At 45.4% G+C, this 57,671-nt stretch carries 49 protein-coding genes (1 of these 49 only partly in view); 33 read left to right on the top strand and 16 right to left on the bottom strand.

The window, feature by feature from the left end; genetic code table 11:
* The first annotated feature begins 8 nt into the window (after positions 1–8).
* The 4 genes from LHL20_RS02570 to prsR all read left to right on the top strand — a co-directional run bounded on the left by LHL20_RS02570 (position 9) and on the right by prsR (position 6,797).
* Complete coding sequence (locus tag LHL20_RS02570; RefSeq protein ID WP_226432138.1) at positions 9–1,811, top strand: choice-of-anchor I family protein; 1,803 nt, start codon at positions 9–11, stop codon at positions 1,809–1,811.
* Positions 1,812–2,110: 299 nt separating this feature from the next.
* Positions 2,111–3,235, top strand: a complete 1,125-nt coding sequence (locus tag LHL20_RS02565; RefSeq protein WP_226432137.1) for a beta-ketoacyl-ACP synthase III — start codon at positions 2,111–2,113, stop codon at positions 3,233–3,235.
* Positions 3,236–3,332: 97 nt separating this feature from the next.
* The gene (gene prsK / locus LHL20_RS02560; protein ID WP_226432136.1) at positions 3,333–5,366 is read left to right on the top strand and encodes an XrtA/PEP-CTERM system histidine kinase PrsK; all 2,034 of its coding nucleotides are present in this window, start codon (positions 3,333–3,335) and stop codon (positions 5,364–5,366) included.
* Positions 5,367–5,435: 69 nt separating this feature from the next.
* Positions 5,436–6,797 (top strand): PEP-CTERM-box response regulator transcription factor, encoded by a 1,362-nt coding sequence (gene prsR / locus LHL20_RS02555; protein WP_159626784.1) that lies wholly within the window; start codon positions 5,436–5,438, stop codon positions 6,795–6,797.
* Positions 6,798–6,834: 37 nt separating this feature from the next.
* Here prsR and LHL20_RS02550 read toward each other — a convergent pair whose 3' ends face one another.
* From LHL20_RS02550 to LHL20_RS02535, 4 genes are all read right to left on the bottom strand, one after another.
* Positions 6,835–7,152 (bottom strand): GFA family protein, encoded by a 318-nt coding sequence (locus LHL20_RS02550; RefSeq protein ID WP_159626786.1) that lies wholly within the window; start codon positions 7,150–7,152, stop codon positions 6,835–6,837.
* 5 nt (positions 7,153–7,157) lie between these two features.
* Positions 7,158–9,290, bottom strand: a complete 2,133-nt coding sequence (locus LHL20_RS02545; protein WP_226432135.1) for a tetratricopeptide repeat-containing diguanylate cyclase — start codon at positions 9,288–9,290, stop codon at positions 7,158–7,160.
* Positions 9,291–9,514: 224 nt separating this feature from the next.
* The gene (locus tag LHL20_RS02540; protein WP_226432134.1) at positions 9,515–9,844 is read right to left on the bottom strand and encodes a ribbon-helix-helix protein, CopG family; all 330 of its coding nucleotides are present in this window, start codon (positions 9,842–9,844) and stop codon (positions 9,515–9,517) included.
* A complete protein-coding gene (locus LHL20_RS02535) occupies positions 9,804–10,499 on the bottom strand; it encodes an AAA family ATPase (RefSeq protein WP_159626792.1) in 696 nt (231 codons plus the stop codon). The genes LHL20_RS02540 and LHL20_RS02535 overlap by 41 nt, the downstream gene beginning before the upstream one ends.
* A 218-nt stretch (positions 10,500–10,717) precedes the next feature.
* On the opposite strand from LHL20_RS02535, the gene LHL20_RS02530 reads away from it, so the two are divergent.
* The 6 genes from LHL20_RS02530 (at position 10,718) to LHL20_RS02505 (ending at position 19,411) form a co-directional block, all read left to right on the top strand.
* A complete protein-coding gene (locus tag LHL20_RS02530; protein WP_226432133.1) occupies positions 10,718–11,458 on the top strand; it encodes a glutathione peroxidase in 741 nt (246 codons plus the stop codon).
* A 146-nt stretch (positions 11,459–11,604) separates the two neighbouring features.
* Positions 11,605–12,597: an alpha/beta hydrolase gene (locus LHL20_RS02525; protein ID WP_226432240.1), complete on the top strand. Its 993-nt coding sequence runs from the start codon at positions 11,605–11,607 to the stop codon at positions 12,595–12,597.
* A gap of 54 nt (positions 12,598–12,651) precedes the next feature.
* On the top strand, positions 12,652–12,930 hold the full coding sequence (locus LHL20_RS02520) for a hypothetical protein (protein WP_226432132.1): 279 nt from the start codon (positions 12,652–12,654) through the stop codon (positions 12,928–12,930).
* A 434-nt stretch (positions 12,931–13,364) separates the two neighbouring features.
* Positions 13,365–14,747 (top strand): TolC family protein, encoded by a 1,383-nt coding sequence (locus tag LHL20_RS02515; RefSeq protein ID WP_226432131.1) that lies wholly within the window; start codon positions 13,365–13,367, stop codon positions 14,745–14,747.
* Positions 14,737–16,257: an efflux RND transporter periplasmic adaptor subunit gene (locus LHL20_RS02510; RefSeq protein ID WP_226432130.1), complete on the top strand. Its 1,521-nt coding sequence runs from the start codon at positions 14,737–14,739 to the stop codon at positions 16,255–16,257. The genes LHL20_RS02515 and LHL20_RS02510 overlap by 11 nt, the downstream gene beginning before the upstream one ends.
* A complete protein-coding gene (locus LHL20_RS02505; protein WP_226432129.1) occupies positions 16,250–19,411 on the top strand; it encodes an efflux RND transporter permease subunit in 3,162 nt (1,053 codons plus the stop codon). Before LHL20_RS02510 ends, LHL20_RS02505 begins: the two co-directional genes overlap by 8 nt.
* Before the next feature lie 36 nt (positions 19,412–19,447).
* Here the strand turns inward: LHL20_RS02505 and LHL20_RS02500 are convergent, their stop codons facing one another.
* Positions 19,448–20,662 (bottom strand): dipeptidase, encoded by a 1,215-nt coding sequence (locus tag LHL20_RS02500; RefSeq protein ID WP_226432128.1) that lies wholly within the window; start codon positions 20,660–20,662, stop codon positions 19,448–19,450.
* A gap of 456 nt (positions 20,663–21,118) precedes the next feature.
* Between LHL20_RS02500 and LHL20_RS02495 the strand changes: the two genes are divergently transcribed.
* The 21 genes from LHL20_RS02495 to mutT all read left to right on the top strand — a co-directional run bounded on the left by LHL20_RS02495 (position 21,119) and on the right by mutT (position 45,873).
* On the top strand, positions 21,119–21,895 hold the full coding sequence (locus tag LHL20_RS02495) for a SapC family protein (protein ID WP_159626807.1): 777 nt from the start codon (positions 21,119–21,121) through the stop codon (positions 21,893–21,895).
* Positions 21,896–22,051: 156 nt separating this feature from the next.
* Entirely contained in the window at positions 22,052–22,876 is an 825-nt protein-coding gene (locus LHL20_RS02490) for a putative porin (protein ID WP_226432127.1), read from the top strand.
* Between the two features lie 400 nt (positions 22,877–23,276).
* On the top strand, positions 23,277–23,735 hold the full coding sequence (gene mraZ, locus LHL20_RS02485) for a division/cell wall cluster transcriptional repressor MraZ (protein WP_159626811.1): 459 nt from the start codon (positions 23,277–23,279) through the stop codon (positions 23,733–23,735).
* The gene (gene rsmH / locus LHL20_RS02480; protein ID WP_226432126.1) at positions 23,732–24,673 is read left to right on the top strand and encodes a 16S rRNA (cytosine(1402)-N(4))-methyltransferase RsmH; all 942 of its coding nucleotides are present in this window, start codon (positions 23,732–23,734) and stop codon (positions 24,671–24,673) included. Before mraZ ends, rsmH begins: the two co-directional genes overlap by 4 nt.
* Positions 24,670–25,005, top strand: a complete 336-nt coding sequence (ftsL, locus tag LHL20_RS02475; RefSeq protein WP_159626815.1) for a cell division protein FtsL — start codon at positions 24,670–24,672, stop codon at positions 25,003–25,005. The genes rsmH and ftsL overlap by 4 nt, the downstream gene beginning before the upstream one ends.
* Positions 25,002–26,816, top strand: coding sequence for a penicillin-binding transpeptidase domain-containing protein (locus LHL20_RS02470; protein ID WP_226432125.1), 1,815 nt, complete (start codon positions 25,002–25,004; stop codon positions 26,814–26,816). Before ftsL ends, LHL20_RS02470 begins: the two co-directional genes overlap by 4 nt.
* A complete protein-coding gene (locus tag LHL20_RS02465) occupies positions 26,806–28,353 on the top strand; it encodes a UDP-N-acetylmuramoyl-L-alanyl-D-glutamate--2,6-diaminopimelate ligase (protein WP_226432124.1) in 1,548 nt (515 codons plus the stop codon). The genes LHL20_RS02470 and LHL20_RS02465 overlap by 11 nt, the downstream gene beginning before the upstream one ends.
* Positions 28,350–29,759, top strand: coding sequence for a UDP-N-acetylmuramoyl-tripeptide--D-alanyl-D-alanine ligase (locus LHL20_RS02460; RefSeq protein ID WP_226432123.1), 1,410 nt, complete (start codon positions 28,350–28,352; stop codon positions 29,757–29,759). Before LHL20_RS02465 ends, LHL20_RS02460 begins: the two co-directional genes overlap by 4 nt.
* A complete protein-coding gene (gene mraY, locus LHL20_RS02455; protein ID WP_202262249.1) occupies positions 29,753–30,835 on the top strand; it encodes a phospho-N-acetylmuramoyl-pentapeptide-transferase in 1,083 nt (360 codons plus the stop codon). Before LHL20_RS02460 ends, mraY begins: the two co-directional genes overlap by 7 nt.
* 6 nt (positions 30,836–30,841) lie before the next feature.
* The gene (gene murD, locus LHL20_RS02450) at positions 30,842–32,230 is read left to right on the top strand and encodes a UDP-N-acetylmuramoyl-L-alanine--D-glutamate ligase (RefSeq protein ID WP_226432122.1); all 1,389 of its coding nucleotides are present in this window, start codon (positions 30,842–30,844) and stop codon (positions 32,228–32,230) included.
* Entirely contained in the window at positions 32,227–33,618 is a 1,392-nt protein-coding gene (ftsW, locus tag LHL20_RS02445; RefSeq protein WP_226432121.1) for a cell division protein FtsW, read from the top strand. Before murD ends, ftsW begins: the two co-directional genes overlap by 4 nt.
* Positions 33,611–34,711: an undecaprenyldiphospho-muramoylpentapeptide beta-N-acetylglucosaminyltransferase gene (murG, locus tag LHL20_RS02440; RefSeq protein WP_226432120.1), complete on the top strand. Its 1,101-nt coding sequence runs from the start codon at positions 33,611–33,613 to the stop codon at positions 34,709–34,711. The genes ftsW and murG overlap by 8 nt, the downstream gene beginning before the upstream one ends.
* Complete coding sequence (murC, locus tag LHL20_RS02435) at positions 34,711–36,156, top strand: UDP-N-acetylmuramate--L-alanine ligase (RefSeq protein WP_226432119.1); 1,446 nt, start codon at positions 34,711–34,713, stop codon at positions 36,154–36,156. Before murG ends, murC begins: the two co-directional genes overlap by 1 nt.
* 1 nt (position 36,157) lies before the next feature.
* Positions 36,158–37,129 carry a D-alanine--D-alanine ligase gene (locus LHL20_RS02430; RefSeq protein ID WP_159626832.1) on the top strand — a complete coding sequence of 324 codons (972 nt, stop codon included), beginning with the start codon at positions 36,158–36,160 and terminating at the stop codon, positions 37,127–37,129.
* Between the two features lie 27 nt (positions 37,130–37,156).
* The gene (locus LHL20_RS02425) at positions 37,157–37,927 is read left to right on the top strand and encodes a cell division protein FtsQ/DivIB (protein ID WP_226432118.1); all 771 of its coding nucleotides are present in this window, start codon (positions 37,157–37,159) and stop codon (positions 37,925–37,927) included.
* A 7-nt stretch (positions 37,928–37,934) separates the two neighbouring features.
* Positions 37,935–39,164: a cell division protein FtsA gene (ftsA, locus tag LHL20_RS02420; RefSeq protein ID WP_159626834.1), complete on the top strand. Its 1,230-nt coding sequence runs from the start codon at positions 37,935–37,937 to the stop codon at positions 39,162–39,164.
* 108 nt (positions 39,165–39,272) lie between these two features.
* Positions 39,273–40,439 (top strand): cell division protein FtsZ, encoded by a 1,167-nt coding sequence (ftsZ, locus tag LHL20_RS02415; RefSeq protein WP_202262243.1) that lies wholly within the window; start codon positions 39,273–39,275, stop codon positions 40,437–40,439.
* 210 nt (positions 40,440–40,649) lie between these two features.
* Positions 40,650–41,561 carry a UDP-3-O-acyl-N-acetylglucosamine deacetylase gene (lpxC, locus tag LHL20_RS02410; protein WP_226432117.1) on the top strand — a complete coding sequence of 304 codons (912 nt, stop codon included), beginning with the start codon at positions 40,650–40,652 and terminating at the stop codon, positions 41,559–41,561.
* Positions 41,562–41,735: 174 nt separating this feature from the next.
* Positions 41,736–42,614 (top strand): M23 family metallopeptidase, encoded by an 879-nt coding sequence (locus tag LHL20_RS02405; protein ID WP_159626837.1) that lies wholly within the window; start codon positions 41,736–41,738, stop codon positions 42,612–42,614.
* 167 nt (positions 42,615–42,781) lie between these two features.
* Entirely contained in the window at positions 42,782–45,490 is a 2,709-nt protein-coding gene (secA, locus tag LHL20_RS02400) for a preprotein translocase subunit SecA (RefSeq protein WP_202262241.1), read from the top strand.
* Complete coding sequence (mutT, locus tag LHL20_RS02395) at positions 45,490–45,873, top strand: 8-oxo-dGTP diphosphatase MutT (protein WP_159626839.1); 384 nt, start codon at positions 45,490–45,492, stop codon at positions 45,871–45,873. The genes secA and mutT overlap by 1 nt, the downstream gene beginning before the upstream one ends.
* A 70-nt stretch (positions 45,874–45,943) precedes the next feature.
* Here the strand turns inward: mutT and LHL20_RS02390 are convergent, their stop codons facing one another.
* Both LHL20_RS02390 and LHL20_RS02385 read right to left on the bottom strand, forming a co-directional pair.
* Entirely contained in the window at positions 45,944–46,816 is an 873-nt protein-coding gene (locus LHL20_RS02390; protein ID WP_226432116.1) for an aspartoacylase, read from the bottom strand.
* 93 nt (positions 46,817–46,909) lie between these two features.
* A complete protein-coding gene (locus tag LHL20_RS02385) occupies positions 46,910–48,148 on the bottom strand; it encodes an NADH:flavin oxidoreductase/NADH oxidase family protein (RefSeq protein ID WP_226432115.1) in 1,239 nt (412 codons plus the stop codon).
* Between the two features lie 86 nt (positions 48,149–48,234).
* On the opposite strand from LHL20_RS02385, the gene LHL20_RS02380 reads away from it, so the two are divergent.
* Complete coding sequence (locus LHL20_RS02380) at positions 48,235–48,657, top strand: helix-turn-helix domain-containing protein (protein WP_226432114.1); 423 nt, start codon at positions 48,235–48,237, stop codon at positions 48,655–48,657.
* A 73-nt stretch (positions 48,658–48,730) separates the two neighbouring features.
* Here the strand turns inward: LHL20_RS02380 and yacG are convergent, their stop codons facing one another.
* The 3 genes from yacG to LHL20_RS02365 form a co-directional block, all read right to left on the bottom strand.
* Positions 48,731–48,958, bottom strand: a complete 228-nt coding sequence (gene yacG, locus LHL20_RS02375; protein WP_159626843.1) for a DNA gyrase inhibitor YacG — start codon at positions 48,956–48,958, stop codon at positions 48,731–48,733.
* A gap of 52 nt (positions 48,959–49,010) precedes the next feature.
* Complete coding sequence (zapD, locus tag LHL20_RS02370) at positions 49,011–49,763, bottom strand: cell division protein ZapD (RefSeq protein WP_226432113.1); 753 nt, start codon at positions 49,761–49,763, stop codon at positions 49,011–49,013.
* A 228-nt stretch (positions 49,764–49,991) separates the two neighbouring features.
* Entirely contained in the window at positions 49,992–50,870 is an 879-nt protein-coding gene (locus LHL20_RS02365; RefSeq protein ID WP_226432112.1) for a substrate-binding periplasmic protein, read from the bottom strand.
* Positions 50,871–51,123: 253 nt separating this feature from the next.
* Between LHL20_RS02365 and LHL20_RS02360 the strand changes: the two genes are divergently transcribed.
* Positions 51,124–52,545, top strand: coding sequence for a cytochrome-c peroxidase (locus LHL20_RS02360; protein WP_226432111.1), 1,422 nt, complete (start codon positions 51,124–51,126; stop codon positions 52,543–52,545).
* A gap of 82 nt (positions 52,546–52,627) precedes the next feature.
* Here LHL20_RS02360 and coaE read toward each other — a convergent pair whose 3' ends face one another.
* From coaE to LHL20_RS02330, 6 genes are all read right to left on the bottom strand, one after another.
* Positions 52,628–53,239 carry a dephospho-CoA kinase gene (coaE, locus tag LHL20_RS02355; RefSeq protein WP_226432110.1) on the bottom strand — a complete coding sequence of 204 codons (612 nt, stop codon included), beginning with the start codon at positions 53,237–53,239 and terminating at the stop codon, positions 52,628–52,630.
* Positions 53,240–53,281: 42 nt separating this feature from the next.
* A complete protein-coding gene (locus tag LHL20_RS02350) occupies positions 53,282–54,193 on the bottom strand; it encodes a prepilin peptidase (RefSeq protein ID WP_226432109.1) in 912 nt (303 codons plus the stop codon).
* 47 nt (positions 54,194–54,240) lie between these two features.
* Entirely contained in the window at positions 54,241–55,449 is a 1,209-nt protein-coding gene (locus tag LHL20_RS02345) for a type II secretion system F family protein (RefSeq protein WP_226432108.1), read from the bottom strand.
* A gap of 92 nt (positions 55,450–55,541) precedes the next feature.
* Positions 55,542–55,979, bottom strand: a complete 438-nt coding sequence (locus LHL20_RS02340; RefSeq protein WP_274741424.1) for a pilin — start codon at positions 55,977–55,979, stop codon at positions 55,542–55,544.
* Positions 55,980–56,371: 392 nt separating this feature from the next.
* Complete coding sequence (gene nadC, locus LHL20_RS02335; RefSeq protein ID WP_226432107.1) at positions 56,372–57,226, bottom strand: carboxylating nicotinate-nucleotide diphosphorylase; 855 nt, start codon at positions 57,224–57,226, stop codon at positions 56,372–56,374.
* A gap of 20 nt (positions 57,227–57,246) precedes the next feature.
* A protein-coding gene (locus LHL20_RS02330) for a retropepsin-like aspartic protease family protein (protein ID WP_226432106.1) crosses the window boundary here: on the bottom strand, positions 57,247–57,671 show its 3' portion. Its footprint extends 94 nt past the window's final position; only the last 425 of its 519 coding nucleotides appear in the window; its start codon lies beyond the right edge, outside the window — the gene reads right to left on this strand; the stop codon is at positions 57,247–57,249.

Raw genomic sequence — 57,671 nt, 5'->3', positions numbered from 1 at the left:
GAAAGCAAATGGCAGTGCGTAATAAGTTTAAAGTAGGGTTACTCGCATTTTTAGTTTCAGCAGCACTTACAGGTTGTGGCCTAGATGGTGACGACGGTGCGCAAGGCGAAACTGGCGCTCAGGGCCCGCAGGGTGAGCAAGGTGAAGCTGGTGCTGATGGTTCGGATGGTACAGACGCCTCTATCGGCATTTCAATGGACATCGTGGGGCGCGCGTTTCTTGGTGATCAAGGTGCGGCTGAAATTGTTCAATACCACGCAGCGACTAATACCATCTACGCTACAAACGGCGCCACCAACACAATCGCGGTGATTCCAGCAGCTAGCGTGTCGACGGCTGTAATGCAGGACCCTATCAATACTACAACACTCACACCGACGACCATTAGCTTACCTGCTGATATTAATGGTGTTGCGCTTGGTGGCCTCACGAGCATTGCAATTAGTGGCGACCTTATGGCGGTTGCAGTGCCTGCAAGCGTTAAGACAGACAACGGTTATGTTTTATTCTACGAAGGGCTTGATAGCTCAGCGCCTGTTTTCCTTGATTCGGTTGAAGTAGGTGCTCTACCTGATATGGTGACCTTTACACCTGACGGTGGTAGAGCCTTAGTGGCAAACGAAGGTGAACCTTCAGATGATTACACCGTTGACCCTGTAGGCTCAGTAACTGTTATCAACATCCTAGCAAGTGGCGAGCCTGAAGAGTCAGGAACTACGGTTGGGTTTACCGCATTCAATGGCATGGAAGCAGAGCTGATGGCACAGGGAATGATGTTCCCGAACCCTGCTGGCCAAACGATAAATGGCACAACTATCACTACATCTGTTGCGCAAGATTTAGAGCCTGAATACATTACTACCACCAACGATGTAGCTTATGTTAGCTTGCAAGAAAATAATGGCTTAGCAGTAATTGACCTTGAAGATTTGACGGTTCAGGTTGTTGGCTTGGGCACGAAATCATGGGCTGGATTGAACATTGATATTCAAGAAGATGATTCGGTAAGCTTTGGACAATACACGGGTTTGTACGGCGTGTATCAGCCAGACACTATTGCCAACTTCACATGGAAAGATGCAACGTTCATCGTTACGGCTAACGAAGGTGACGCTCGCGAATATTTCTTCGCTGCAGCTGATGCGGCGGCATGTACTGCTGCTGGTGGCGTAGAATTCGATGCAGACGATGGCTGTTTAGCATATACCGATGAAGTAAAAGTGGAAGACTTAACCGCTGAAGCCAATTCTGAGTTAGCTATGTTGCAAGCAACAGGGGAAGCGGACGGCCTGCGTGTAACTACTGCCATGGGCGATGCTGATGGTAACGGCGAATACGACGCTGCTTATGCTTACGGCGCACGTTCATTCACTATATGGGATCAGAACGGCTTAGTGGTTTATGATTCTGGCGACGACTTCGAGCGAATTACCGCATCAGTTCACGGTGCACAGTTCAATAACGGTGACGACGAAAACGCGGGCGATTCTCGCTCTGAGAACAAAGGGCCAGAGCCTGAAGCGCTAACAGTAGGCCAAGTTGGCGATCGCACCTATGCCTTTATTGGTACTGAGCGTATGGGTGGCATTTTCGTGTATGACGTGACAAATCCGTATGATGTACAGTTTGCAGAATATGTGATTAACCGCGACCTAACAGATGGGTTAACAGCCGACAACGTTATCGGTGACTTGGCGCCAGAAAGCTTAGTGTTTGTAAGTGCTGATAATAGCCCAAGTGGTGTTCCGCTTCTTGTTGTTGGTAACGAAGTAAGCGGTACAGTCACGGTTTGGCAAATTAACCAACTGTAGTTGCTAGTCACGTTGGATTGAGCATGTACCAACGTTGATTTACAAAATACAAACGTAAAAAACGCCTCCAGCGGTCAAAGTTCTGACTTCTGGGGGCGTTTTTGTTTGGATCTAATTGGTGCATCTGGTGCGTTGTAATGGTTACAGCGTGCAGTGTTTGAGGTAAGCTATCCAACAAGAGTCTCGAACACACAAGTTCGAAATAGTAAAGGCAACACTGCACAATGGCGTAGACCGTTTTTCCTTAGTGCTTTTGTGAAGGCGTCGTTGCCCCGGTAAATGATTAATAGAGAATGCTTATGTCTCAACAAGTAGTTATTAGTGGTGTGGGTGTTTGGCATCCTAAAGAAAGTATAACTAACGAAGAGTTAGTCGCGAGTTACAATGCTTACGTCGATGCTTTCAACGAAAAGAACAAACAGCAAATTGAAGCTGGCGAAGTCACTGCCATGCCTTATTCTAGTGCAGAATTTATTGAAAAAGCCTCTGGCATAAAAAGTCGATATATTTATCAAAAAGAGGGTGCACTAGATATCGAAAGAATGAAGCCAAAAATCGCACCTCGTGAAGATGGTGAACTGTCTCACCAAGCAGAAATTGCGGTTGAAGCAGCAAAGCTAGCATTGGCCTCTGCAAACGTTCAAGCGCAGGATGTGGATGCCGTTATTGTGTCATGTGCCTATACACAGCGCGCGTACCCCGCTATTGCGATAGAAGTACAAGAAGCGCTAAATATTGAAGGGTTTGGTTTTGATATGTTAGTGGCGTGTTCTGCCGCTACTTTTGGTATGCACCGTGCGTATGAAATGCTTAGTGCGGGTAACGCTAAACGTGTTCTAGTGATTAATCCTGAGTTAGTCTCGCCACAAATTAACTATGCGGACCGCGATAGTCACTTCATTTTCGGTGATGTTGCTACAGCAACGGTTCTAGAATTAGCCGATACAGCGCAAAGCGAGCACGTGTATGATGTGTTAAGCACCAAAGCGCTGACTAAGTTTTCAAACAATATCCGCTCAAACTTTGGCTATATGACACGCGCTGAAGATGTAGATCCTTATGGCCCGGATAAGCTTTTCCATCAAGCTGGACGTAAGGTTTTCAAAGAAGTGTGTCCACTTGCAGCAGCGCATATTGAAGCACATTTAGCGAGTCACGACATTACGCCTGAAGGTGTGAAGCGTTGGTGGTTACACCAAGCTAATATCAATATGAATACCCTCATTTGTAAGCGACTACTAGGCCGTGATGCAACGCGGGAAGAAGCGCCTATCGTACTTGATGAGTTTGCCAATACTGCATCGGCAGGCTCAGTGATCGCATTTGGTCTACATCACGAAGATTTAACGTCAGGCGATATTGGTGTTCTATGTTCTTTCGGTGCAGGCTACTCAATAGGCTCTCTTGTCATCAAAAAACGATAGTACCTAGGTTGGCGAGGCTACGCCTCATGGAACATGCTACTTGGATGACACTGAGTAGCCCCCTTTACAATAATGACAACAAGGGTGGAGTTAACGGATGATTTCTGATGTAGGCTATGCGCTTAATAGCCTCGCTTATTTAGCATTATTGTTGCTGCTGTTAACGGTTAAAAAGCCGGGTGTAGCGAAGCATCTTCTGGTTTTGGCTTCAGCCGCAACATTTGTGTGGTCAACGAGTTTTATCACACTTTTGTTTGGGCCTATCTCACTCAGTGCGTTACTGAGTACCGATGTATTTAAACAGATTGCTTGGCTTCTCTTTCTTGCTGGCTGTATTCAGACAGACTTCAAAAGTTTTCTCGACGTTATAAAGCGGCCTGTCACGCTTATTATCATTGCACCTGCAATAGTAGCGCTTTTTGCACCGTATTTATTACCCATTAACCCGTCATGGAGCTTTCTAGCGTTAATCGTACTGTCTTTAGAAGTACTGCTATTGTTGGAAGTGGTTTATCGACAGGCGGGAAAAGAGCAGTGGGCGTTTAAACCACTGATCATTTATTTGGGGGCAACCAACCTTTTTGAGTTTGTCACCTACGCCAATGCCACCATGGTCAACCAAGTTGAAGTGGGCTATATCGCAGCTCGCGGATACATCTACTTCTTACTAATGCCATTGTTGGTTATTTCTATTCGCCGAATACACCATTGGGGAATAGACATATTCATCTCTCGAGATGTAGTACTTCACAGTTCATTGTTGCTAGTAGCGGGTGGTTACCTGTTTGTTATGGCCATTGTGGGGTACGCGGTTAACTATTGGGGAGGAAGTTGGGGCGCAACAGTTCAGATCATTCTTGTTGTTATGTCTTTCGCTTTGCTCGCAACCGTATTCTTGTCAAACGGCTTTCGTACCAAAATTAAGGTGTTTATCACTAAACACTTTTTTGCAAATCAGTTCGACTATCGCGTTGAGTGGGTAAAGCTAACAAAATGGCTTACCCATGCTGGAGAGCATTCTTCAGATGTGTATTACGCAGGCCTGACAGGGATGCTTAACGCTATCCAGTATGAGTCCGGGCTGCTTTACAAAATGACGAATAGCGGCATTGAATGTATTGCGAAAGCCACAACAGACAATAAAGACGTTTCTAAGGACGCCGAAGTTATACTTAGCACCTTGGCTGACTACACCAAACACAATGGATGGGTTGTAGACACAGAAGCTTACTTGGTAAAGCCTTTTGATTATAACGGACTTAAGCTCGATCGCGATGTATTAAAAGCCTGGGATTACCAGTTATTTGTGCCCTTGATGAAAGATGGTGGGCTGTGGGGCTTTGCGATATTGGCGGCAGGTGATAAAGAAAAGGTTAGCCTTAATTGGGAAGTGAAAGACTATCTCAATGCAGTATCTGAGCAAGTGGGAACTTACATGCAGCACCACGAAGCAGCTCAAGTTGTCGCTGAAAACGCGCAGTTTGCCGCCTTCAATCGCATGTCAGCGTTTGTACTACACGATTTAAAAAATGTGCTTGCTCAGGTGGACTTGATTCTCGCCAATGCCCAGCAACACAAGCACAATCCAGAATTTATCGACGATACGTTTGAAACCCTTGAGCATACGAAAGCGAGAATGGAAAAAATGCTCAAACAGTTAACCGACAAAAAAGCCATGGACGAAGGTGTTAATTCTGAGTTTCTGCTTTCTGAAATAGCTAACGAGGTTGTCTCACATCGTTGTTCTGGCCTAAGTCCTATTCCATCAGTGCATGTTGCCGCTGAGCAATCCGTCATTGTTGATAGGGAAAAAGTAGCCAATGTGCTTTATCATTTAATAAGCAATGCGCAACAGGCCACACCTGACGATGGGGTTGTGGATGTTATTGTTAGCCTAGACAACGATAACAATGCTCAACTTGTTATGATAGAAGACAGTGGCACTGGCATGGACAAACAGTTTATTGAAGAGCGCTTATTTAAGCCTTTTGATACCACAAAAGGCAACGCGGGAATGGGCATTGGTGCGTATGATGCAAAAACATATATTGAGTCTATTGGCGGTAAACTTACGGTGTTGAGTGAGCCGGGGCGCGGAAGTTGTTTTACCCTCTACTTTCCGCTGAGTTAAATAGTATGAGCTCGCGTTTAGCATTAGCGCTATACAATAGATGAAGTTAATTAATAGGACAATAAGAAGATGACTGATACCGTTTTGGTAGTTGACGATGATTTAGGTATCCAGAAGCAATTAAAGTGGAGCCTGACCGATTACAACGTTGTTTTTGCTGATGATCATACTTCTGCTATAGCGCAGTTACGTCGATTTGAACCTAAGGTCGTTACTTTGGACTTAGGTTTACCTCCTGATCCTGCTAATGCGTCAGAGGGGTTGCGTATACTGCAAGATATTATATCGCTAGCACCTCGTACAAAAGTCATTGTGGTGACCGGAAATAACGATAAACAAAACGCGTTAAAAGCAATTGATTTCGGTGCCTACGATTTCTATCAAAAACCTATCGATTCTGACACCATAAAGCTGCTCGTAAATCGCGCATTGAATCTTGCGAAGCTTGAACACGAAAATAATATTCTTGCTCGCACCCGTACGGGCATGTCGCGTATTGTGGGAAATAGCGAGGCAATACAAAAAGTTGTACGTCGCGCTGAGAAAATTGCTAACACCGATATCAGTACGTTATTACAAGGTGAAAGTGGTACAGGTAAAGAAGTGTTTGCACGCAGTATTCACGAGCATAGCCCGAGAAAAGACAAACCTTTTGTGGCGATTAACTGTGCTTCGATACCTGAAAACTTGCTAGAGAGTGAGCTTTTTGGTTACGAGAAGGGCGCGTTTACCGGCGCAAACAAAACAACGTTGGGTAAAATTGAAACTGCGCAGGGCGGTACTCTTTTTCTTGATGAAATTGGTGATATGCCTATAGGGCTGCAAGCGAAAATGTTGCGATTCCTTCAAGAGCGCGTTATTGAGCGCGTTGGTGGAAGAAACGAAATTCCTGTAGATATTCGCGTAATATGTGCGACCCACCGCGATTTACAAGCTATGGTCGCAGAAGAAACATTCAGAGAAGATTTGTATTACCGCGTGGGTGAAATGCCTATTATGATCCCACCATTACGTGAGCGAGACCAAGATATCATCTTACTTGCACGCACGTTCCTAAATATCTATCGCGAAGAGTTTAAGGCAAAAGCTAAGAGCTTTTCTGAGTCAGCGGTGAATGCAATGCTTGCGCACAAGTGGCCAGGTAACATTCGCGAAATGCAAAATAAGCTTAAATCTGCGGTAATTATGGCTGAGGGCAGTGTGATCCAACCTGATGACTTGGGTCTTATGCCAGTCGATGCACAAGATGACCCAGAGACGCTGAATTTGCGCGAAGTACGTGAAATTGCAGAAAGTCGAGCGATTCGCAGAGCATATCAAAAGGCCGAGCAAAACATGTCTAAAACTGCAGAGCTACTCGGTGTAACAAGACCTACTTTGTATTCACTGATTGATAAATATCACATGGAAGATATTAAAAGCAGTGATTAAAGCAACACCTTTTGTTATTTAGCGTCACCCGTTGGCGCTAAATAACAAACTGACGATGGGGCGCTTGCAACACATCGTGTCCGTTAAAGGCTACTTCCACACTGATATTCGCCTTTTTATCTTCAACAAACATCAGTTGCCCGCACACATTGCATACGTGATGAGTTTCACCACTAGCGACATGCAGCTTGGCTAGTGCTGAGGGAGCACAGTCTACCACAAGCTTATCTTTACTCACTTCGAGCTGCAACGCTTGGCAATCGGAGTTCGCGATGCTTTCTTTATCTGCATCGTGTTCGTCAAGATGGTCAATTTCAAACTGAACTGCTTGGCAATGACAACTACCTTTATACATTTTTACTACTCCTCAATGTGTTCTGGCCAAGTGATGCTAGCAACGTTGTTAAACGAAGTAGCAATTCTTGAGCTCGAAAAATTGAATTTATGATCAAGTGGTGTCGGGTTTTCTCGCGGCTCTTCATACGTTTCTATAACGCCAACCCAACCATTTCTGCCAGACAGTTTAGTAGCATAGAGTGCGTAATCAATCACCGCAAAAGTGCGTTCCCAAGCGGCATCGAAACTCTCCATTTTTTCGGGAGGAAGAATAGAGAAACCAATGCTACATGTAAGATTAATAGGCGAAGGCCCATCAATATCAAACGGGGTGTTCGCCACCATTTCACGGCAGCGCTCTGCGAGAATGGGCAGTTCTTCGCGATTAGAATGACGACAGACAACAAGGAACTCTTCACCACCCCAACGAATTATTAGGTCAGTTTGACGAAATACTTCTTTTAGTGTGCGAGAAAACGCTGCTAGTACTTTATCGCCGGCAATATGGCCATAGTCATCGTTAATCCGCTTGAAGTGATCAATGTCGATCAGCAAGCACAATAGATCTTGCTTTTTAGACTCTGACTCAGTGAGCTGGGTTGCTGAGAATTGGCTGCGCCTTATTTCTCCCGGTAACTGAGACTCTAAATAGTGACGATTATAAAGCCCCGTTAATGGGTCTCGAAGGCTCACCTCTTCAAGTGTTTTGTACGCTCGCTCTAGCTCGTCATTTTTTTCTTGTAGTGTTAATGTTTGCTGACGGACTTCACGTCTTAAGAAAATGGTTTGTTGGCGCTGCTTGAAGCGACTCCATACTAGAAACATCATCAACAACCCTGCTAACGAGATGCTCCATATCAGAGTTGTTCTCAAATTTTCTCGTTCAGCTTGAGCCAGTGCTAACTGTTTAGACTCGGTAAGCTTCTCAAGCGTTCTTGATTGCCTCACAAGTTCTATCTCAGCTTGTAGGCCTTCTATGGCTGTTTTGTTTTGCGAGTCTAAAAGGGCTTCACGCAACTGCTGAATAACTGACTGAATATCAAGGGCTTTCTTGAACTCTCCCATTGATACATAGGCACTCAGTTGCAAGGACAAAAAGCTGAGTTGCCCCCTGAGATCTTTGCTCTTTCTAGCGGTCACCGTGCCTGTTCGGGCATGAATTAGGGCGTTTTCGAAATTTTGTTCTTTTAAATAAGCTTGAGCTAAGGCTAGTCGGCCTTCTTTGACTAATTTTGCTTGTCCTGAAGAGTCAGCGAAACTCATGGCCTCTTGAAGTAGTCCTCGACCTTTGGCGATATCACCGACTTCAACAAGCGCTTGCCCCATAACAATTTTCGCTTCCGCTATAGCGCCAACATCATTAACGGCTAAAAGTAAGTCTAAACCACTCGCAATCGAGTTAACGGCGTCGTTGCTAAGGCCGCTTTTTAGTTGAAGAGCGCCAATTCTTGTCTTGGTAATGCCAAGAATACGTTTATCTTGCAACCCTTGGTTGGCAGTATCGTATGCATCTTGATAGTAGGTTTGCGCCATAGAAGCTTGGTTTAGCAAGCTGTAAATATCACCTATCCGCAATAAACACACACTCGTTTGCGTTGTGTCATTGGCTTCACGAAAATATTGAAGCGCTTCTTTTAATGGCTCAAGTGCAGCTTCTACTTCGCCTTGTTCTTGTTGGATTATGCCTAGCTCTAAGTTGAGTTGTGCTTTAAGTGCGCTATTACGCTCTATTTGTGCAATAGACATGGCGCGGCGAATGTAAGATGTTGCAGATGTATAGTTTGAAAGCTGTCTTTCAGCAGTGGCAAGGTATAAGAGGCTTATTGCCATATTGCCCAATTCACCTTGTAGGGTGTATTGCGCTAACGCTGCGTTGAATATGGCCTTTGAAACTTCAAAGCGAGAAGCCTTTTGCATAACCTTACCGAGGTCGAGAATATTTTGCGTTGGAAGGCTATTTTGTTGCAGAGCTTGCTCGAGTATAAGTAACGCTTTGCTATCCGCGTCATCATATCGCTTAGCGGCAATAAGGTTTTCAATCACTGCAGTTTGAGGAGGCGCGCCCTCGAGCGCTAGCGCTTGGGAAGGAATTAGCGATAACGAAGCAACTAAGAGCCCTATAAGTGCAAAACCAGCACTTATTCCTTTACTGCCCATCAGTTCCCATCTCCTTAATGGCGTCTTAGGTCACTAAGACCGCACTGTCGCAATGTTATCAAAGGTTACTCGCATGATAACGATTATCGTTTAATTGTGAAGAGAATTAGGAAGATTACAGGTATATTATTTTATACTTTAGTCTAACGGTTTAGACGCTCTTGAATGATAGGTGGAGGGCGCTAGCCCTCTCCATAGCGCTATAAAAGGAGGACAATGAAACCTCAACGGCGTTTATAGCTTTCTTGGATCCACTGTCTGATAAGTGCAGAGCGAGAGGAGCCTGTCTCATCAGATAGAACGGTTAGTTTATCGATGCACTCCGGCGTTAACGTAAACGTAGCATGGCGCATGCCTTTGGCCTGCTTTGGCTTACGAAGCGGTACCACACGGTTATCTAACTCGCTTATTTGACTATTAGCGTTATCAGGAACTGTACTGATACTGTCATGCTTACCCTGCGCATAAAGAATGGCGTCGTCTATAAATGCTTCAACGCTACGAAGCGCTGGTTTAGCTAAAGGCTTCGACTTTTTGAGGTTGAGCAAACTCATACGCGTCCTCCTCTTTACCCGCCAGCAGCTCTTCAAATAACGTTCTGATTTCAGCAGCCGCTTTACCTTCCGGTTCACTTTCAATCACAGATTTACCCGACTCTTCAGAGTCATCGTACATATTTCGGCTGAATGTCACAGCGTTAAGTACAGGAATACCAAACGAGCGACACACTTCTTTTGCTTCTAAAATGCGATTGGCTAAACTGGGTAGCGAAGGGCATTGGGTAATAACAAAAGCGGCGTTCATTTTTGGGTTAACCATCTTACAAGTAGATAGGATATCTTCCATGTGAGGCACTGTTTTGAGATCACGACGCTTAGGACGTAGTGGAATAAGTATGTGGTCGGCAACCGCCATTGAAGATCGTAATGCAAGGTTGTCTTGCCCACCGCAATCAATTACCACGTAATCATAATATTGGCGAAGGCTTAGCAGCTCATTTCGGATTTTACCGTAAAGCTGCACGCAATTTATTTCAGCTAGACGGGGGTCTGCTTTACGCTCTTGGATCCAATCAGATGTGGTTCGCTGAGGATCACAATCAACCATTAGCACCTTCGCACCTTTTTCTGTGCGTAAATACACGGCAATATTTTGTGCAAGGCAGCTTTTGCCACTTCCACCTTTCTCACCACCAACCAAAATAATCATGGCGTAAACCCTCAACGTTACTATCTATACTGATACTACTGGCGCGATCAAGCGAAACAGATCGAGACGTAGTCTTGTTAATTAAAAATCATAGACAGAGGCGCTTGAGAATACAGCATCAAAATCAATATTAACGAATGTAAGCCAATACCTATTGATTTGTGTATGGGGACAATCTAGTCTTTGAAATTATCACCCTAACCGAACAAGAGGTTGTTATGTCAGAAGCGCGTTTTACTTCTAAAGAAGGTCAGAAAGTCCCTAGTGTTTCGTTTCCATGCCGTGACGGCGAAAGCTGGGTTACCAAAACGACAGATGAAATATTCTCAGGCAGAAATGTAGTTGTTTTCTCGCTGCCAGGTGCATTTACACCGACGTGCTCATCTACTCATTTACCTCGTTATAACGCCTTAGCGAAAAAATTCGCAAAGCACGGTATCGACGAAATTGTGTGTGTATCGGTAAACGATACCTTTGTCATGAATGCATGGGCCGCTGATCAGGAAGCCAATTACATCACTGTTATACCTGATGGTAACGGTGAATTTACTGACGGTATGGGTATGTTAGTTGATAAGGCTGAACTTGGTTTTGGCAAGCGCAGCTGGCGTTATTCTATGCTTGTGAGAGATGGCGTGGTTGAAAAAATGTTTATCGAGCCAGATGTGCCAGGTGATCCTTTTGAGGTATCTGATGCAGACACAATGCTGGCCTATATTGCGCCTGAAGAAGAGTCTAAAGCACCTGTTTCTATTATCACCAAACCTGGATGTCCTTTCTGTGCTAAAGCGAAAACGCTTTTAGATGAAAAAGGGTATGAGTATGAAGAAATCGTGCTGGGTAAAGATGCCACGCTAACGAGCTTAACGGCAATTAGTGGTCGTGAAACGGTGCCGCAAGTCTTTATTGGTGGTAAGCATATTGGTGGCTCTGACGACTTAGAAGCCTATTTTGCCTAGGCTGTTGCCTATCTTCTTAGCAACACCTTAGCTCGAAAATTTGCGGGAGCATGCTATCATGCTCCCGTTTTTTATTTCCGTTCGGAGAATAGTTAGTGACACGTAATTTTGCTGCACAATGCTTATTGGGTTTGGCCTCTGTTTTTATTGCTAGTTCAGTGTTTGCGCAAACGTCAGCGAGTTCGCAAAGCAATGCGAGTTTTAAGGCGCTTTATGAAACCGAGTGGGGCAGCACCCAGCCATGCCGAGAAACTGCACTGAATAGATTTAGTGTATGTAGCAACGTGTTACGCAATGAAGGCAATGCACCGTTTATTTTAAATAACCCTACAAGCAACAAAGTTGCTGTACTTGTGCACGGCTTAAGTGATTCTCCGTTTTTTATGCGCGAGATAGCTGAGATTTTATTTAGCGAAGGTTTTAGTGTTGTTGTGCCATTGTTGCCGGGGCATGGAAAACGCGATGCCAATGATGATATGTCAGATTGGGATTTAGCCGAGCGTTGGCAGTCCCATGTCGACGACGTTATGAGTTTAGCTGACAGCATGGGAGATACCTTGCTGGTAGGTGGATTTTCTACGGGAGGCGCGTTGGCGGTAGAGCACTACTTAGATAATGGTCAAAATATTGATGGCTTAATGCTATTTTCAGGCGCGTTGGCATTGTCTGACAACGCTGAAGGTATGTCGCGCATTTGGGGCATTAAACTATTAGCCAAAATTATTGATGGCGATTACGAAACACATGGCCCAAATCCGTATAAGTATCCTAATGTAGCGGGCTTTGCAGGTCTTGAGTTAATGGACCTTATTAATACAATTAGAGACAAGTTAGACGACGGGCAGCAAGTAGAAGTACCGCTATTTGCAGCGCATTCGCAAGCAGATGCGACCACGCCAATTCGCGGGGTTGAAAGTTTGATGGAGCTGAGCAAAGGGCCGAATTCATTTTTTGTTATTGATGAGTCCTATGCGCTGTGTCATGCAGATGTTGTGGTAAATGACACGTTATTACGCCAAATGCAATTCAATAAAACGATGGTCAACCAGCAAGAAGCGTGTGCAGTACCTCAAGCAAACCCGCTGTTTTCCACCATGGAATTGATGTTGCGACAGTACATAAAGCAGTTCACGAAGTAGAGATGTATTTACTGTGTGCTTGCTTAGCGCTATGCTATTAGCATGAGTATGAATATGAGTCATTGCCGAAGTGGTGACAACGCAAGTCACGGTAACCTGCTAAGAAGACGCGGGTCGCATAAACTCGCGTTGATATTAGCTATGCTTTTGGCGCTGGTGTTGCAAGGTATGTCGCAAGTAAATGCCATGTCTTTTGTCCATAGTCATTCTCAAATGCAATCAGGCAGCGGACAAGCACCAGTTGTTAACATCGCTAAAAATATGTCATCAGAGATGACCAAAATAAAGTGTGCTCATCATCAAACTGACCAAAACCAAGTAGGGATGCAATAGGCTGTAAAAGAGCCTATACAAGAGCCATCACTCATGATGGAATGCTGTGGTGATGACTGCAAATGCAGCACTGAGCAGTGTTTCAACACCACAGGACTAGCCCTAGTCCATCCGCTTATTCAACCGAGTGTTACTATTGCGCGTACCACCGCACAAGACCAGCTAAAAGGTCTTTGTTCTCGCATATCTTTCAAGCAATACCGCCCACCAAAATCACGCCTAACAGTCTAGATCTGCCTTGTTTTTGTTGTAAGGGACTGCCCTTCAACGAAAGCAATGCTTATTGGGTTGTTAGAATATAAAGCGCAATTCTTACAGTGCTACCGGAGCATATAAAAAGCTGAATGCTCTTTCTACTTACCTTCTAACAATCACATTTAAAAACGCAAGTCGTTTTAACCACTACGGCTTTTTTGAACAATAGTGATGACATTATGATGTATACCAATTCAATGCATTTGAGCAAAGCGTTACGCTTGAAGGGCGTGCTTGTCGCTGTGCTGACCGCGACTTTCGTTTCGCAGTCTTCAAGCGTGTTGGCAGCGGCTTTGTCGCTAGAGCAAGCACAGCAGCTTGCTATTTCTGAAGATCCTAACCTTAAAGGCAATACTTACAGGCAACAAGCCCTTAAAAGTGAACAATACGCATCGGCGTATTGGGCTAATCCGCAGCTTTCAACCTCTATACAAAACCTGCCTACAGACGGTTTTTCGCTTGACCAAGAGCCAATGACACAATTCAAAGTGGGTATAAAACAGCAGTTGCCTCGAGGCGATGTTAATGCACTCAACTATCAAAAACTCGCAGTAATGACTCGGCAAGTAGACACGCAGAGTGCCGCACGACTGGCATCACTGAAAAAAACGGTTTCACTGATATGGTTGGATTGGTACTACGCTAATGAACGGCTCGCGTTACTTAAGCAAGAAGATCAGTTACTCAAGCAACTAATGGACGTTACCGAGTCTCGCTATAGTCAAGGGTTAGGTAAATCGCAGCAAAGCGATATTTTGCAGGTTCGACTGGCACAGCTAACGCTTGAAGACAAATATACTAAGGCGCATCAGGCAATGCTTGAGGCCCGTGCTGCGTTATCGGAATTCTACGGCGCACCTTTATCCTCGGATATGACGCCGGATAATCTGGCTTTAGGTGCATTGTTGTATGGCTATACGCTTGACTTGAGCGACTTGTATCGTGTTGTCAGTGACAGTGAACCCTTTTCATTACTGCAACAGCACCCCGAAGCAAGAGGGTTGCAGCTGCAAAGTGATGCGCAAGCCAAGCAAGTTGACATTGCGCGGGAGCAAACAAAACCACAATGGAGTGTTGATGCGAGTTATGGCTATCGTCAAGATGCCCAAAACGGCGCAAGTCGCGCGGATTTCGTTTCTCTTGGGGTGCAGGTAGATTTGCCTTACTTTACTAGACCAAAACAAGACGCCGATGTTGCCGCGGCTGTCTCTAGAGTCAATGCTCTAAAGACTGACTTTCGTTTGAAAGTGAATCAATTAGCGTCACAAGCGCAAATGCTTAAAGTGCGCTTGGCTTCTTTGTCTCAGCGCAAAGCACTTTATGAAAATGGGCTAACCAATGAAGTCGAAGGGCTTGCGCAGACTTTGCTCTCTGCTTATACCGCAGATACCGCCAACTTCAGCGAAGTGGTTCAAGCTCACCTTCGCCAAATTCAAGTTCAAGATTCATTACTTGCCATTCATGTTGAAGAGGCCAAAACGCTGGCGTCTTTGATTTATTTATACGCGCCTTCATTGGAAGCCTCAAATCATAACGCTACGGAGTTAAATCATGAATACTAAATCAACCGTTCGCGCGTTGTTTTTAGGCATATTAATAGGTGCAGTTCTAAGCGGTAGCATCTGGTTTACTTTTCTAAAACCTATGGATGAACATAGTAGTGAAGGCGAAGCGGCTAACGATAGTGATGCGCCTTTGTATTGGGTTGCGCCAATGGATGACAGTTACCGCAGAGATAAGCCCGGCAAATCACCGATGGGAATGGATCTGGTCCCTGTATACGCAGACGCTAACACTGACAGCGCTACTGAGCGTTCGCCAGGTGTTGTTATGATATCGCCTCAAGTACAGCAAAATATGGGGGTGAAAACTGCGCCAGTAGAGGTTGGGCAACTCGATTCAAGTGTGACTTCAGTGGGGACTGTGGTATACGATGAAGATGAAATAACACACATTCACCCACGAGTTGAAGGCTGGATAGACACCCTACACATCAAGTCACAGGGCGATGTCGTAAAAGCAGGTCAGCCTTTATATACCTTGTATTCTCCTGAACTCGTGAACGCACAAGAGGAGTATGTGCTTGCACTTAAACGCAACGATCGAAGGTTAATAGAAGGCGCAGAGCAACGCCTTAGCGCGTTGGCCTTGAATCGCTCTTTCATTGAAAAGCTTAAAAAAACGCAAAAAATATCGCAATCGGTTACCTTTAACGCACCCCAAAGCGGTGTAGTAGAGGCATTGGCTATTCGGGAAGGTTTCTTTGTTCAGCCTGGCACCACCATGATGAGTATCGCAAAGCTGGAAAGTGTGTGGGTGCTAGCGGATATACCTGAAATGTATGCAAACCAAGTGAGTATAGGCGATAGCGCAGAGGTCAATTTAGATTATTTGCCGGGGCAAACCTATTACGGCGAAGTAGACTATATTTACCCGTCGCTGTCAGCAGTAACCCGCACATTGAAGGTGCGCATCGCACTATCAAACCCCGATTCTAGGTTGAAGCCAAATATGTTCGCGACTGTGTTGGTGAAACCTCAACATGAACACGTTGGACTATTGGTGCCTAAAAGTGCAGTAATTCGAACCGCCGCGAATACAAGAGTTGTCGTTGCTGATGATAACGGCCAATTCAAATCTATCGCCGTTAAGCTAGGCCAGCACGACTCGCAATTTTACACCGTGACGGAAGGGTTATTGCCTGGAGATAATGTAGTGATTTCTGCACAGTTTTTAATTGATGCAGAATCATCAAAAGACAGTGACTTTATGCGTATGCAAGCGCCAGAACATCAAGCGACGACAACAGGAGAAATAGAAGAAATTGTCGTAAATGATGAGTCAGTATCGTTTATGACTATAGCACGAGGACCCATTGAAAAATGGGGTAGAGGGCCTGCCACTATGTCCTTTGCGCTATCACCGCATATTGACCCAACTTCATTCAGTGAAGGAATGAAAGTCACCTTTACCTTTGTAACGGGTGAAGAATTTGTTGTCATTGATATGCGTCCTTTAGAAGACGCCAATACATCTGTTCATCAACACCATGCGGAAATGAACCATGATTGAATCAGTCATTAGATGGTCAGTCACCAACCGAGTCATGGTGTTGTTATGCGCAGTAATGTTGAGTATTGCTGGCGTATGGGCGGTCAAGCAAACGCCAGTTGATGCAATACCTGATCTTTCGGACGTTCAGGTAATTGTCAAAGTCAGTTATCCGGGGCAGTCTCCTCAGGTGGTAGAAGATCAGGTAACGTTCCCTTTAACATCAGCATTAATGTCGGTGCCGGGCGCAACGACTGTGCGTGGTTATTCGTTCTTCGGTGATGCTTATATTTACGTCATCTTTGATGATGACACCGACATGTACTGGGCGAGAAGTCGCGTGCTCGAATACCTTAGTCAGGCCGCCCCGACTTTGCCTGAAGGCGTTACTCCACAACTTGGTCCAGACGCTACTGGGGTGGGTTGGGTCTATATCTACGCCCTTCAAAATGAAGCCAATGCCAAAACTCCACTTGATTTAGGAGAGCTTCGCTCGCTGCAAGATTGGTTTTTGAAGTATGAGTTACAGTCGGTAGAAGGGGTCTCTGAAGTGGCAACGGTTGGCGGTATGGTGAAGCAGTATCAGGTTATTGTGAGTCCTGAAAAACTGCGCGCTTTTAACATTATGCCTTCAGCAATCGAGCAAGCTCTTAAACGGGGAAACCGTGCAACGGGAGCATCGGTTATAGAAATGGCCGAGGCTGAGTACATGGTCACCGCGCAAAACTATATCGGACAAATAAGTGATATAGAAGCCATTCCAACAGGGGTGTTTGAAAATGGAGTGAGTATTAATATTGGCGACGTGGCTAATGTGGTTGAAGCTCCATTGATGCGTCGTGGCATTGCAGAACTCAATGGTGAAGGAGAGGCTGTGGGCGGCATCATTGTGATGCGCTACTCAGAGAATGCAAAAGCCACAATCGACGCAGTTAAAGCGAAACTGGCAAGTTTATCGGCGAGTTTGCCTGAAGGTGTAACGCTTGTGCCGGTTTACGACCGCTCAACGCTTATTGATAATGCGGTAGACACACTCTTTGACAAACTAATAGAAGAATTAATTGTTGTTGGGTTAGTGTGCCTAGTCTTTTTGTTTCATGTTCGCTCTTCGTTGGTGGCGATGATAAGTCTCCCTATTGGGATACTTAGTGCGTTCATTATCATGAAATTACAAGGGCTCAACGCTAATATTATGTCCCTTGGCGGTATTGCTATTGCCATCGGTGCCATGGTTGATGGGGCGATAGTTGTAGTCGAGAATTTACATAAGCACTTGCATCAATATGTGTCTTATGAAGAAGCAAAAGGGACAAAATCAGGTTCGCTTTCTGCACAACAGCGCTGGAAAATAGTCATACAATCAACGTCAGAAGTGGGGCCTGCGTTATTCTTTTCACTGCTTATTATCACGGTGTCCTTCGTACCCGTTTTTGCACTAGAGGCGCAGGAGGGGAGGCTCTTTTCACCGTTGGCATATACTAAAACCTATGCCATGGCAGCGGCGGCTGCACTCGCAATCACACTCGTGCCAGTATTAGCTGGCTATTTTGTGCGAGGCACTATTAAGTCAGAGCAACAAAACCCTATTAATCGATTGTTGGTGGGGATGTATAAGCCTGCGCTTAACCTAGTTTTGCGCTTCCCGCGCAGTGCACTCGTGGGGGCGGTGCTGGTTTTACTTTCATCCCTGTGGCCATTAAGTCATCTGGGCAGCGAATTTATGCCCGAACTCGACGAAGGTGACTTAATGTATATGCCCACGACTTATCCTGGTGTATCCATCGGCAAAGCACGTGAGCTGCTTCAACAAACGGATAAGCTGATTGCTACCTTGCCAGAGGTTAAAAGTGTATTTGGTAAAGTAGGGCGAGCGGATACGGCCACAGACCCTGCACCGCTTACTATGATTGAAACGTTCATTCAGCTTAAGCCAAAATCACAATGGCGGGACGGTATGACCACACAAAAGCTGAAGGATGAACTCAATGCACTTGTACAGTTTCCGGGCCTAACGAATGCGTGGGTTATGCCAATTAAAACTCGAATTGATATGTTGGCGACAGGGATAAAAACCCCAGTTGGCATAAAGGTGGCTGGGCCTAAACTGGATGTAATCGAAGAAATAGGGCAACAAATAGAGCAACTATTACCTAATGTTGAGCACACCGCTTCGGTTTACGCAGAACGAGTAGTGGGCGGGCGCTATATTGATGTGCAAGTGCATCGCGATAAGGCCGCAATGTATGGGATGAGTATCGACGATGTGCACAATATTATTGGTAATACTATTGGCGGACGTGCTATTACACGGTCGGTTGAAGGACGCGAACGCTATCCAGTGAGCATGCGTTTTCCTCAACACTATCGCGATACCCCTGAAGCGTTGGCGGCATTACCTTTTGTGACACCAAGCAGTGTTCATACTACCTTAGGAAGCGTGGCAACAATTGAAGTTACCAAAGGACCTGCGGGAATAAAGAGTGAAAATGCGCGATTAAATGGTTGGATATTTATCGACATAGACGACAGTGATTTAGGTGGTTATGTTGAGCGTGCTAAAGCCTATTTGAACGACAACCTCGTTCTACCTGCAGGTTATTCTCTGTCGTGGGCGGGTCAGTTTGAATACTTGGCGCGAGCTAAAGCCAAGCTTTCTGTCGTAATCCCAATAACACTAGCGATTATTTGTCTATTACTTTACATGGCGTTTAATCGCCTAAAAGACGTATTGTTGATTTTAGCGACGTTACCGTTAGCGTTGGTAGGCAGTATTTGGCTACTCTATGGCTTGAATTTCAATTTGTCTGTGGCGGTGGGAGTTGGTTTTATCGCGTTGGCAGGGGTTGCTGTTGAAATAGGCGTGATCATGTTGGTTTATCTTAATCAGCACGTAACAGAAGTCTCTCGTGCTGATGAAGGTGATGTGGGTGTTTCAATGAATTCGCGAATACAAGCGGCTATTGTTCACGCTGCTACCATGCGTTTGCGCCCTGTATTAATGACATCGTTTTCCATCATTATTGGTTTGTTACCCGTGTTATACGCAACGGGTACGGGAAGTGAGGTCATGCAACGCATTGCAGCGCCCATGGTGGGGGGAATGCTCAGTGCGTTAGTGTTAACGTTGTTGGTTTTGCCCGCGGCGTACTATTTATTAGTACGCCAGCGAGACTAGTACGCCAACGGGCGTAACGTCATATCAGCATTTTAATTAGTGAGCAGCAGCGTAGTCTTCTACCTGCTGCCACACGCGTAATAGATTACCGCTGAGTATTTTTTCAATATCTTGGCGCTCATAACCTCTATCAAGCAATCCTTGAACAAGATTTGGAAAACTTGCCACATCCTTAAGACCGATAGGCAGTGAGTCGCCTACACCATCGTAGTCAGAGCCTATACCTACATGGTCAACGCCTACGAGTTTCACCACATGATCTATGTGGTCGAGTACTTCATCTAGCGTTGAATATGGGTAGGGCACTTTCTTGCGGTAGTCTTCATCAAAAGTTGCGAGTTTAGGGCTGTCTTCACCCTCTTTTTCAATCAGCGCTTTGCGCGCATTCGTTAGCCCAGTGCGCCATTGACCGGCAGCTTTTGTCACAAAACTCGAGCCAAAGTTGATCATGATTACACCACCGTTTTTGCCAAGCGCTTTAATCATGTCATCATCCATGTTGCGCTCAAAGCCTGGTGTAAAGCGTCGCAATGATGAGTGAGAGGCAATAACGGGGGTCTTCGTTATCTCAATCACTTGATAAAAAGCATCGTCAGAAACGTGAGAGATATCCAACATGATTCCAATGTTATTCATCTCTGTGACGAGGGTTTTACCAAAGGGACTTAAACCTTTCCACTTGCGGCGCAGATCATACGACGAGTCGGAGATATGGTTAGCTTGGCTATGGGCAAGGGTAATATAACGAATACCACGCTCATAAAAGTCGTTTAGGTTTGCCAGGTCGCCTTGAATAGGAGATCCATTTTCCATACCCATAGGCAGAGAAATCAGCCCTTTTTCAAATTGCATTTTCACCTGTGATGGGCTTTTCGCTATCGCGAATTTATCAGGTGCACGGGCAACAATGGCTTCAACAGAGTCGATGAGTTCATGGGCAAGTTGTGTTGATTCAGGTGAATTATCTAAGCTCGCCGGTACGTATATGCTCATAAAGGGGGCGTTTAGTCCGCCTTCAACTGCACGAGGATAATCGAAGTCACCACCCTCAGTCGCTTTGGTTACATCAACCCATTTCTCTTTGACGCGATAGGGAACATCAATATGTCCATCAACAATTATCGTTTCTTTAGCAATGTTTTTTGCTTGTTGTGAGGCTGAATACGTTTTGGTTTCTTCAGAAAGCGTAAATGTGCTGAACAATGCCGTGATGGCTAAAGCACACGTAGAAAGTGGGAAGCGCCCCTTCATAGTTAAATTCCTTGTTTTATCGATTGCTTTGCAGATTTTCATCGCATGTGTCATGTGAAGGACAGTCGAAAGAGTAAATCATAATCACAAACGCCACAATGGGGTAGGCGCGGGTTATGACACTGTAGCGAGTAAGAGTACTGTACTCTGTCTCTCGCGAGTAAGTTTGGTCCCTTTTAAGTGAATTTGGTCTCCTTTAGGTAAGTTTGTCTATTTTTGCAGCACTTGTGCTCATTCACCTAAATTTTACATTGCAATAAAAATTTAAAACTTGTTATGGTGAAGACTGCGTGACTTCATTGCGTTAATGCGTAATACTCCTGAGCGCTCCGCCCAATATCGATATGAATGAATCGATGACAGACTCGACTCTGTGGGGCCAACGTAATTTTAAGTGGTACCCGCCCTCTTTTCATTATTAGCCGGGACCACAGCAAACAAGTATGAGAAATAAATATGGCTATGAATTTTGTACCGCTAGATAAAGAAAAGCATAAAGACCTAAAAATTGCGGTAACGTCTTCTTTCAGCTTCGCTAAGGGTACTCACCTTGCGGCAGCATCAATTCGTGAATTCGCTCAATTGGCATCTACAATGCCATTGGTGTTTATTGAAGACACCAAAGCGAAGCGTCACCACGTTGTGACCATGCTTGGTTTAGAGCAAGGTCAAAACTTGTTCCTAACAGGTGACAACTGGAAAGGTCCACACGTACCAATGAACATCCTTCGCTATCCGTTTGATGTTCGCCCTGACGGCGACAAGCTTGGTGTATTCATTGACGAAAACACAGAGCTAGCGTCTGATGAAGGTCAGCCACTATTTACCGCCGAAGGTGAAGCGTCTGAATTCTTGGCAAATCGTCAGAAATTCTTGTCAGACCTTGCAAACAGTGAAATGCTGACTCAGCGTTTTGTTGACAAAGTGGTTGAGCTGGACCTACTTGATCCAATTCAAATTCGTCTAACTTACCAAGACGGCAAGCAGCGCAATGTAACAGGCATGATGAGCATCAACGAGAAGAAGTTGCTTGAACTGCCTGACGACCAAGTACTAGAGCTACATAAAGCCGGTTTCCTTGGTGCACTTTATGCGGTAATGATGTCAATTGGCCAACTGAACCGTTTGGTTGAGTTGTCAAATGACACAGAAAACCCAATTCGCAGCATGCAGCTTTCTGCAGTGAATGCACAAGCTCAACAAGCTACTGGCGAAGAAGCGCCAAGCGCGTAAATTGCTCGCAAAATTGAATAGAAAAACCCGCGTAAAAGCGGGTTTTTTGTATCTGCTACTTCTGTTCAGATTTCGTCATTTTCCATTCAGAATTCGTTAAGTTTTAATTGTTTATCTTTGTTCCTGTTTCCAACACACTACTTTTTAGGACAAGACATGGATATCAAAACAAACTCATTTAAGACGGCGCTTACTGCACTTTCTATTGCTGCTGCTTCCATTTTCAGTGCTTCAACGTCTTTCGCTGCTACGCAAAATGAAGTACAAATTTTCGCAGCCGATTTTGAAGGTGTTGACGACAACCTGTATGGCGCGTCGTACACGCGATACCTAGATACAGTAAAAGGAAATTCTGGCGCTTATTTGATTAACCCTTACTTACAACGCGTTTCAAGCGTATCGGGTAGTTATGCCAACGTTGACGGAATCGATTTTTTCTCTTTGGGCTCGACTTACTACTTAAACAAAGAGTGGATGATTGATATCAGTGGTACGCATAGCAGAAACGACATTGGCTCGGTAGATAACGACAATACCAATATTGATTTCCGCGTAGGCTTTAACCTCACGCGGGAATGGCAAATTGGTGCAGGGTTAAATTACACGCACTCAAGTATTGAAGGTCGCTTTGACGATGTAATTGTTGACGACAGTGAAAGCGACACCGCTGCACTGGCCTTTACTCGTTACACCACCGTTGGCAAATCTGGCACCGGCTGGGATTTAATGGCGCAGTATGTGGCAGGTGATGCCGACGTAATAGAAACCAGCGCGCGCTATTTCTTTAGTCCTCAGTTAAGTGTTGGCGGGGCTTATAGTTATGTAAACGCACCAAGTGGTTTCGATGACATTCAAACCGCAAGCGTTGAAGTTGATTACTGGTTCAATGAACAATTCTCAGTTAAGGCCAGTTATGAAACCGATATAGACAGCGATGTAACCGCAGACGTTGCCTTACTCAGTGCTTCGTATCGTTTCTAGGCCTGTAACTCGATTCCTCTATCAAGGAGCATGGTTAACGTGCTCCTTTTCTTTTTCCACAAGACTTAATTCTTTGTCAGCCCGCTAAGCAACTTTTTTTGCGACTTTTTTACCGTCATTCGTCGATTAATTTCTAACGCATCCAGCTTTCTAGTCCCAATAGTGATTTTTTTTACACGCCTAATCATAGACTTCCTAAAACTACTGTTTATCCAAACAGTATAAAGCCAGTAAATACGCGGCTTACACGGCACTTTTCTACTTGACAGTGGGGATCATTGATACCTAAACTGTATCTCAGTGGGTAAATGTGGCGAATTGTGGATCAAATCATCATCACTTTGCAGATTAGTACTCAAATAATAAGAAAACCAAGAGCAAATAATAAAAGGCTAGGGGAATGTTCCGCGGCGCTAACGCAATCAATCTGGATACAAAAGGCAGACTGGCTATACCGACGAAGTATCGTCAGTCGCTGCTGGATGATTGTCAGGGACAACTAGTCTGCACAGTCGATACACAACAAAGTTGTTTGCTACTTTACCCACTTCCCGAATGGGAAGAGATTGAACTTAAGCTCATTAAGCTTTCAAGCATGATCCCAGCGGAGCGCAGAATGCAGCGCTTGCTACTTGGTCATGCATCAGAAGGTGAAATGGATAAAAGCGGACGTATTCTTATTCCTACTCCACTGCGCGCACACGCGAAACTATCAAAAGAAGTCATGTTGGTTGGTCAGTTAAACAAATTTGAGATTTGGGATGCCGAGGTATGGGCACAACAAATCGAGGTTGATATCGACACCGAACGCAAGGGCGAATTTGAACTTACCGAACGATTACAGGACTTCTCTCTATGACACAGCCAAGCGAATTTAAACATATTTCAGTACTGCTTGACGAATGTATTGACGCTTTGGCGATTAAACCTGATGGCATTTACGTAGACGCTACATTTGGACGCGGTGGTCATTCAGCGCACATCCTTGCTTCACTTGGTGAAAATGGTCAACTCATTGCGTTCGACCGCGATCCTCAGGCAATAAAAGCCGCTGAGCGTTTTGCTGACGACGCACGCTTTCGCATTATCCATTCGCCTTTTGGTGATATGGCAGAAGAGATTGAAGCTTTGGGCCTGACAGGCAAAATCGATGGTGTGTTGATGGATTTAGGCGTGTCGTCACCACAATTAGATGATGCAGAGCGAGGCTTTAGTTTTCTTCGAGATGGACCTTTGGACATGCGCATGGATACCTCTAAAGGACAGAGCGCTGCGCAGTGGTTGGCAAGTGCCGAAGAACAAGACATCGCGCAAGTGATCAAAGAGTTCGGGGAAGAGAAATTTGGTAAGCGTATCGCTCATGCTATTGTAAATACGCGAGAAGAAACGCCCATCACACGTACCGCACAGCTAGCGAAAATTATTGATGAAGCTGTACCCGTAAAAGATAAATTTAAGCACCCTGCTACGCGTGCATTTCAAGGCATCCGTATATACATTAATGCAGAGCTTGAGCAGTTGCGTGTGGGTCTAAAGGCGGCAACTCAGGTTCTAGCGAAAGAAGGCCGTTTGGCCGTGATCTCGTTTCATTCCCTTGAAGATCGTTTAGTAAAACGTTTCATTAAAGAGCAAAGCAAAGGCAAAGCTGTACCGCATAATTTACCAATCACGCAGGCCGAAATTGACGCCGATAAAGTGTTAAAAGCGCTGGGCAAAGCAATCAAACCATCAGAGCAGGAGATTGCGAACAACGTTCGCTCTCGCAGTTCCGTATTGCGGGTGGCAGAAAAACTATGACCAAGCAGCGCGCTGATAAATCCAGCACGAACTTTAGCTTACTGCTGATTATTGTTTCAGATTTGACCCGCAACAAGTTGCGGGTTTTGTTGTATTTAATGGTTATTGTAAGTGGCATGGCGGTGATCTTAAGTAGTCATCACAATCGACAGCAAGTGATCGCACTGGAAGACTTGATGCAAGAGAAAGACGAGCTAGATGTAGAGTGGCGTAATCTTGTGTTAGAGCAGCGTGCGCTCACCGAACATAATCGCATTGAAACCTTGGTTGAAAAGCAGCTAGAAATGTATCGCCCGACTGCTGACGATGAAGTTGTAGTGAGGTTGAAATGAGTTTAACTGAATCGGCACAGTCGCTTAATAAGCCTCGCGCATCAAACCGCAGCGGTAATCGCACTAAGCAATCTGGCGCTAAACAAAATGTCACACCTAGCTTAGTGCACTGGCGTTTTATTGTGGTATTGGTGGTCATTATTGCCGTGTTTGGTGTGCTTGCCTCACGCGCTGCTTACATCCAAGTTATCGAACCCGATAAGCTTATTCAGCAAGGCGATAGTCGTACGCTACGTACCCGAAATATGCCCACTTACCGCGGACTTATTACCGACAGAAACGGCGTAGAGTTAGCGGTAAGCGTACCAGTACGCGCTATTTATGCCGACCCGAAAATTATTCACGACAACAACGGATTTAGTGAGCAACGCCGCTGGGAAGCGCTTGCAGATGTGCTGCGTCAAGACGTTAACGAATTAAAAGAAAAAGTGGCTAATCCCAAGCGCCGCTTTGTGTACTTGCAACGACAAGTGTCGCCCGCAATGGCCGAGTATGTTGATAAGCTCGATATTCCTGGTATTTATCTTCGCAGAGAGAGCCGCCGCTATTACCCCACGGGGGAAGTGTCAGCGCAGCTAATCGGAGTGACCGATGTTGATGATACTGGCGTTGAGGGGCTTGAGCGCATGTATAACGAGTGGCTAACGGGCACGCCAGGCTCTCGTAAAATTCGTCGTGATGCTAAGGGACGCCAAGTCGAAATTCTAGAAATGAAATCTGGCGAAAAAGCAGGTGACCTTCAGCTATCTATCGATCAGCGTATTCAGGCGCTTGCGTATAAAGAAATTAAAGAAGCGATGATTTACTATCAATCAAGCTCGGCGTCAGCCATTGTGATTGATGTTAAAACTGGCGATGTATTGGCTATGGTGAATGCACCATCGTTTAATCCTAATGACAGAAGTGATATTTCGCCCCATCGCATGCGTAATCGCGTGATAACCGATGCCTTTGAGCCGGGTTCGTCACTCAAACCTCTTGCAGTATTAACTGCATTGGAGTTCGGTGAAGTTGAACCTGAAGACACTGTCGATACCTATCCTGGTTGGATGCGCTTAGGCGGTAGCCTAGTAAAAGATACCCGCAACTATGGTGAGTTGACGCTAGAAGAAATTATTCAGCATTCATCCAACATGGGAACATCAAAATTGGCGCTATCTGTGCCAAAGCAATTTCTACTTGATACCTATTACAACATGGGACTGATGAGCGACACCGGACTTAACATGGCCGGCGAGAGTAGTGGTATTTTCCACGAGCGCAGTCGCTGGTCCGAATTTGAGCTTGCAACCTTGTCTTTTGGCTATGGCATATCGGTGACCACGGCACAGCTGGGTAGACTTTATGCCACGTTAGCCAACGGTGGTATTAAAACACCGCTCAATATCATTAAATCACCTAAGCAACCGTCATGGCAGGCGCAAGCTGAGCGCGTGATAAGCGAAGAAAACGCCAAAGCGATTGTGCAAATGATGGAAAGTGTTACGCAACGAGGCGGTACCGCAACCAAAGCGGCGGTTCCAGGCTACCGAGTGGCAGGTAAAACAGGTACGAGTAGGAAAGCGGTTGCAGGTGGCTATGGTGAAGAGTACGTCAATATCTTTGCCGGTATTGCCCCCGTTTCTGATCCACGCCTAGTAACCATAGTTCTGATCAATGAACCTGGTGGCGACTTGTATCATGCAGGAGATACCGCTGCACCTGTGTTCTCATCCATTATGGGGGGCGCACTGCATATGCTTAATATAGCGCCCGATGACAAGCAAGTCACCTCAAGTAGCCTATTGAAAGGAGGTCAAAGTGGTAGTTAGTGCCTTTATTCAAAGTACACGTGCATTACTCGCGAAATTTGGTATCGACGCACCTGATATTCGCATTGAAGGGCTAACGCTCGATAGCCGAGAAGTGAATACGCGCTTAGCGTTTATCGCCATAAAAGGGCACGAACTAGACGGCCGTGATTTCATTCCGCAAGCAATAAGTTTAGGGGCCCGTGTAATATTGGCGCAAACTGAAGACAGTAGTGCCCACGGACAAATGGAAATGCGTGACCATAGCGTCATTATCTATTTGCACGAACTACCTCAAATGCTCTCTGCCCTCGCTGCGGCCTTTTACGATTATCCTGCACAAAAAATGACGACCGTAGCGGTAACCGGGACAAACGGAAAAACCTCTACAGTTCAATTGCTTACACAGTTAAAGGATGCGCTTGGAACACGGAGCGCCAGTATTGGAACGCTTGGCAGTAGTGTGTTTGAAGGCAGTGAAACGCAATGGAAATCGACACCAGCGGCGAATACAACGCCAGATGCCATACGTATGCAGTACTTGTTGGCAGAGTTTGTGCAAAGTGAAGTCCGTCACACGGCCTTTGAAGCAAGCTCTCATGCACTGGTTCAGGGCCGTTTAGGTACGGTAAAAACAGATATAGCGGTGTTTACAAACCTCACGCGTGATCACCTTGATTATCACGGCACCATGGACGAGTACGGTAGAGCTAAGCGTTTGCTTTTGCAACAACCCGGGTTGTACGCGGTAATACTCAATGCCAATGATGCCGAAAGTGCCAAATGGCATGCGCATGCCGACGATGCAATAACACGGGTATGGACGGGGATTGATGAGGGAAATAGTGAAATCAACGATACTCATAAACAACCTCAGCATCGCCATTGTTTCGCCACAAATGCCACCTATCATTCGTCAGGTTGCGATTTTGATTTGGTAACGTCATGGGGCAACGCAGCGATAACCTTGCCTCTATTCGGTAAATTCAACATCAGTAATGTGTTGAGCGCAATAGGTACATTACTCGCTGAAGGTGAGCGATTTGACGATGTGGTTAACGCGGTCAATGCCATTACGCCTGTACCAGGACGCATGGAAGTATTTGCCGTCAATAATGCCGCCAATATGGTTGTTGATTATGCGCACACCCCAGATGCATTAGAAAAAGTGCTACTGAGCGCCAAATTTCATACGAAAGGCAAAGTGTGGTGTGTATTTGGATGTGGCGGAGACAGAGATAAAGGTAAGCGACCGCTAATGGGGCAGGCTGCCGAGGCTGGCGCAGATGCAATAGTGATAACCACTGACAATAGTAGAAGTGAGGATCCGCAAGCTATTGCCGCTGACATTATCGCCGGGATTAACAATCGTGACTTGGCTGTGTCTATACCGGATAGGGAGCAAGCCATTCGTCATTGCCTGTCACATGCTGATGTTAACGACATCATCATAGTGGCTGGTAAAGGCCACGAAGACTACCAAATTATCGGTGACAAGAAGACTAATTATAATGAACGTGCAGTTGTGGCGCGACTGCAGCAGGAGTACAGCAAATGATAACAACTACGCTGTCATGGATAGCCGAGAAAGTGAATGGAACTCTTTTAGGTGCGTCTGACGATATTGAAGTATCTGCAATTAGCACCGATACGCGAACGATAGAAAGCGGCGCGGTATATTTAGCGTTAAAAGGCCCTAACTTTAATGGCCATGATTTTATATCGCACGCACAAAACGCCGGCGCGAGTGCTGTGATTGCCAGCGAAGAGGTGAATACTATACTACCTGTTATTCGTGTTGAAGACACCAAGCAGGCTTTAGGCATGCTAGGAGCAGCAGTGAAGGCACTGGTTGCACCAAAAACTATAGCAGTTACGGGTAGTAGCGGTAAAACGACGGTAAAAGAAATGTGCGCCTCAATTCTAGAGCGCCGCGGCAATGTGCTGGCGACAAAAGGCAATTTCAATAATGATATTGGGGTTCCACTGACGTTGTTGCGTTTAGAGCCTCACCACGAATTTGCGGTTATGGAGCTTGGCGCCAATCATTTAGGTGAAATCGCCTATACCACCAATTTAGTTAAGCCTGATGTCGCAACCATTGTAAATGCAGCAGCTTCGCACTTAGAAGGTTTTGGCAGCTTGTTGGGCGTGGCACGAGCAAAAAGCGAAATTTTTAAAGGCCTTGGCGACGATGGCGTAGCCATTGTCAATGTAGACAGTCAGTTCGCAGACTTTTGGTTGGGTAAACTAAAACACACCAAGACGCTTACATTCGCCCCAGATCAGAAGAATCCGGCAGATTTTCATGCTGAAGATATCACTATTGGTCTAGATGGCTGTGCGTCATTTCACCTTGTGTGCCCACAAGGTGAAATTGCTATTCAACTTACTATTCCTGGCATTCACAATGTGGGTAATGCGTTGTTATCTGCAGCGCTTACGCTTCAAGTTGGCGCTACGCTGGAAAACGTGCGCGATGGCCTGCTAGCAATGAAACAAGTCAGTGGGCGTCTAAACGTAAAACAGCTCACAGAGCAAGTTCGACTTCTCGATGATACTTACAATGCAAATGTAGCTTCGGTAAACGCGGCAATTGACACACTAAGTAGCTTTTCAGGCATTACAGTGTTGGTGCTTGGCGATATGAAAGAGCTAGGCGAAAAGGCGCGTTATTATCACGAACAAGTAGGAGAGTACGCCAAACAGAAAGGTATCGACTACCTCTACACTATGGGAGTACTAAGTCAGTCAGCAAGCGCTGTGTTCGATGAAAATGGCGGGCATTTTAGCGACGTAGAGAGTTTGTTGGCCGCAATGGAGAGTGATTTGTTAGTGCACCAGCGCGATATTTCAATTTTAGTTAAAGGTTCACGCAGCTCTAAAATGGAGCGCGTGGTAGAGGCGATCGAGGCCTCTACGCTGGGAAAGCTTGATAGCCGTCGGGAGCGTATTGCATGTTAATTTGGCTTGCCGATTGGCTGACTCAATTTGAATCTGGGTTTAACGTATTTTCATACCTTACTTTGCGCGCGATTTTAAGCACGTTGACCGCGCTGCTGATTGCTATTTTGATAGGCCCCAAAATGATCCGCTATCTGCAAACCATGCAGATAGGTCAAACCGTGCGCGATGATGGTCCTCAAAGCCATTTGTCCAAATCGGGAACGCCTACCATGGGCGGGCTACTAATACTCGCGGCTATCGTGGTAAGCGGGCTGTTGTGGGCTGACTTAACTAATCGCTATGTACTTGTTACGTTATTTGTTGTGGTGGCTTATGGGATTATCGGATTCGTAGACGATTACAGAAAAGTCATCCGCAAAGACTCGAAAGGCCTTATTGCTCGCTGGAAGTATTTTTGGCAGTCAGTTGTCGCACTTGGTGTCGCTTTTTTCCTGTACAGTAGCGCGACCTTAAGCGCAGAGACTTCACTGTTAGTCCCGTTTTTTAAGGAAGTTTTCCCGCAACTTGGGGCGTTCTTTATCATCATTACCTACTTTGCCATTGTAGGAACAAGCAACGCGGTAAATCTGACGGATGGATTAGACGGGTTAGCCATCGTGCCTACCATTTTAGTAGCGGGCGCATTTGCTATTTTCGCTTATGTTACGGGGAATGCGAATTTCGCCGCTTACCTTAATATTCCGCACATTCCACTTACTAGTGAGCTTGTTATTGTATGTACCGCAATGGTGGGGGCTGGCCTAGGATTTCTGTGGTTTAACACATACCCTGCTCAGGTATTTATGGGCGATGTAGGCTCACTTGCGCTCGGGGGAACTTTGGGTGTATTAGCAGTGTTGGTGCGCCAAGAACTGGTACTTATCATTATGGGTGGTGTTTTCGTAATGGAAACACTGTCGGTTATCTTGCAGGTGGGCTCATATAAGTTACGTGGTCAGCGTATTTTCAGAATGGCGCCTATTCATCATCACTATGAGTTAAAAGGATGGCCAGAACCGCGGGTAATCGTGCGTTTTTGGATCATATCCATCATTTTGGTGCTAGTTGGACTAGCAACGTTGAAACTGAGATAAGGTTATATGTCATATAACGTACGCGAGCATAGTTATGTAGTCGGTGGCCTAGGCGTTACAGGTCAGGCTTGCGTGCGCTTTTTACTGCAACATCAAGCTTCGGTAAAAGCGTTCGATACACGAGAGCAATTGTCATTGCCTGAAGATTTAGCCCAGACAATGAAAGATAGCGTAACTACCGCTGAGCTGACAAAAAGCTACTTTGACGGTGTTGATACCTTAGTGCTGAGCCCAGGATTAGCCGCAGATATCGCGCAAGTACGCCTAGCAAAATCCTGTGGTGTAGAGGTTATAGGTGATGTGGAACTCTTTGCTCGCTTAAATCGCAACCTCGCATCGCCGAAAAAAGTGGTTGGCATTACTGGATCTAACGGTAAAACCACAGTGACACTATTGACCAATCATTTGCTAAATGCCAGTGGCGTTTGCAGTATTGAGGCGGGGAATGTGGGTCGTCCTGTGCTCGAGGCGCTAGAAAGTGACGCCGACGTTATAGTGATGGAGTTATCAAGCTTTCAACTTGAAACAACCTCATCACTGTTGCTTGAAACAGCGACCGTGTTAAATATTTCTGATGATCATCTCGACAGGCATGGCACTTTAGAGAATTACATTAATGCCAAGCACCGAATATTTGATAATGCAGCGTCAGCCGTAGTGTGGCGCGATGGTGAATTTGTCGCGCCGGATACCGACGCAGAGCAATCTATGTCACATATTGTTGAGTATGGCTTGGGGGAGTCCGAAACAGGCTTTGCTGTTGCCAGCATCAAGGGCGTTGATACCTTAGTTTACAATTCAACTCCCCTTATTAGACTTGACGCCATACCCCTAGCGGGCACACACAATGTGCTTAATGTAATGGCTTCGCTTGCTATTTGCTGTGAGCTTGGCGTGCAGCCCCAAACGGCAATCGGGCATTTGGCAAGTTTCAAAAGTGCTCCCCATCGCTGTGTAGAAATAGCGAATGGAAACGAAGTCCGCTTCATCGATGATTCTAAAGCAACGAATATAGGTGCAACCATTGCGGCACTTGAGGGATTAGGGGCATCGACACAAGGTCGTTTGATATTAATTGCCGGTGGCGATGCTAAAGGCGCAGACATGCAAAGTTTGGTGCCCTATCTTGAGAAGTATGTGGCTCACGTTTTTGCTATTGGTAAAGATGCGCCGCAAATAGCTGCGGTCTTCACGCGTACAAGTCAATGCCACTCGATGCAGGACGCAGTGCAAGGTGCCATTGCACTTGCTGAAAAAGGTGATGTGGTATTGTTATCGCCTGCTTGCGCCAGTATAGATATGTTCAAGAACTACATGCATCGCGGTGAAGTGTTTAAGCATGCAGTAGAATCAGTGCTGGCTGTTGATAATGAAGCGCAAAAGGTGGTGTCATGATGACGGCAACCACAAAACTTAGTGAATTATTCTCTGCGCGTCACGACACAGCCGCACAGCCAAAAGCACCTTATGATGTAACGCTCATACTGATTGCATTAGCGCTAATGAGCATTGGCGTTATTATTGTAACGTCCGCATCCATGCCAGTTGCTGACAGGCTACATGACAACCCATTCTATTTTGCTATACGTCACGGTATTTACATTGTTGCTGCTGTGGTTGCTGCCATGGTGGTGTTACAGCTTCCCATGCAGTTTTGGCGCATGACTAACCCATACTTATTGCTTGCAGCCATAGCGCTTCTGGTCGCAGTTCTTCTTATTGGTAGAACCGTAAATGGTAGTACGCGTTGGTTAGCAATTGGTCCTATTACTGTGCAGGCTGCAGAGCCCGCCAAGCTTTTCTTTTTCGCTTATTTGGCGGGTTACCTTGTGCGTCGGTATGAAGAGGTGACCGAAAACCTAAAAGGGTTCATTAAGCCCCTTGTCGTGTTCTTTGTGCTTGCAATGTTACTTCTGTTACAGCCGGACTTAGGGACTGTTGTTGTGATGTTCGCCACCACAATCGGTCTTTTGTTTTTGGCGGGCGCAAGACTGTGGCAGTTCTTTGCTTTAGTGTTTGTGGGCGTGCTTGCAGTTGTAGCACTCATTGTTTTTGAGGAATATCGTCTTAAGCGTGTTACGTCTTTCTTAGATCCATGGGCCGACCCGTTTGGTGCGGGCTACCAGCTTACTCAATCTCTAATGGCTTACGGTCGAGGCAATTGGTTTGGCCAGGGACTTGGTAATAGTTTACAAAAGCTAGAGTTTTTACCTGAAGCTCACACTGACTTTGTAATGGCAATCCTTGCCGAAGAACTAGGCTTTGTAGGCGTTCTTGCTGTCCTAGGTTTAATACTTTGGATGGTGCTGCGAGCGTTGAATATTGGCAACAAAGCATTGGAAAAAGGCCGTGCTTTTGATGGATATCTGGCGTACAGCATCGGCATTTGGTTTAGCTTTCAGACAGCGGTAAACATTGGTGCGAGTGCAGGTATTCTTCCTACTAAAGGGCTGACCTTACCATTAGTAAGTTACGGTGGCTCATCGCTGATTGTGATGTCCGTCGCGGTGGCCATTTTATTGCGCATTGACTTCGAGCTGCGTGTTGATGGTGTACAAGCACTGGGACGCGGTGATAGTAAGGGTGAGCATAAAAAGACCAACACTAAAAAACGTAGCAAGAAAACAAAATCAGTGACACCTGTTACTGACAACGAACATAGCTTCGATAATGCAACGGTTGCCGAAAAGCCAGCCACAAAAGCGCCATCTCCTGAAGACGAGGGCAAAGCGGGCATTAAAGCGATATTGGCGCGTGTTGCCGAGGAGGCTGACAATGGCTAAGCGTTGTTTGATCATGGCGGGTGGTACTGGAGGACATGTTTTCCCCGGACTTGCGGTGGCAAACGCCTTACGTGATGAAGGCTGGGAAATCCATTGGCTTGGTACCGCAGAGCGAATGGAAGCTGATGTCGTACCTAAACATGGTATTCCTATCCATTTTATTCCTGTTAAGGGACTGCGTGGAAAAGGCCTGTCTGCACGCATTAAAGGGGGCATCGCGCTGGTTAAAAGTCTATTTTCGGCAAGACGTATTATCTCGCGTGTAGCGCCTGACATCGTGGTAGGTTTTGGAGGCTATGCGAGTGGTCCAGGCGGTGTTGCCGCTAAAACACTGGGCATACCCGTTATCATTCATGAGCAAAACGCTGCAGCGGGCATGACCAACAAATTGCTTAGTAAAATAGCCACTCGTGTACTACTTGGGTTTGATGATGCGAAAACACAATTTTCTGGCGCTATTAAAAAAGTGCACACAGTAGGTAATCCAGTTCGAGATGCTATTTTTTCGGTAAAAGCAAAAGTGGCTGAGAAAAAAGTGAGTGAAGGAAACGGTTCGCTGAATATGCTTGTTGTTGGCGGTAGTTTAGGGGCGCAGATCTTAAACGACACTGTGCCTGCAACGTGCGGCGCATTATCCGGTTTATCCATTATGCACCAATGCGGCAAAGGAAATAGCGAAAACGTTAAACAGGCCTATGAAAGCGCAGGCGCAGACATGACAACCATCAAAGTGAGCGATTTTATTGATGATATGGCTGCGGCATACGAATGGGCTGATTTCGTAGTATGCAGGGCGGGTGCGTTAACCGTTAGTGAGGTTGCCGCAGCAGGCAGAGCAGCCATTTTCGTTCCTCTACCGCATGCAGTAGACGATCATCAAACAAAGAATGCGCAATCATTGGTCAAGCAAAATGCTGCTGTTTTGATTGCACAAAATGTATTAAAAGACAATTTAGGGCAAGCGGTGCGTCAGTGGCTTAAACATCCCTACGACTGCTTGAAAATGGGGGCATTGGCGCGTAAGTGTGCGAGTACCCATGCCACAGAACATGTAGTAAGCCACGTTAAAAGCGTGGTAGGAGTAGGGGACTAATGGTTTTTAAAACCCCATTTGAAAGCCCGCAAATGCGCAGGGTCAAAAATATATTTTTTATTGGTATCGGCGGTGCCGGTATGGGCGGTATCGCAGAGGTATTGCTAAATGAAGGTTATGCGATTGCAGGCTCTGATATTCAAGAAGGGCCTATGACGCAACGCTTAAGTGAACTGGGCGCTGACGTGAAAATTGGCCATCGTTCACAAAACGTGGAAGGTATGGATGTTATTGTCGTGTCCAGTGCCATAAACGAGCAGAACCCAGAAATCATTGTTGCTCGTGAAAAGCGTATTCCAATTATACGCCGCGCTGAAATGCTCGCCGAACTCATGCGTTTTCGTCATGGCATTGCTGTGGCAGGAACCCACGGTAAAACAACCACTACAAGCTTGATTTCTACTATTTTTGCAGAAGCAGAATACGATCCTACGTTTGTGATTGGCGGGCTGCTTAACAGTGCTGGTACTAATGCAAGACTAGGCAAAAGCCGCTATCTCATAGCAGAAGCTGACGAGAGTGATGCGTCATTTCTCCATCTGCAGCCTATGGTGTCAGTAGTCACCAATATCGAAGCAGACCATATGGATACGTATGGCGGCGACTTTTCAAAGGTCAAAGACACGTTTGTCGACTTCCTATCAAACTTACCATTTTACGGTCAGGCAATTGTGTGTGGGGACGATGCAAATATTCAAGAGATTCGCCCGCGTATTGGTCGCAGTATTCTTACCTATGGTTTTGAAGCACATAACGATTACCGTGCAGAAAACATTCGTCTGTCTTTTGGTAAAGCAAATTTCACTGTTATTCGTCCAGAATTACCCGCGCTTGAAATCACATTAAACCTAACCGGTAATCACAATGTGTTAAACGCACTTGCCGCCATTGCAGTTGCAACTGATGAAGGTATCGAAGATGACGCCATTATTCGTGCACTCGCCAGTTTTGGTGGGATAGGTCGTCGTTTTGAGCAACTAGGTACGTTTACAACGAGCAAGGGTGAGGTGTGCTTAGTAGATGACTATGGGCACCATCCAACAGAAGTTAGAGCGACGATCGCTGCTGCAAGAGCGAATTGGCCAGACAAGCGCCTTGTTATGGTTTATCAACCTCACCGTTACACGCGAACCCGTGATTTGTACGAAGATTTTGTTGAAGTCCTGTCTAGTGTAGATGCGCTATTGCTGTTAGATGTTTACGCAGCAAGTGAGCAACCCATTGAAGGCGCTGACAGTAAATCTCTGTGCCGCTCTATACGTCAAAGAGGGCAAATAGAACCTGTTTATGTGGGCGGCAAAGACGCATTACCAGCGATATTGGCTAATATTATGCTCGATGGAGACATAGTGATGACCCAAGGGGCGGGGAATATTGGACAAATTGCCAAGCTACTTGCAAAGCACCAATTAGAGCCACAACAACTTGCTAAGGAGGGGGAATAAGATGTTTAAACCCTCAGTTAGTACTCACTCTCCATCGGAATATGGCAAAGTTGCTGTTCTGTTAGGTGGCGATTCAGCAGAACGCGAGGTCTCGCTTAATTCAGGTACGGCAGTACTAAACGCGCTGTTACGTCAAGGTGTGGACGCATTTGCATTCGACCCTGCTGAGCGTCCTTTAACTGATTTACTTACACTCGATGTCGACCGAGCGCTTATTATGTTGCATGGTCGCGGCGGTGAAGATGGTTCTATGCAAGGGGCATTACAGCTACTTAAAATTCCTTATACAGGCAGTCGAGTGTTAGGTTCAGCATTGGCGATGGACAAAATTCACACGAAGCAAGTTTGGCAAAGTTTGGGCTTACCGACAGCAAAATATGAAATTGCTGATAAAAGGCACTTTGAAGCTGGTAAGTGCAGCGCTATAATGGATAAATTGGGGAATGAAGTCATGGTAAAACCGGCCCGAGAAGGGTCGAGTATTGGCATGGCACGAGTGACTAGCGCTAAACAACTCGAAACTGCTATTCAAGACGCCTTTAAATATGATAATCAAGTCTTGTTAGAGCAGTATATTGACGGACCAGAGTTCACCGTTTCTGTATTACAGGGGCAGGCTTTGCCGTCTATTCGCATGTCTACTCCACATACATTCTACGATTATGCTGCTAAGTATCAGGATAATACTACGGAATATTACTGTCCCAGCGGTTTGTCCGAAGAACAAGAGGTGCAACTAGCAAAGCTTGCTGCGCGTGCGTTTGATGCAGTGTCTGGCAGTGGTTGGGGACGTGTTGATGTCATGCAAGACAACCAAAGGCAGTTTTATTTGCTCGAGGCAAATACAGTGCCGGGAATGACAGAAAAAAGTTTAGTCCCAAAAGCAGCTAAAGTAGCGGGGTTATCGTTTGATGAACTGGTTTTAAGTATTTTATCGACCAGCTTTGATGACAACCCAAAGACGGCGGTTTAACCGCCAGCTTAGAATGTATAAAGACGAATGACTGAACCAAATACTAAGCAAGGTGCCGCTAACTTAGCAGCACCTAAAAAGAGCAAAAGAGCCATGTGGGGCGGCGTCGCCTTCTTGGGCTTGGTGCTGGCAGGTTTAGTCTTTGGTGGCATGAAAGCTAACCAGTATTTGTACGATGAGCAACAAATGCCGGTGCAAGTGATCGATTTTTCTGGTGATTATCAGCATATCGACATTACAAAGCTCGAGCGATTAATTCGTAAAGCGCAACCCGGAAGTTTTTTTGCGCTTGACGTTAACGAAGTATTTGAACTCGTTGAATCACAGTCTTGGGTTTACCGTGCTTCGGTTCGAAAAAAGTGGCCGAACACACTGAAAATTTATTTGGTTGAACAACAACCTGTTGCCAAGTGGAACGAAGATTTGTTGCTTAACCCCTACGGCGATACGTTTAACGATGAAGGGGTTGAGTTGCAATTACCTAGGTTATATGGCCCGGGCGGCAGCGAAAAAACGGCACTTGAAGGTTACAATGCCATGCATGCGTTGATAACAACAACGGATATGGCCATTGATGAGTTAAGCCTAAGCGAGAGATTTGCTTGGCAAGTGCAGTTAAAGAACGGTATAAAATTGAATTTGGGGCGCCAAGAGTTTATCGATAGATTACAACGCTTTATCGATGTTTATCCGCTGTTGGCGCAGCAAGAGAAGGCGGTGAAATACGTCGACCTTCGCTATGACACGGGTGTTGCCGTTGGTTGGAACGATGACAACACCACAGATGAAGAGAGTTAAGGAAACCATGTCAAAACCTGCTGAACGCAATTTGATTGTAGGACTAGATATCGGCACGAGCCAAGTGAAGGCTGTTGTGGGCGAACTGCTAGAAGATGATCAAATCAGTATCGTTGGCGTGGGCACCCATGCGTCAAAAGGCATGGACAAGGGCGGCGTTAACGATTTGAACTTGGTGGTTAAGTCGGTACAACGTGCAGTGAACGAGATGGAGTTAATGGCAGATTGCCGTGTGTCTTCAGTTTTCATGTCTATCTCGGGACGTCACGTAAAATGCCAAAATGAAAATGGCATGGTGCCAATTAATAACCAAGAAGTAACACAAGAAGATGTAGATAATGTGATTCATGCAGCGCGTAGTGTACCTATAGCTGCTGAGCGACGTTTACTACATGTTTTACCACAGGAATTTACTATTGACGTACAAGAGGGAATTAAAAACCCGATTGGCATGTCAGGCGTAAGAATGGAAGCGGATGCACACATTATTACGTGCGCAGATGATATGGCAAAAAATATGGTTAAGTGCGTTGAGCGTTGTGAGCTTAATGCCGATCAGCTTATTTTCTCAGCCCTAGCATCTAGCTATGCCGTGTTGACTGATGACGAGCGCGAGCTTGGTGTCTGCGTAGTCGACATTGGTGGCGGTACGATGGATATGGTGATTTACACTGATGGTGCAATTCGTCATACGGCCGTAATTCCTGTTGCAGGTAATCAAATTACCAGCGATATTGCTAAGATCTTTAGAACGCCTATCAGCAATGCTGAAGAAATTAAGGTGAATTACGCCTGTGCATTGAAAGATATGGTAAGTATGGAAGACAGCATTGAAGTGCCGAGTGTGGGCGGACGCCCTGCTCGAGTGATGTCTCGTCATACATTGGCTGAGGTCATTGAACCTCGTTACCAAGAGCTTTTTGAACTGGTACACGATGAAATTCGTGCCAGTGGTCTGGAAGAGCAAATTGCTGCGGGCCTCGTGCTCACAGGCGGCACTGCAAAAATGGAAGGTGCTGTAGAATTTGCTGAGGAACTTTTCCAGATGCCCGTGCGCGTGGGCAAACCCATCAACGTAAAAGGCTTGTCTGAATACGTTGATGATGCCGGCTTTGCAACAGTTGTAGGACTGCTGCAATATGGCAAAGTACAATCTGATAATAAGAAATCCAGTACGCAGAAACCCGGTGAAAGCTTATTTCAACGAGTGCAAAGCTGGTTTAAAGGTGAATTTTAATTTTATTTTGGGGGCGCTATAGCTACGGCATTAAGGCTAGCAGGACGCAATTAGCCTAAGGGAATGACCTGGCGTAGTGTTGAAAAGACGTACAACCGGAGAGTAAGTATGTTCGAATTAATGGATAGTCACGGCGAAGAAGCCGTAATCAAAGTCATCGGTGTCGGTGGCGGCGGCGGCAATGCAGTTGAGCACATGGTGTCTCAAAGCATTGAAGGCGTAGAATTTATCGCCGTTAACACCGATGCACAGGTGCTTCGCAGCTCAAGTGCAGACGTAACACTTCAAATTGGTTCAAGTGTTACAAAAGGGTTAGGTGCAGGTGCTGATCCGAATATTGGTCGTGAAGCAGCACAAGAAGACAGAGAAACCATTCGCCAAGCATTAGACGGCGCTGATATGGTTTTCATCACTGCTGGTATGGGCGGTGGTACGGGTACGGGCGCTGCGCCAGAAGTGGCAAAAATTGCACGCGAAATGGGTATTCTAACTGTAGCTGTAGTGACCAAGCCGTTCCCATTTGAAGGTAAAAAGCGTACCTCTTTTGCAGAGCAGGGCATTGTTGAACTTGCGAATAACGTAGACTCGCTCATCACCATCCCGAATGAAAAGCTGCTTAAAGTGATGGGCCCAGGCACACCACTACTTCAAGCTTTCAGTGCAGCGAACGATGTACTACGCGGCGCCGTTCAGGGGATTGCAGAGCTTATTACACGCCCTGGTCTTATTAACGTTGACTTTGCTGACGTACGTACTGTTATGTCTGAAATGGGTAAAGCAATGATGGGTAGTGGCGCGGCAAGCGGTCCAGACCGTGCTGAAGAAGCAGCAGAATCAGCCATTGCAAGTCCATTACTTGAAGATATCGATTTGTCAGGTGCGCGCGGTATTCTTGTGAATATCACAGCAGGCCCAGACTTCGCTATTGACGAGTTTGAGACAGTAGGTAACGCGGTTAAAGCTTTTGCTTCTGAAAACGCAACGGTTGTAGTCGGTACGGTTATTGATATGGAAATGACCGACGAACTACGCGTAACAGTTGTGGCAACAGGTATTGGCGCAGAGCGTAAGCCTGATATCTCACTGGTGAGTTCTGAAGGTTCTCGTTTGACTCAAAGCGCCAAAGAGTACGGCAGCACGCAAACAAGCGAGCCGCGTTCTGCAGTGGGTGGCACTGAGGGCAACCAAGCGCTAAAAGCTGATGACAGTGCGCAACCTGACAACGACCTAGAGTATCTTGATATTCCAGCGTTCTTGCGTAAACAGGCAGACTAATTTAGCTGCCTGAAAAGGAAGGGAATTATTTTGCAGAAGTGTTGTCTTACACTATTGAGTGTAAATCAACACAATGTAATGTAACTGCGTGGAAGGTTGAAATAAGCCAAATTGATACCATTTGGGTGGCATATTGGGCAAATTTTGACATGTGAGTAATAACTCACTATAATTCGCGCCCGCTTTTTTAATAGGTAAAAGCTTAAGCAGATGATTAGACAACGTACAATCAAGCATCCAGTACAAGAGACTGGAATTGGGCTTCATAAAGGGGAAAAGGTCACAATGACTCTCCGACCTGCGCCTGCAAACACGGGAATCGTGTTTAGGCGTGTTGACCTTAAACCTCATGTTGATATCCCTTCGCGTGCAAACGCGGTGGGTAATACCATGCTGTGTACGTGTTTAAACAATGAAGACGGTGTAACAATCCAAACCGTTGAACACTTAGCGTCTGCGTTAGCAGGGCTAGGTATCGACAACATCATTGTTGAAGTAGACAGTAACGAGCTGCCAATTATGGACGGAAGTGCAAGCCCGTTCGTATTCTTACTTCAGTCTGCGGGTATTGAAGAGCTTAATGCACCTAAGCAATTTATCCGTATTAAAAAGCCTGTTCGTGTAGAAGATGGCGACAAGTGGGCTGAATTAGTGCCGTATGATGGCTTCCGCGTAGATTTCCAGATTGATTTTGATCATCCGGTGATCAGTCAAACGCGTCAGCATATGACAATGGATTTTGACTCTTGTTCATATGTTAACGAAGTAAGCCGTGCGCGTACGTTTGGGTTCATGAGCGACTTAGAATATATGAACGCGAACAACCTAGCATTAGGTGGTAGCATGGAAAACGCTGTCGCGCTTGATGAGTTCAGAGTGCTAAATCCTGAAGGCTTGCGCTACGACGATGAGTTTTTGAAGCATAAGATCTTAGATGCTATTGGTGATTTATACCTTGGCGGACATAGTTTGATCGGCGAGCTTCGCGCTTATAAAACAGGTCACGGTCTTAATAATAAGTTGTTGAATGCCGTGCTAGAACAAAAAGACTGTTGGGAATATGTGACGTACGATTCGCAAGAAACTGCGCCAATTCGTTACGCTCAGCCAGCACTCGCATAAAAAAATTGTGAAAAGCCGCCTACGGGCGGCTTTTTTTCGTATGGCAATTACTGAAATAAATGATACAGTAGCCGGATAATTATATAAATTTCACCCACGTGACACAAAAACAAACTCTAAATAGAAAGAGTTGAGAATAAAACACGGGCGTGAAACAGCATTTTTCTTCGTGGTATGAAATTAACGATTACATTAGCAGGCAAAAATAAACGCTACCGACACAGTATTAGTGTCCGTACGCTCGTGAGCGCAACCGTGCTCTCGTCTATTTTTATGTTAGTGTCGAGTCGTTCTACCGAATCGGTATCTGAAGATATCGCTCGCGTGCGTTTAGCGCAAACCGAAGTCAACGAAACACAAAAAGACGTTGAAGCGTTAAAACAACAAACCACAATCAAACTTCAAGCGTTGCTTTCTCACATCGCAGAGCTCTCTGCACAAACCCGTTTGTTAGACGAAAAGGGAAAGCAAATTGCAACAGAATTAGGTATGTCAGCGGCTGACCTGGACGCTTTCGTACCGGTATCGATACCGGATAACCTCCAAGATGATCCTTTACTTCACGAGATAGCCAAGCTCGAACAATCGCTCGATTTAAAGTCTCAGCAATTGTCTATGCTTGAAAGTCTGGTTAGGGGTCACCATATATACGAACAGAGCCAATTATCTGGTCGTCCGATAGAGTCGGGGTGGTTGTCTTCTTATTATGGTATGCGTGCCGATCCCTTTACCGGAAAGCCTGCAATGCACAAAGGCTTGGATTTCGCTGGTAAAGCAGGGGAGAACGTTGTAGCGACTGCCGCAGGCATTGTGACTTGGGCGGGTGATCGTTACGGCTACGGCCAATTAGTAGAGATTGATCACGGTGATGGTTTTGTGACCCGATACGGACACAACGATACCCTTACTGTTTCAATAGGTGATGTGGTTACCAAAGGGCAGCCTGTCGCAAAAATGGGCAATACTGGGCGCTCTACGGGTGTGCATGTCCACTACGAAGTAATAAGAAACGGAAAACAAGTCGATCCTCTACCGTACGTTTACAAGAAGTAAGCAGGTAGCAGCCAGGTAACAGTGTGCGGTTTTTAAATAAAGACTGCATGCGCAAACAAATAATTTTGAATATCGCAAAACATGATCAGTCGTGGTTGTGTTTTATTGGTTTAATTTAGCTGTGCACCGTGTGCGGCGTCTCGACAAGTAGTGGAATAATAAAGCTAATGTTTTCAAGCATCCTTCGAAAAGTATTCGGTAGTAGAAACGACCGACTATTAAAAAAATTACGCAAGAACGTAGATGCCATCAATGCACTGGAAGCAGAGTATGAAAAGCTTTCTGATGAGGCGCTAAAAGCGAAGACCGACGAGTTTAAAGCACGCCTTGAGAAAGGTGAGACGTTAGACGACATTTTGAACGACGCCTTTGCAACGGTGCGCGAAGCGAGTAAGCGTGTATATGGCATGCGCCACTTTGACGTGCAGATGCTAGGTGGCCAGGTACTTCACGAAGGTAAAATTTCGGAAATGCGCACCGGTGAGGGTAAAACGTTAACGGCAACGCTCCCCACTTACTTAAACGCGCTTTCGGGCAAAGGTGTTCATGTGGTTACTGTGAACGATTATCTTGCGCGCCGTGATGCCGAGTGGAGTAACCAGTTATTCACTTTCCTGGGGATGCGTGTTGGCTGTAACGTACCTGGTATGTCACCTGAACAAAAACGTGATGCGTACCAAGCTGATGTAACGTACGGTACCAATAACGAATTTGGTTTTGACTATCTGCGCGATAACATGGCATTTAGTCCACAAGATCGCGTTCAGCGACCACTTAACTTTGCTGTAGTGGATGAAGTTGACTCTATCTTAATCGACGAAGCGCGTACGCCGCTAATTATCTCTGGTCAAGCCGAGGATAGTTCGGAGCTATACCGTCGAATTAATTTAGTTATTCCTAAATTGGTTCAGCAAGAAAAAGAAGACGAAGAAGGTCAAGAAGGTGATGGCGATTACACAATCGACCTAAAAGCCAAGCAAATTCACTTAACAGAACGTGGCCAAATTCACGTTGAAGAAATTCTTCACCAAGAAGGTATTTTACCTGAAGGCGAGTCTTTGTTTGCCGCCGGCAACATCTCATTGCTTCACCACATTAATGCGGCACTGCGTGCACATAAACTGTTCTCGAAAGATGTGGATTACATCGTTAAAGACGAGCAAATTGTTATTGTCGACGAGCACACTGGTCGTACGATGGAAGGCCGCCGTTGGTCTGAAGGTTTGCACCAAGCGGTAGAAGCGAAAGAAGGCGTTCGCATTCAAAATGAGAACCAGACCTTGGCGTCAATTACGTTCCAAAACTACTTCCGCTTGTACAATAAGCTAGCGGGTATGACAGGTACGGCAGATACAGAAGCGTTTGAGTTTAACCACATTTACGGTCTAGAAACTGTGGTTATTCCAACGAATAAGCCAATGCAGCGTAAAGATATGGCTGACCTTATCTACCTGACGGCAGAAGAAAAGTACGAAGCTATCGTAGAAGACATTAAAGCGTGTGTGAAGCGTGGGCAACCAACGCTTGTAGGTACTGTGTCGATTGAAAACTCAGAGCTTATTTCTCGCATTCTTAAGAAAGAAAAAATTCCGCACAAAGTACTTAATGCTAAGTTCCACGAACAGGAAGCGGACATTGTTGCGCAAGCTGGTAAGCCGGGTGCGGTAACTATTGCTACCAATATGGCAGGTCGTGGTACTGACATTGTACTTGGTGGTAATTGGCAGGCAGAGCTTGAAAAGATTGAAAACCCAACTGAAGCGCAAATTGAAAAAGTAAAAGCAGCATGGAAAGAAAGCCATGATGCAGTACTTGCTTCAGGTGGCTTACACATTATTGGTACTGAACGTCACGAATCTCGTCGTATCGATAACCAGTTACGTGGTCGTTCTGGCCGTCAAGGTGACCCTGGTTCAAGCCGCTTCTATTTATCGCTTGACGATGCACTAATGCGTATCTTTGCCTCTGAAAAGATGGGCAATATGATGAAGCGTTTGGGCATGGAGCGTGGTGAGGCGATTGAGCACCCATGGGTGACTCGTGCTATTGAAAATGCCCAGCGTAAAGTTGAAGGTCGTAACTTTGATATTCGTAAACAACTACTTGAGTACGATGATGTTGCAAACGACCAGCGTAAAGTTATTTACGAACAGCGTAATGAGCTACTCGATGAAGGCGATATCAGCGAAACCATCGCCGCTATTCGCGAAGATGTAATCTCAGGCGTTGTAGATGAATATATTCCGCCTCAGTCACTAGAAGAAATGTGGGATGTTAAAGGGTTAGAAGAGCGCCTTAAGGCCGATTTTGCCACGGATCTCCCGCTACAATCATGGCTAGAAAACGACGACAAGCTATATGAAGAAAAGCTACGCGAACGTATTCTTGATGAGGTTGTTAATGCATACAAAGCCAAAGAGGCGGTAGTGGGTGCAGACGTGCTTCGTCAGTTTGAAAAAGCGGTTATGCTTCAAAACCTAGACAGCCACTGGAAAGAGCATTTGGCTGCGATGGACCACTTGCGTCAAGGTATTCACTTGCGTGGCTATGCACAGAAAAACCCTAAGCAAGAATACAAGCGCGAGTCGTTTGAGTTATTCTCTCAAATGCTTGAAGCTCTGAAGGTTGAAGTTATTACTATTTTGGCCCGAGTAAAAGTACAAGCGGAAGAAGATGTTCAAAAAGTGGAAGAGCAGCGTCGTCAAGCAGACGATGTGCCTAAGAACTTTGAGCATGAAGAAGCTACGGCAACGCCAGAGCAGGCCAGCGATAAAGTTCGTACACAAGTTCGTGAAGGCGCTAAAGTGGGCCGTAACGACCCATGTCCGTGTGGTTCTGGCAAAAAGTACAAGCAGTGTCACGGTAAGCTGAAATAATGAAAGTGGTACATGTTGCCGTGGGTGTTATTGCTCGCGGCGATAATATTTTTATCACGCTTCGTCACGACCATCTTCATCAAGGTGGTAAATGGGAGTTCCCTGGTGGCAAAGTAGAGCAGGGCGAAAGTGTGCAAGATGCACTCGCGCGCGAGCTACTTGAAGAAATAGGCATTCAAGTACTGAAAAGTGAGCCTGTTATTGTGATTAACCATGACTACGGCGATAAAGTCGTTAAGTTAGATGTACATCGGGTAACTGACTTCTCAGGTGAGCCGCATGGGAAAGAAGGCCAGTCTGCTCGATGGGTTGCTTTGGATGCGCTACAAGCACAAGACTTTCCAGCGGCCAATGTACCCATAATAAAAGCGCTACAAGCGTAATATATCTTGAAAAAAAAACGGCCACTTATAGTGGCCGTTTTTTATTGGTAATAGTAATACTGCCTACAGTCTATAAGGTAATACGCTGTGCAGTTGCAAAGGCAACGTCTAACTTGAAGTACGCCGCTTCATTAATAAAGTGGGGGTAGGTTTCACTTTCGCCTTCCCACACAATGTCATGTCCATCAAACGTTCTAAACATCGGCATACCCGGCAGTAATGGCTCGAAATCAGTATCCTGAAGCGCATGATGGATCATGGCCGTGCGTTGACCACTCTCATCTAACGGAAATGATATGTTTTCACCCAAGCGAAATACTTCACAGGCCGGTAATGTGTCACTAGAAATAGTACCTTGGTTGAAGGCAACACAGAACGCAAGAATCACTTCGGCCATAGTTTGAGTGAGTAAGTATACGTCTTCACGTAGCACACCCTGAGGCTGGCCGCCTACTTCTATCATTACCCCGCGTTTACCAGTAGTACATAGGTAGCCGTGCTCAAGGTAAGGCTTTTCATCTTCAAGCAAGATATTTGCTTCAGGCATATGTTGCTTCACATAGCGAGCTAGCTGTATATGAAAGTCATCGGCCTGCAGAATGATGAGCGTAGCGCCCATTTGACTTGTCGTGTTGTGAATGTCTACAACCAAGTCGGTTTTCGACTTACCCTTAGGACCAAATTTTTCATTCAGCACTTGCGCTAATTTTGCTTCTTTAGTCGACTTGTTCTCGCTCAGTGCCGCAAAGGTAAATTGTCTGTTTAAGTCTTCTTCAATAAAACGGACATTAGCCTCTAGTGCCGCTTGATTAGCAATGTGAAGTGACACATTTAAGGCATCAAAGCGTGAGGGAAGTCCATGTTTTTGCCAGTTTTTAACTAACTGAATACCGCTGGTTTCGTTACCGTGGGTACCACCAACAAACGCGATTGATTGAATCATGGACTTTCCTTTGTGCTGCAGAAAACGACGAGCTAATCGCCATAAGAGAGATTAGCTTGATAGTACAACAGTCTACAACTGCCGAGAATACATTTATTGTACTTCATCGGCGTACTGTTTGCGGTATCGCTTGGTAAGTTTGGCACTGCGCAACTGATCGAGTATCAGCGAAATTATTGGGTTTGTATTTTGAGAAGGCCGTTTTCCGTTTCCAACACGGCGTAGTTGGCGCTTTACTTGTGCCATAGTCGCAAGGCCAGAAAGTGTTTTGTCTTTCCAATCTACAACCGGTATAACACCCAATGTATCTGGCGAAGCTCGCCATTGGTTAGGTAGATCAGGGGTTAATGCCAGTGCAGACGCAATACCAACCATATCTACACCACTTTGAATCACTTGCTGTGCTACTGCGAGTTTACGAATGCCTCCTGTAGTCATAATGGGAATGGTCGTGGTACTTGCTATTTGCTCAGCAAAAGTTAAAAAATACGCTTCTCGCGCGAGTGTTCTATCATCAGCTGTTCTTCCTTGCATCGCTGGCGCCTCATAGCTTCCACCGGACAGCTCAACAAGATCTACATTGTGCTGTGCCAGCATGCCAACAACGTCACGGGCATCATCTACGTCAAACCCGCCACGTTGAAAATCTGCTGAGTTTAACTTTACAGCCACATCAAAGTCTTTGCCGCATTGCTCGCGCACTTGCTGAACAATGGTGAGCAACAGACGAGCACGGTTTTCAAGACTGCCACCCCATTCATCTTTACGTTTGTTTGTCAGAGGAGACAAAAATTGCGCGAGTAAGTATCCGTGTGCTGCATGTATTTGAACGCCGTCATAACCCGCTTGTTTGGCCCGTGAGGCCGTAGTAACAAATCGACTCACCACATCATTAATTTCGGTTTCTGTCATAGCTTTTGGTTGACCGAATAGGTGAGAGTGCTTACCCATATTGAGTGGAATGTCAGAAGGAGAAAGTACCTTACCTCCCATTTTGGCAAAGACCTGTCGACCCGGATGGTTTATCTGCATCCACAAACGCGTATTATTGCGCTTGGCCTCCTTCGCTAACTGCTGAAATGGTGCTAGCGGTGTGCGAGCTTCAAGTGCAAGTCCTCCTGGGCCGGTCATCGCTAAATGATCGACCATAACGTTGCCGGTAATGACAAGGCCGATACCACCTTCAGCCCAGGCGCGATATAACCGAAAAAGTGCGTCGCCTGGCAATTGATTGGCCTGAGCCATGTTTTCTTCCATAGCGGCCTTTGCGAGCCGATTTTTAATGGTTTGCCCATTGGGCAAAGTAAACGGGGTAAAAACATTTGATGACATGGTTTGCTCTTTCGTTTCTGTGCATTGATGTCACTATAAGCTTTAAGTTAACTTTAAGGTCAAGGTTATTTTTTTAAGCGAATACCATGCGTATTGGACAACTAGCGCAAGCCATTGATTTACCTACAAGTACTATTCGATTTTACGAACAAAAAGGATTGTTGCCTCCTGCTGCGCGCACCGCAAAGGGTTATCGACAATACAATACTCACGCAATTGAGCGATTAAAGATGATCAAGTTTGCCACCAGTCTAGGGTTTTCCCTAGACGATCTACCGGGACTATTTGCCAGTGGTGAAGGCTTGGACCACCAGCAAGTTATGGGGCACTTGCGCGAGCGAAAACAAGATATTGATGACCTTATGGCAAAGCTTGAACGTCAAAAGTCACAGATGGTGTATCTAATGCATCGCCTCGAGGAGTTGTGGAAAGCGGGCCATTGTATGACTGCCTGTGAACTTGATGGCTTACTTGAGGGACTTAATATGGACAATGTGCGAGAGGTCTAAAGCACGGCTGACTCTTGATGCGTTAATTGCAACCTCATTAGAATAAAGACTCAGTACTATTGAACACAGTGGATCAATGCTTGAAAAAGTCTTCTTGTTGCTGTGCAAGCATCGCTTCAATTTCTTCTATATCGATGTGTTTTGGTGTGGCATCTTCGGCAGGCTTCCCAGCAATTTTTCTGTCTTCTGCTGCCCACTCACCTAAATCAATAAGCTGACATTTCTTGCTGCAAAAAGGACGGAACTCACTTTCTGGACCCCAAACAACAGCTTTAGTACAAATAGGGCATTTAACTTCCATTAGAAACTCCGTTGATAACAGTGGACGAGGGCTTACGTGGTATATGGGTATTTTAGCAGGCTGCCAATTGAAACTGAACATGGTTCTCGACAGCACTTCCACCATTTTGATTGGGAGTGAAAAGCATGAAGCGCAGTGCATAGCGATATTTATTACCGCTGAGCGTCGGATAATAGCCTTCATCCACACTACATCTAACACGAATGAGTTCATTCTTATCTTCAGCTGCGCCTTGATAGAAACCATTTTCGGCGGTGACAGCGACAAACTGCCCACGTTCCCGAATAAATGACAAGCTGACAGCAATAGCGTCGTCAAGGAGTGCTAATGTCTCCAGCCAATTGTTTATTTCCAACTGTCTTTGTTCAAGGGGTTGCTGTAGCCAAAAATGTAGATTAGGCAAATCAAAGCTACACGCGCCACCGGGTATCGCAAAGCGTTGTCGAATAGCACTAAGTAACTTATCTTCTTTTAACGCACTGCCAAAACGGCGATCGCTTTTTAGCTTTTCACGTAACGTTAATACCGTTTTAAGTGCTTGTTCTAATGCTGTACTGTCAATTTTAGGGTGCTTCGACCAATACACGAGGTTTTTCTCGTGTGCTTCAAGGTCTTTGGTCAGATCTGAGCGTAAGTCCAAACGCTCAACAAGGTCGAGCAATTCAAAGAGTTGTTGAAAAAAAACAAGCTGCAAATGTGTATGCTCAGACTTAGCTGAGATTTTAAGTTGCCCAAGCAGCTGCTCAACACGTAAGTAGTTACGTACCTTTTCCTTTAGTGGAAATTCGAAAACAGCGTTGCCCATGGATACCCTTAAAACACATATACTTAGAGCTAAAGCCTAATGCATGATTGCGTTTAAGCCAAGTTTACTTGGCCACCAAACTGTTGTTTTGACGTTATTTGGTCAAAAAAGTTTCAAAAAGTGAGTGGGGAGTCGAATTTTGCTGGCCGAAAGGCTAGAAGAGACAATGCCATATGCGAAATTTGACGCTGTTACCAAATTTGAAAAGTGGGTGGTAAAACAACAATTCTAGCGTTCGTGAGAGAGGGAAACCTCTTGTTGAATGCCATGGCTGGCAAGAATACGTCGAATGGTTCCATCGCTTTTTAGTGTGCTTATGGCACGATTGAGTTCAGGTAATAAATGAGCCTTTTCTTGTCTTAATCTCATTCTCACAGGACCTTTGGTATGCTGAACTGCAAGTACAATGTCAACATCGTGCTCGTTGGCCCAGTATTTTGCTGCATGCTCTTCCATTATAATTAGTTTGAATCTTCCCATCGCAAGGCCTTCAATTAAGGCTTCTTCAGAAAGAAAATCTACCCGCGTAAATTTATCTGCATCATAATAAAAATAGCCTGCAATCGTGCCAATAGCGTGTCCGTAGTAATCAGATTTTTGTTTAAACAGGGCAGTATGTTCGTTAGTGGTGACCACATACTCAGTAACCTTGTATAAAGGCTCACTTAAAACAAAACCTGCTCCAGGCGTACCATCTTCCATCCACTCTAGAACATTAAAATCAAAATCCACTAGGCCTGTTTGTAATGCTTTTTCTGCTCGCTTCGGTGGAAGGTGAACTGGGCGAATAGTAATGTTACTGCGCTCTGAAATACTCTGCATGAGTTCGGCATAAACGCCTGGCTTTCCTGGCTCTGCAGAGCGCTGGTAGGGCACCCATCCAGATGCTAAACCCAAATCGAAATACAGTGTGTTCTCAGCAGCTTGCTTGTGATAGTTAATATTAGATTCTTTTTCTACTTGTGTTTGGCCATTAGCGCTGGCTGCCTTCACGACACAAGTGAGCAATAAAGCCAAAACAACAATAGCAAAATAGCTAACAAAGCCTTGCCCCAAGAAGGTGATGCGTTGCCGATATTTATGGCGAGGGTAGTTTATCAGTAGCATACAATCACAGTGCAAAAACAATGGTTTAATTCAAAATTAGCCCAAATGAATAGCACCACTTTTATGTGTTATTTCATGGGCATTTCTTCTAATAATATAGCGCAAATGCTACTTATGAAAATGGAATAAAACAATTAATGTAGGTAGTGTGGTTTCTAGAGCGGTTGTGGCTAATGTGCTCAACGCTTTCGAAAAAAGGGTTATACTTATATTTCAATAATAATTCTAACAATGTTTTAGTAGAGATAAGACCGTGAGACTGCACACCTTAGCCAGAGTGTTTACACTAAGTACGCTACTTTCAGCGTTACTGGGTTGTAACAGCGACTCAAATAATGACGATGTAACCTCGATAGATTCACAAAGTTTATCTGAACAGCTCGTTGCCCAAATTGACGTCGCTGTAGAGGGCGGAGTAACAGCATTGATGCTTCCAGAACCGACGGATTATGAAAATATTCCTGCCGATATCAATAACCCAATTACTGCTGAAAAAGTCGCTCTTGGAATGATGCTATTTCACGAAACTCAAATGGCAACAGCAGGAGTTAATAGCACAACAATCAATACATGGTCATGCGCAAGTTGTCACCATGTCGCTGCTGGTTTTAAATCAGGCGTTCTTCAAGGCATTGGTGAGGGCGGTAGTGGATTTGGTATTGCAGGTGAAGCACGTACCCTTTTGCCAAATTTTGATGGTCAAAGCACCGATCCGACCTTCGTACCTGATGTACAACCTTTTACATCACCCAGTATATTAAATTCAGCGTATCAAGACGTTATGCTGTGGAATGGACAGTTTGGTAATGCTGAAGGTGGTACCGTCAATGCTTCGTTAGAGGAGCATGTTCTCGCTCCAGAAGGAACACCAAAATTTGAGAATATAAGAGGTTTTTCGGGCCTTGAAACTCAGGCTATTGCAGGTACAAAAGTGCATAGAATGAATACGTTTGACGACTCTGTATTGCAAAATAATATGGAATATCGATTGATGTTCGAAGCGGCATTTCCTGAAGGCAGTAACGATTATTTGGAAGAGGCTGGTTTGGCTATGGCAGCGTATGAGCGCACGGTTCTAGCGAATGAGGCTCCTTTCCAACGATGGTTAGCTGGCGAAGATTCAGCAATGACTGAGCAAGAAAAACGCGGTGCGCTATTGTTCTTTGGAAAAGCTAATTGCGTAAGCTGTCATACAGGGCCCGCATTAAGCTCACCTGTTGGGGCTAGCGCGCAAGAAATGTTTATGGCGCTGGGGTTTGCTGATTTAGACGTATCAAGCCCTAGTGTGACTGGCACTGTGTCGGTTAACGACGCTAAAGGTCGCGGGGGCTTTACAGGAAATGTAGAAGACGATTTTAAGTTCAAAGTACCTCAACTGTATAACTTGAAAGATACCAATGTGTTTGGTCATGGGGGAAGTTTCAGTAGTGTACGTCAAGTAGTTATGTACAAAAATACGGCTGTTGCACAAAAGCGTCTGTCTACTGAACAACTAGATGCGCGTTTTATTCCTTTAGGCTTAACAGATGAAGAGATTGACGATTTGGTTACCTTCATTGAAGAGGGGTTGTACGACCCTGATTTGTATCGGTATGTCCCTGCAGCTACACCTACCGGCGCATGCTTTCCTGTGGCAGACGAGCAATCTAAGCTCGATTTAAATTGTGCTAATTAACTAGAAAAAGCGGCGTCGTTAGACGCCTCATATAGAGATGGACGAGTGACGCTGCGCCAGATATCTGGTCGTAGGCCTTTTGTTAAATACTCGCTGAACATTGCTCTAGTAGCGCGGTATGCAGCGTCTCAACTTGTGCAGCAAGGTGCGCTAGGCTAGCGCTATTATCAAGAACATAATCTGCTGCGGCTAGTCGGGTTTCGCGCGTGGCTTGTGAAGCCATAATGTTCTTTATTGTTTGCTCTGTGCTTTCATCCCGCTGTACAGCGCGTGCAAGTTGCATTTCTTCAGGGCAATCTACCACGACTACCTTGTTACACATTACGGTTAGATTATTTTCAACCAATAGTGGAACCGATAAAATGCAGTAGGGACTTTTGGATTCTGCGATGAGTGTCATCATTTGATTGCGGATGAGGGGATGAAGTAAACCGTTTAGCCAATGCTTTTCATCGTCATTGTGAAAAACGTGTTCGCGCAGTGCAGCGCGATTAAGGCTACCGTTTTCTAGCAGTACATCGTTGCCGAAATGTTCAGCAATTTTAGCAAGACCCTCTGAGCCTATCGCAACCACATCCCGAGCAACTTCATCCGCATCAATAATATCGATATTGTGCTTTTGAAATAATGCAGTTGCAGCTGATTTTCCACTACCAATACCACCTGTAAGGCCCACTACAAATTTATCACTCATTCGCTTCACTCTTTCTCGCTAAAAGGGCAACGGCCTAATGGCCTACAACACCATATTTAAGTAAGCGGTAATGATATCGGTTTTATACAATAAGGTTAACCATCCAGCCACCGCGAGGTAAGGGCCAAATGGAATGGCCAGAGACTTTCCTTGTTTCTGTACAATCATGATTACAATGCCAACCACCGCACCCACAAAAGACGAAAGCAAGATAATAACGGGCAAGCCTTGCCAGCCTGTAAAAGCCCCTAAAGCGGCTAATAATTTAAAGTCGCCATAGCCCATACCTTCTTTGCCGGTAACAAGTTTAAACAACCAATATACAGACCATAAACTAAGGTAGCCTGCAGCTGCACCAATGATTGCCTCTGTTGGAGTGACAAAAACGTTGTGCGTACTGAGTATTAAACCCAACCAAAGAAGTGGAAGCGTGAGTTGATCGGGCAACAGCATTTTGTCTAAATCAATAAACAGTAACGATATAAGTGCATAGGTGAATAGGACCGCCCATAAGGCTTGTGGTGTGGGGCCAAAATGGTAAGCAGCAAACGTGCACACCAAAGCCGTGAATAACTCAACTGCCGGATAACGTGGTGAAATTCCGGTTTTGCATTTCGCACACTTCCCTTTCAGGAAAAGGTAACTTATAACAGGAATGTTTTCCCAAGCGCGAATTTTATGTCCACACGACGGACATGTGCTGTCTGGTTTTACAAGGTTAAAGGGAGCTTCTTGGCTATCTTTTTGATCCGTTGTGACTCGCTCGTCACCTTGTTCGGCAAAATAGTCATTGTATTCACGCTGCCAACTACGCTCCATCATGATTGGTAACCGGTAGATTACAACATTTAAAAAGCTGCCAACCATCAAGCTAACAATAAAGATAAGTGAATAGAAAAATAGTGGCGCTACCTGGTGTAATGTAACCAAGTGCTGAGCGAATGAAACATCCATGAGCAACGTGTTCTTTTTTTATTGTATTTAAAATGAGGAAGACGTAGTTATACCACGTCGCCCATTTGGAAAATAGGGAGATACATAGCAACGATCAAACCGCCGATAACCACACCTAATACCGCCATGATCATAGGCTCTAGTAAGCTGGTTAAGCCATCTACCATGTCATCGACTTCCGCTTCGTAAATAGTAGCAATTTTACTGAGCATTTCGTCGACTGCGCCTGACTCTTCACCAATAGCTATCATTTGTGTGACCATATCAGGAAATACTTGTGTTGCGCGCATAGCAACATGCATTGGCATACCACCAGCCACTTCCTTTCGCATGTATAAAATAGCCTCTCGATATACTGCATTACCTGAAGCGCCTGCAGCAGATTCTAACGCCCCAATAAGTGGAACACCTGCAGCAAAGGTTGTGGCTAGTGTACGAGTGAAGCGAGCTATACTGGCTTTTTTAAGTATTTCGCCCACTACCGGAATTTTAAGAATGTTTCTATCAACGCTGTCGCGCAATTTTTGGCTGCGCTTATAGGTTCGCATGAACATAAAACCGGCAGCACCTATTCCGATGGCTATAAAGATGCCGTAGTCTTGGACAAATCGCGAAATGCCTAGAACGAATTGTGTAAAAGCAGGTAACTCTGCACCAAAGCTACTAAAGATCTCTTCAAACTGAGGAACAACAAAAATCAGTAGTATGGTGGTAACGATGAAAGCCACGACCAATACCGCGATAGGGTAAAACATCGCTTTCTTAATTTTTGATTTTAACGCTTCGGCTTTTTCTTTGTAAGTAGCTATTCTATCGTAGATAGTTTCAAGCGCACCGGACTGCTCACCGGTATACACCAAATCACAATACAAGTCGTCGAAGTAAAGCGGGTGTTTTCTAAGGGCTGAAGATAACGGGTTACCTGATTTTACTTCTTCCGTTATTTCACCCAGTAACTTTCGCATGCTCTGCTTAGCATGACCTTGCGCTATCATCTCAAGTGATTGAATTAGGGTAACACCGGCGGCCAACATAGTGGCAATTTGGCGAGAAATTACGGATATGTCTGCGGGTGTTATTTTTTGACCACCACCAAACAAAGGCGTGGCGAGTTTTTTAACTTTATTGGCAGAGATACCCTGGCGGCGAAGCAGGTTCTTTGCTTCAGAAATCGAAACAGCGGATATTTCACCTTTGCGAGATTGACCGTGACGATCTTTACCTTGCCAAGTAAATGTAGTTGCTGCTTTTGCCATTGCGAATTCCGTCTATAAAGTGTCTCTTGAGAGCGAAAAAGCCCAGTATGATACTGGGCTTTTTACATTTATTTCTATATCAGACTATGCGATTAGCATAGCTCTGCAGGGTCACATGTAACCGTCCAAAGTAAGCGGCCACCGTTTTCAGCTGCCGTTAGGGTATATGTACCTGCACCACCCTGAATGCTCATGCTTGGGTACGCAGTAGCTGTTATTGTACCCGCTGTATCTGTGTCTACACCAACGATAGCGGGAACGCCACCTGCAGCGTCTGCTGCTGCAACAGTTGCTGGAACGCCATTATTACCACCAACACAAAGCGCTAGGTTTGCCGTAGAGGCATAACAAACTTCTACTGCAGTCTTTGCTGCCGCTGTTGCGTTAGAAACTTCTGTAAACTTCGCTTTTTGCGTGTAGTTTTGGTAAGCAGGAAGTGCGATTGCTGCAAGAATACCGATGATTGCAACAACAATCATTAGTTCGATTAGGGTGAAACCTTTTTGGTTTTTAGCGTTCATGGTCATCATGGTCTTATCTCCGGGACGTGTATAACACGTTAAGTTTAAATCTAATTCAAATTGACGTTTATACCCGAGTCGTTTTTGTACGCCCCTGGTACTTGATTCTCAGTATAGAATTTTTATTGCAACTGACAAGTATTAGGGAATATACCTATGTGTTACTTTCTCAGTATGACACGTTCAATATGCCTTGTGCAGAGCGTATTCATTGAACTTTGGTATATAACTTAATAGCTTAGCAGCGTATGACTAACTATACAGTGGCAACACATTAAGCGCAAAGCGCGCGCTTACCTTAGGTAGAATTACGGCTTGAATGTGTGGTCGCAAAAACAAAAAAAGGCCCACAAAAAGGCCTTTAAATATAATTGATAGTTGCCTTTAAGCTTCGTACGCGATTACGCCAAATTAATTCGCAACGACAAGTCGATAGCTTGAACGTGCTTGGTTAATGCGCCTGAAGAAATGTAATCTACCCCTAGCTGCGATAGTGACTTAAGTCGCTCATCGGTAATATTGCCAGAGACTTCTAGTTTACATTGGCCTTTATTAAGTGCTACTGCCTGTTGGATCTGTTCGTTGGTAAAATTATCAAGCATGACAATATCAGCGCCAGCCTTCATGGCTTGTTCAAGCTCGTTAAGATTTTCGACTTCAACTTCAACAGGTTTTCCTGGCATCATTGATTTGGCTCGTTCAACCGCTTTATCTATGCCGCCGCATGAGAAAATATGGTTTTCTTTTATCAGAAATGCATCAAACAAACCTACACGGTGGTTTTGCCCACCACCACAACGCACGGCGTATTTTTGCGCGTAACGAAGCCCAGGTAACGTTTTGCGTGTGTCGAGAATTTTGGTGTTGCTATCAGCCAGTAAGTTCGCGTAAAACGCGGTAACAGTGGCAGTACCCGATAGGGTTTGTAAGAAATTAAGCGCAGTGCGCTCTGCGGTGAGAATAGCTTTTGCAGACCCTTCTAGCGTAAGCAGTACCGTGTCTGGTGCTACGCTGTCACCGTCTTCAACATGCCATTGCAATGCCACTGTTTCGTCAATAAGTGCGAACGCTTGATTTACCCAAGCTACTCCACATACCACACACGACTCTCTGGTGATAACCGTCGCTTTCGCTTGAACGTTATCGTCAATAAGGTTCGCTGTTATATCGTTGGAGGCATTTAATTCACCGCCTAGGTCTTCGATAAGTGCCGATGATACTTGCTCTCGTATCGCTTGCATGTCTGGTGATGTCATCTTCATCGCTATCGTCTGTATTAAAGGGTACGCAATATTAACCAATCTCCGCGCTGAGTAAACTCTAATTGGCGAAGAACGCTCATTCCAAGCAAAATATGGTCATCCTGCATGCCAGGATTCAAGTTTGCATCAACATTGTGAAGTACAATATCGCCAATACGCAGGGTATCAATATTCGATTCTGCCACTTTTACCGTGCCGTTTGCGGTGGTGGCCAAACCTTCTCGTCCCGCGCGAAGTTGCAGTTTGTTCGCCAAGTGAGCAGGAACCGCAACATCAGTGGCACCAGTATCAACCAAAAATATGACTTCTTCATTATTGATGTAGCCCGTAGTGACGTAATGTCCCTGACGGTTTTGTTTAAGTCTTACTTCGGTTTGTGAACCAATACGCTCAGATTGAGGCTCACTGTTTGGGTTTACTTGTTTTTCCAACAAATCTG

Origin of the sequence: Alteromonas sp. McT4-15, from assembly GCF_020515205.1 — a bacterium.
GTDB lineage: Bacteria > Pseudomonadota > Gammaproteobacteria > Enterobacterales > Alteromonadaceae > Alteromonas.
This window is presented reverse-complemented; position numbering and strand designations above follow the sequence as displayed.

Bases quoted from the DNA above. Each gene is read 5' to 3' on its own strand.
- LHL20_RS02570 (WP_226432138.1), top strand. From the start codon at position 9: ATGGCAGTGCGTAATAAGTTTAAAGTAGGGTTACTCGCATTTTTAGTT.
- LHL20_RS02565 (WP_226432137.1), top strand. From the start codon at position 2,111: ATGTCTCAACAAGTAGTTATTAGTGGTGTGGGTGTTTGGCATCCTAAA.
- prsK (WP_226432136.1), top strand. From the start codon at position 3,333: ATGATTTCTGATGTAGGCTATGCGCTTAATAGCCTCGCTTATTTAGCA.
- prsR (WP_159626784.1), top strand. From the start codon at position 5,436: ATGACTGATACCGTTTTGGTAGTTGACGATGATTTAGGTATCCAGAAG.
- LHL20_RS02550 (WP_159626786.1), bottom strand. From the start codon at position 7,152: ATGTATAAAGGTAGTTGTCATTGCCAAGCAGTTCAGTTTGAAATTGAC.
- LHL20_RS02545 (WP_226432135.1), bottom strand. From the start codon at position 9,290: ATGGGCAGTAAAGGAATAAGTGCTGGTTTTGCACTTATAGGGCTCTTA.
- LHL20_RS02540 (WP_226432134.1), bottom strand. From the start codon at position 9,844: ATGAGTTTGCTCAACCTCAAAAAGTCGAAGCCTTTAGCTAAACCAGCG.
- LHL20_RS02535 (WP_159626792.1), bottom strand. From the start codon at position 10,499: ATGATTATTTTGGTTGGTGGTGAGAAAGGTGGAAGTGGCAAAAGCTGC.
- LHL20_RS02530 (WP_226432133.1), top strand. From the start codon at position 10,718: ATGTCAGAAGCGCGTTTTACTTCTAAAGAAGGTCAGAAAGTCCCTAGT.
- LHL20_RS02520 (WP_226432132.1), top strand. From the start codon at position 12,652: ATGAGTCATTGCCGAAGTGGTGACAACGCAAGTCACGGTAACCTGCTA.
- LHL20_RS02515 (WP_226432131.1), top strand. From the start codon at position 13,365: ATGATGTATACCAATTCAATGCATTTGAGCAAAGCGTTACGCTTGAAG.
- LHL20_RS02510 (WP_226432130.1), top strand. From the start codon at position 14,737: ATGAATACTAAATCAACCGTTCGCGCGTTGTTTTTAGGCATATTAATA.
- LHL20_RS02505 (WP_226432129.1), top strand. From the start codon at position 16,250: ATGATTGAATCAGTCATTAGATGGTCAGTCACCAACCGAGTCATGGTG.
- LHL20_RS02500 (WP_226432128.1), bottom strand. From the start codon at position 20,662: ATGAAGGGGCGCTTCCCACTTTCTACGTGTGCTTTAGCCATCACGGCA.
- LHL20_RS02495 (WP_159626807.1), top strand. From the start codon at position 21,119: ATGGCTATGAATTTTGTACCGCTAGATAAAGAAAAGCATAAAGACCTA.
- LHL20_RS02490 (WP_226432127.1), top strand. From the start codon at position 22,052: ATGGATATCAAAACAAACTCATTTAAGACGGCGCTTACTGCACTTTCT.
- mraZ (WP_159626811.1), top strand. From the start codon at position 23,277: ATGTTCCGCGGCGCTAACGCAATCAATCTGGATACAAAAGGCAGACTG.
- rsmH (WP_226432126.1), top strand. From the start codon at position 23,732: ATGACACAGCCAAGCGAATTTAAACATATTTCAGTACTGCTTGACGAA.
- ftsL (WP_159626815.1), top strand. From the start codon at position 24,670: ATGACCAAGCAGCGCGCTGATAAATCCAGCACGAACTTTAGCTTACTG.
- LHL20_RS02470 (WP_226432125.1), top strand. From the start codon at position 25,002: ATGAGTTTAACTGAATCGGCACAGTCGCTTAATAAGCCTCGCGCATCA.
- LHL20_RS02460 (WP_226432123.1), top strand. From the start codon at position 28,350: ATGATAACAACTACGCTGTCATGGATAGCCGAGAAAGTGAATGGAACT.
- mraY (WP_202262249.1), top strand. From the start codon at position 29,753: ATGTTAATTTGGCTTGCCGATTGGCTGACTCAATTTGAATCTGGGTTT.
- murD (WP_226432122.1), top strand. From the start codon at position 30,842: ATGTCATATAACGTACGCGAGCATAGTTATGTAGTCGGTGGCCTAGGC.
- ftsW (WP_226432121.1), top strand. From the start codon at position 32,227: ATGATGACGGCAACCACAAAACTTAGTGAATTATTCTCTGCGCGTCAC.
- murG (WP_226432120.1), top strand. From the start codon at position 33,611: ATGGCTAAGCGTTGTTTGATCATGGCGGGTGGTACTGGAGGACATGTT.
- murC (WP_226432119.1), top strand. From the start codon at position 34,711: ATGGTTTTTAAAACCCCATTTGAAAGCCCGCAAATGCGCAGGGTCAAA.
- LHL20_RS02430 (WP_159626832.1), top strand. From the start codon at position 36,158: ATGTTTAAACCCTCAGTTAGTACTCACTCTCCATCGGAATATGGCAAA.
- LHL20_RS02425 (WP_226432118.1), top strand. From the start codon at position 37,157: ATGACTGAACCAAATACTAAGCAAGGTGCCGCTAACTTAGCAGCACCT.
- ftsA (WP_159626834.1), top strand. From the start codon at position 37,935: ATGTCAAAACCTGCTGAACGCAATTTGATTGTAGGACTAGATATCGGC.
- ftsZ (WP_202262243.1), top strand. From the start codon at position 39,273: ATGTTCGAATTAATGGATAGTCACGGCGAAGAAGCCGTAATCAAAGTC.
- lpxC (WP_226432117.1), top strand. From the start codon at position 40,650: ATGATTAGACAACGTACAATCAAGCATCCAGTACAAGAGACTGGAATT.
- LHL20_RS02405 (WP_159626837.1), top strand. From the start codon at position 41,736: ATGAAATTAACGATTACATTAGCAGGCAAAAATAAACGCTACCGACAC.
- secA (WP_202262241.1), top strand. From the start codon at position 42,782: ATGTTTTCAAGCATCCTTCGAAAAGTATTCGGTAGTAGAAACGACCGA.
- mutT (WP_159626839.1), top strand. From the start codon at position 45,490: ATGAAAGTGGTACATGTTGCCGTGGGTGTTATTGCTCGCGGCGATAAT.
- LHL20_RS02390 (WP_226432116.1), bottom strand. From the start codon at position 46,816: ATGATTCAATCAATCGCGTTTGTTGGTGGTACCCACGGTAACGAAACC.
- LHL20_RS02385 (WP_226432115.1), bottom strand. From the start codon at position 48,148: ATGTCATCAAATGTTTTTACCCCGTTTACTTTGCCCAATGGGCAAACC.
- LHL20_RS02380 (WP_226432114.1), top strand. From the start codon at position 48,235: ATGCGTATTGGACAACTAGCGCAAGCCATTGATTTACCTACAAGTACT.
- yacG (WP_159626843.1), bottom strand. From the start codon at position 48,958: ATGGAAGTTAAATGCCCTATTTGTACTAAAGCTGTTGTTTGGGGTCCA.
- zapD (WP_226432113.1), bottom strand. From the start codon at position 49,763: ATGGGCAACGCTGTTTTCGAATTTCCACTAAAGGAAAAGGTACGTAAC.
- LHL20_RS02365 (WP_226432112.1), bottom strand. From the start codon at position 50,870: ATGCTACTGATAAACTACCCTCGCCATAAATATCGGCAACGCATCACC.
- coaE (WP_226432110.1), bottom strand. From the start codon at position 53,239: ATGAGTGATAAATTTGTAGTGGGCCTTACAGGTGGTATTGGTAGTGGA.
- LHL20_RS02350 (WP_226432109.1), bottom strand. From the start codon at position 54,193: ATGGATGTTTCATTCGCTCAGCACTTGGTTACATTACACCAGGTAGCG.
- LHL20_RS02345 (WP_226432108.1), bottom strand. From the start codon at position 55,449: ATGGCAAAAGCAGCAACTACATTTACTTGGCAAGGTAAAGATCGTCAC.
- LHL20_RS02340 (WP_274741424.1), bottom strand. From the start codon at position 55,979: ATGATGACCATGAACGCTAAAAACCAAAAAGGTTTCACCCTAATCGAA.
- nadC (WP_226432107.1), bottom strand. From the start codon at position 57,226: ATGACATCACCAGACATGCAAGCGATACGAGAGCAAGTATCATCGGCA.